General features: G+C 72.4%; 52 protein-coding genes, 1 tRNA gene and 1 riboswitch (2 of these 54 running past the window's edge). Of the genes, 18 read left to right on the plus strand and 35 right to left on the minus strand.

All coding sequences use genetic code 11. From position 1 onward, the window contains the following. From OG361_RS15775 to OG361_RS15800, 6 genes are all read right to left on the minus strand, one after another. Positions 1–201 carry the start of a glycosyl hydrolase gene (locus OG361_RS15775; RefSeq protein WP_405854035.1) on the minus strand. Its footprint begins 870 nt before the window's first position, so only the first 201 of its 1,071 coding nucleotides appear in the window; its start codon is at positions 199–201; its stop codon lies off the left edge, out of view. After that, positions 198–647: a hypothetical protein gene (locus OG361_RS15780; protein WP_384564810.1), complete on the minus strand. Its 450-nt coding sequence runs from the start codon at positions 645–647 to the stop codon at positions 198–200. Before OG361_RS15780 ends, OG361_RS15775 begins: the two co-directional genes overlap by 4 nt. 134 nt (positions 648–781) lie before the next feature. Continuing rightward, positions 782–2,746 carry a hypothetical protein gene (locus OG361_RS15785; RefSeq protein ID WP_405854037.1) on the minus strand — a complete coding sequence of 655 codons (1,965 nt, stop codon included), beginning with the start codon at positions 2,744–2,746 and terminating at the stop codon, positions 782–784. Between the two features lie 171 nt (positions 2,747–2,917). Next, on the minus strand, positions 2,918–3,727 hold the full coding sequence (locus OG361_RS15790) for a polysaccharide deacetylase family protein (protein WP_405854039.1): 810 nt from the start codon (positions 3,725–3,727) through the stop codon (positions 2,918–2,920). After that, the gene (locus OG361_RS15795) at positions 3,724–5,055 is read right to left on the minus strand and encodes a glycosyltransferase (RefSeq protein WP_405854041.1); all 1,332 of its coding nucleotides are present in this window, start codon (positions 5,053–5,055) and stop codon (positions 3,724–3,726) included. The genes OG361_RS15790 and OG361_RS15795 overlap by 4 nt, the downstream gene beginning before the upstream one ends. 157 nt (positions 5,056–5,212) lie before the next feature. Next, complete coding sequence (locus OG361_RS15800; protein WP_405854043.1) at positions 5,213–6,304, minus strand: GNAT family N-acetyltransferase; 1,092 nt, start codon at positions 6,302–6,304, stop codon at positions 5,213–5,215. A gap of 157 nt (positions 6,305–6,461) precedes the next feature. On the opposite strand from OG361_RS15800, the gene OG361_RS15805 reads away from it, so the two are divergent. Then, a complete protein-coding gene (locus tag OG361_RS15805; RefSeq protein ID WP_405854045.1) occupies positions 6,462–7,109 on the plus strand; it encodes a phosphotransferase in 648 nt (215 codons plus the stop codon). Positions 7,110–7,112: 3 nt separating this feature from the next. Here OG361_RS15805 and OG361_RS15810 read toward each other — a convergent pair whose 3' ends face one another. The 5 genes from OG361_RS15810 to hutU all read right to left on the minus strand — a co-directional run bounded on the left by OG361_RS15810 (position 7,113) and on the right by hutU (position 13,491). Next, positions 7,113–7,883 carry a hypothetical protein gene (locus tag OG361_RS15810; protein WP_405854047.1) on the minus strand — a complete coding sequence of 257 codons (771 nt, stop codon included), beginning with the start codon at positions 7,881–7,883 and terminating at the stop codon, positions 7,113–7,115. 109 nt (positions 7,884–7,992) lie between these two features. Continuing rightward, entirely contained in the window at positions 7,993–9,240 is a 1,248-nt protein-coding gene (gene hutI, locus OG361_RS15815) for an imidazolonepropionase (RefSeq protein WP_405854049.1), read from the minus strand. A 17-nt stretch (positions 9,241–9,257) separates the two neighbouring features. Further along, entirely contained in the window at positions 9,258–10,595 is a 1,338-nt protein-coding gene (locus OG361_RS15820; protein WP_405854051.1) for a formimidoylglutamate deiminase, read from the minus strand. After that, the gene (locus OG361_RS15825) at positions 10,586–11,815 is read right to left on the minus strand and encodes an allantoate amidohydrolase (protein WP_405854053.1); all 1,230 of its coding nucleotides are present in this window, start codon (positions 11,813–11,815) and stop codon (positions 10,586–10,588) included. Before OG361_RS15825 ends, OG361_RS15820 begins: the two co-directional genes overlap by 10 nt. Then, on the minus strand, positions 11,812–13,491 hold the full coding sequence (gene hutU, locus OG361_RS15830; RefSeq protein WP_405854055.1) for a urocanate hydratase: 1,680 nt from the start codon (positions 13,489–13,491) through the stop codon (positions 11,812–11,814). The genes OG361_RS15825 and hutU overlap by 4 nt, the downstream gene beginning before the upstream one ends. Positions 13,492–13,585: 94 nt before the next feature. Between hutU and OG361_RS15835 the strand changes: the two genes are divergently transcribed. From OG361_RS15835 to OG361_RS15860, 6 genes are all read left to right on the plus strand, one after another. Beyond that, positions 13,586–14,911 carry a diaminopimelate decarboxylase gene (locus OG361_RS15835; protein WP_405854057.1) on the plus strand — a complete coding sequence of 442 codons (1,326 nt, stop codon included), beginning with the start codon at positions 13,586–13,588 and terminating at the stop codon, positions 14,909–14,911. A 32-nt stretch (positions 14,912–14,943) separates the two neighbouring features. Continuing rightward, the gene (locus OG361_RS15840; protein WP_405854059.1) at positions 14,944–15,420 is read left to right on the plus strand and encodes an SRPBCC family protein; all 477 of its coding nucleotides are present in this window, start codon (positions 14,944–14,946) and stop codon (positions 15,418–15,420) included. Positions 15,421–15,559: 139 nt separating this feature from the next. Continuing rightward, the gene (locus OG361_RS15845) at positions 15,560–15,955 is read left to right on the plus strand and encodes a hypothetical protein (RefSeq protein ID WP_405854061.1); all 396 of its coding nucleotides are present in this window, start codon (positions 15,560–15,562) and stop codon (positions 15,953–15,955) included. Next, positions 15,952–16,749: a transcriptional regulator gene (locus OG361_RS15850; protein WP_405854063.1), complete on the plus strand. Its 798-nt coding sequence runs from the start codon at positions 15,952–15,954 to the stop codon at positions 16,747–16,749. Before OG361_RS15845 ends, OG361_RS15850 begins: the two co-directional genes overlap by 4 nt. 41 nt (positions 16,750–16,790) lie before the next feature. Then, positions 16,791–17,183, plus strand: a complete 393-nt coding sequence (locus tag OG361_RS15855; RefSeq protein WP_384564853.1) for a roadblock/LC7 domain-containing protein — start codon at positions 16,791–16,793, stop codon at positions 17,181–17,183. A gap of 102 nt (positions 17,184–17,285) precedes the next feature. Continuing rightward, entirely contained in the window at positions 17,286–17,657 is a 372-nt protein-coding gene (locus tag OG361_RS15860) for a hypothetical protein (protein ID WP_384564855.1), read from the plus strand. 56 nt (positions 17,658–17,713) lie between these two features. Here OG361_RS15860 and OG361_RS15865 read toward each other — a convergent pair whose 3' ends face one another. Both OG361_RS15865 and OG361_RS15870 read right to left on the minus strand, forming a co-directional pair. After that, the gene (locus OG361_RS15865) at positions 17,714–18,559 is read right to left on the minus strand and encodes a MurR/RpiR family transcriptional regulator (RefSeq protein WP_405854065.1); all 846 of its coding nucleotides are present in this window, start codon (positions 18,557–18,559) and stop codon (positions 17,714–17,716) included. A 333-nt stretch (positions 18,560–18,892) separates the two neighbouring features. Beyond that, positions 18,893–20,281, minus strand: a complete 1,389-nt coding sequence (locus tag OG361_RS15870; protein ID WP_405854067.1) for a cystathionine beta-synthase — start codon at positions 20,279–20,281, stop codon at positions 18,893–18,895. Positions 20,282–20,384: 103 nt separating this feature from the next. Here OG361_RS15870 and OG361_RS15875 point away from each other — a divergent pair, with 103 nt between their 5' ends. The 3 genes from OG361_RS15875 to OG361_RS15885 all read left to right on the plus strand — a co-directional run bounded on the left by OG361_RS15875 (position 20,385) and on the right by OG361_RS15885 (position 23,908). Beyond that, positions 20,385–21,383, plus strand: coding sequence for an SGNH/GDSL hydrolase family protein (locus OG361_RS15875; protein WP_405854069.1), 999 nt, complete (start codon positions 20,385–20,387; stop codon positions 21,381–21,383). 180 nt (positions 21,384–21,563) lie between these two features. Next, entirely contained in the window at positions 21,564–22,784 is a 1,221-nt protein-coding gene (locus tag OG361_RS15880) for an acetyl-CoA C-acetyltransferase (RefSeq protein WP_405854071.1), read from the plus strand. A gap of 278 nt (positions 22,785–23,062) precedes the next feature. Further along, complete coding sequence (locus OG361_RS15885; protein WP_405854073.1) at positions 23,063–23,908, plus strand: hypothetical protein; 846 nt, start codon at positions 23,063–23,065, stop codon at positions 23,906–23,908. 147 nt (positions 23,909–24,055) lie between these two features. On the opposite strand, the gene OG361_RS15890 is transcribed toward OG361_RS15885, so the two are convergent. Then, complete coding sequence (locus OG361_RS15890; protein ID WP_405854075.1) at positions 24,056–24,385, minus strand: hypothetical protein; 330 nt, start codon at positions 24,383–24,385, stop codon at positions 24,056–24,058. 73 nt (positions 24,386–24,458) lie between these two features. Next, positions 24,459–25,331 (minus strand): alpha/beta fold hydrolase, encoded by an 873-nt coding sequence (locus tag OG361_RS15895; RefSeq protein ID WP_405854077.1) that lies wholly within the window; start codon positions 25,329–25,331, stop codon positions 24,459–24,461. 108 nt (positions 25,332–25,439) lie between these two features. On the opposite strand from OG361_RS15895, the gene OG361_RS15900 reads away from it, so the two are divergent. After that, positions 25,440–26,021 (plus strand): TetR/AcrR family transcriptional regulator, encoded by a 582-nt coding sequence (locus OG361_RS15900; RefSeq protein WP_405854079.1) that lies wholly within the window; start codon positions 25,440–25,442, stop codon positions 26,019–26,021. 100 nt (positions 26,022–26,121) lie between these two features. On the opposite strand, the gene OG361_RS15905 is transcribed toward OG361_RS15900, so the two are convergent. Both OG361_RS15905 and OG361_RS15910 read right to left on the minus strand, forming a co-directional pair. After that, positions 26,122–27,024, minus strand: coding sequence for a Bax inhibitor-1/YccA family protein (locus tag OG361_RS15905; RefSeq protein WP_384564879.1), 903 nt, complete (start codon positions 27,022–27,024; stop codon positions 26,122–26,124). Positions 27,025–27,378: 354 nt separating this feature from the next. Then, positions 27,379–27,465 (minus strand) — tRNA-Leu (locus tag OG361_RS15910). 379 nt (positions 27,466–27,844) lie between these two features. Here OG361_RS15910 and OG361_RS15915 point away from each other — a divergent pair. Beyond that, positions 27,845–28,615 (plus strand): ABC transporter ATP-binding protein, encoded by a 771-nt coding sequence (locus OG361_RS15915; protein ID WP_405854082.1) that lies wholly within the window; start codon positions 27,845–27,847, stop codon positions 28,613–28,615. A 71-nt stretch (positions 28,616–28,686) separates the two neighbouring features. Then, positions 28,687–31,218 (plus strand): ABC transporter permease, encoded by a 2,532-nt coding sequence (locus tag OG361_RS15920; RefSeq protein ID WP_405854084.1) that lies wholly within the window; start codon positions 28,687–28,689, stop codon positions 31,216–31,218. Between the two features lie 63 nt (positions 31,219–31,281). Here OG361_RS15920 and OG361_RS15925 read toward each other — a convergent pair whose 3' ends face one another. The 9 genes from OG361_RS15925 to OG361_RS15965 form a co-directional block, all read right to left on the minus strand. Beyond that, positions 31,282–32,595: a class I SAM-dependent methyltransferase gene (locus tag OG361_RS15925; protein ID WP_405854086.1), complete on the minus strand. Its 1,314-nt coding sequence runs from the start codon at positions 32,593–32,595 to the stop codon at positions 31,282–31,284. Positions 32,596–32,768: 173 nt separating this feature from the next. Continuing rightward, positions 32,769–34,148: an NAD(P)/FAD-dependent oxidoreductase gene (locus OG361_RS15930; protein ID WP_405854088.1), complete on the minus strand. Its 1,380-nt coding sequence runs from the start codon at positions 34,146–34,148 to the stop codon at positions 32,769–32,771. 380 nt (positions 34,149–34,528) lie between these two features. Beyond that, complete coding sequence (locus OG361_RS15935; protein WP_405854090.1) at positions 34,529–35,443, minus strand: exopolyphosphatase; 915 nt, start codon at positions 35,441–35,443, stop codon at positions 34,529–34,531. After that, entirely contained in the window at positions 35,440–35,994 is a 555-nt protein-coding gene (locus OG361_RS15940; RefSeq protein WP_405854092.1) for a DUF501 domain-containing protein, read from the minus strand. The genes OG361_RS15935 and OG361_RS15940 overlap by 4 nt, the downstream gene beginning before the upstream one ends. A gap of 40 nt (positions 35,995–36,034) precedes the next feature. After that, positions 36,035–36,505, minus strand: a complete 471-nt coding sequence (locus OG361_RS15945; protein ID WP_405854094.1) for a septum formation initiator family protein — start codon at positions 36,503–36,505, stop codon at positions 36,035–36,037. A gap of 148 nt (positions 36,506–36,653) precedes the next feature. Further along, positions 36,654–37,940, minus strand: coding sequence for a phosphopyruvate hydratase (eno, locus tag OG361_RS15950; protein ID WP_384564903.1), 1,287 nt, complete (start codon positions 37,938–37,940; stop codon positions 36,654–36,656). A gap of 393 nt (positions 37,941–38,333) precedes the next feature. After that, the gene (locus tag OG361_RS15955) at positions 38,334–39,062 is read right to left on the minus strand and encodes a transglycosylase family protein (protein ID WP_405854096.1); all 729 of its coding nucleotides are present in this window, start codon (positions 39,060–39,062) and stop codon (positions 38,334–38,336) included. 3 nt (positions 39,063–39,065) lie between these two features. After that, a riboswitch (cyclic di-AMP (ydaO/yuaA leader) is annotated at positions 39,066–39,282 on the minus strand. Positions 39,283–39,496: 214 nt separating this feature from the next. Next, complete coding sequence (locus tag OG361_RS15960) at positions 39,497–40,558, minus strand: transglycosylase family protein (protein WP_405854098.1); 1,062 nt, start codon at positions 40,556–40,558, stop codon at positions 39,497–39,499. A gap of 184 nt (positions 40,559–40,742) precedes the next feature. After that, complete coding sequence (locus tag OG361_RS15965; protein ID WP_384564911.1) at positions 40,743–41,990, minus strand: cytochrome P450; 1,248 nt, start codon at positions 41,988–41,990, stop codon at positions 40,743–40,745. An 86-nt stretch (positions 41,991–42,076) separates the two neighbouring features. Here OG361_RS15965 and OG361_RS15970 point away from each other — a divergent pair, with 86 nt between their 5' ends. Continuing rightward, positions 42,077–43,297 (plus strand): globin domain-containing protein, encoded by a 1,221-nt coding sequence (locus tag OG361_RS15970; RefSeq protein ID WP_405854101.1) that lies wholly within the window; start codon positions 42,077–42,079, stop codon positions 43,295–43,297. Between the two features lie 85 nt (positions 43,298–43,382). Here OG361_RS15970 and OG361_RS15975 read toward each other — a convergent pair whose 3' ends face one another. The 3 genes from OG361_RS15975 to OG361_RS15985 form a co-directional block, all read right to left on the minus strand. Continuing rightward, positions 43,383–44,348 (minus strand): nucleoside triphosphate pyrophosphohydrolase, encoded by a 966-nt coding sequence (locus tag OG361_RS15975; RefSeq protein WP_405854103.1) that lies wholly within the window; start codon positions 44,346–44,348, stop codon positions 43,383–43,385. Positions 44,349–44,478: 130 nt separating this feature from the next. After that, a complete protein-coding gene (locus OG361_RS15980; RefSeq protein ID WP_405854105.1) occupies positions 44,479–45,141 on the minus strand; it encodes a SurA N-terminal domain-containing protein in 663 nt (220 codons plus the stop codon). An 80-nt stretch (positions 45,142–45,221) separates the two neighbouring features. After that, positions 45,222–46,217, minus strand: coding sequence for a glycosyltransferase family 2 protein (locus OG361_RS15985; RefSeq protein ID WP_405854107.1), 996 nt, complete (start codon positions 46,215–46,217; stop codon positions 45,222–45,224). Positions 46,218–46,343: 126 nt separating this feature from the next. Between OG361_RS15985 and OG361_RS15990 the strand changes: the two genes are divergently transcribed. Then, complete coding sequence (locus OG361_RS15990; RefSeq protein WP_405854109.1) at positions 46,344–48,716, plus strand: YfhO family protein; 2,373 nt, start codon at positions 46,344–46,346, stop codon at positions 48,714–48,716. Between the two features lie 10 nt (positions 48,717–48,726). Beyond that, complete coding sequence (locus OG361_RS15995; protein ID WP_405854111.1) at positions 48,727–49,539, plus strand: tetratricopeptide repeat protein; 813 nt, start codon at positions 48,727–48,729, stop codon at positions 49,537–49,539. A gap of 230 nt (positions 49,540–49,769) precedes the next feature. Here the strand turns inward: OG361_RS15995 and OG361_RS16000 are convergent, their stop codons facing one another. From OG361_RS16000 to OG361_RS16015, 4 genes are all read right to left on the minus strand, one after another. Next, entirely contained in the window at positions 49,770–50,183 is a 414-nt protein-coding gene (locus tag OG361_RS16000) for a DUF3052 domain-containing protein (protein WP_405854113.1), read from the minus strand. Positions 50,184–50,535: 352 nt separating this feature from the next. Beyond that, positions 50,536–51,540, minus strand: a complete 1,005-nt coding sequence (locus tag OG361_RS16005; protein ID WP_405854115.1) for a helix-turn-helix domain-containing protein — start codon at positions 51,538–51,540, stop codon at positions 50,536–50,538. A gap of 184 nt (positions 51,541–51,724) precedes the next feature. Next, positions 51,725–52,687, minus strand: a complete 963-nt coding sequence (locus OG361_RS16010) for a helix-turn-helix domain-containing protein (RefSeq protein ID WP_405854117.1) — start codon at positions 52,685–52,687, stop codon at positions 51,725–51,727. 405 nt (positions 52,688–53,092) lie between these two features. Further along, complete coding sequence (locus tag OG361_RS16015; protein WP_384564946.1) at positions 53,093–53,488, minus strand: VOC family protein; 396 nt, start codon at positions 53,486–53,488, stop codon at positions 53,093–53,095. Between the two features lie 139 nt (positions 53,489–53,627). On the opposite strand from OG361_RS16015, the gene OG361_RS16020 reads away from it, so the two are divergent. Both OG361_RS16020 and OG361_RS16025 read left to right on the plus strand, forming a co-directional pair. Further along, positions 53,628–54,425, plus strand: a complete 798-nt coding sequence (locus tag OG361_RS16020) for an ArsR/SmtB family transcription factor (protein ID WP_405862272.1) — start codon at positions 53,628–53,630, stop codon at positions 54,423–54,425. Next, a complete protein-coding gene (locus OG361_RS16025) occupies positions 54,418–54,951 on the plus strand; it encodes a hypothetical protein (RefSeq protein ID WP_405854119.1) in 534 nt (177 codons plus the stop codon). Before OG361_RS16020 ends, OG361_RS16025 begins: the two co-directional genes overlap by 8 nt. Before the next feature lie 101 nt (positions 54,952–55,052). Here OG361_RS16025 and OG361_RS16030 read toward each other — a convergent pair whose 3' ends face one another. Both OG361_RS16030 and OG361_RS16035 read right to left on the minus strand, forming a co-directional pair. Beyond that, on the minus strand, positions 55,053–55,460 hold the full coding sequence (locus OG361_RS16030; protein ID WP_405854121.1) for a hypothetical protein: 408 nt from the start codon (positions 55,458–55,460) through the stop codon (positions 55,053–55,055). A 122-nt stretch (positions 55,461–55,582) separates the two neighbouring features. Next, positions 55,583–56,649, minus strand: partial view of a protein kinase domain-containing protein gene (locus OG361_RS16035; RefSeq protein ID WP_405854123.1) — the 3' portion only. The gene runs 577 nt beyond the window's last position; 1,067 of the gene's 1,644 nt are visible here — the last part of the coding sequence; its start codon lies off the right edge, out of view; it ends in the stop codon at positions 55,583–55,585.

The raw sequence follows: 56,649 nt of genomic DNA on the forward strand, positions 1-56,649 counted from the left end.
GAGCGAACTGTCGCTGTCGTACGGGATGTACGCCCCCCACCAGGCACCGCACGGTGCGACGAGCGAGGCGTCCGGGGCGCAGCGGTCGTCTCCCTCGGCGAGGGTCGCCCAGACCCCTATGCCGGCGGTGAGCGCGCCGACGGCGGCCAGCGCGACCGCGAGCCGGGTCCAGGCGTCCCCCTTGGCGTGCCGCCCGGTCATCGCCCCCCACCGGGCCTTCGTTTGCGGAACCTGGAGGAGAACGGGGAGGTTCGGGGGGAACCGTCGCGTTCGACGGCGCCGCGCGTGGCGGCCGGCAGCGGCACACCGGGCAGGGTGGCGGCGACGCTCACGAAGAGGGCGAGGACGACGAGGAAGACGGTGAGCGAGAAGGCCTTCGTCAGGAACAGGGTGGTCGCGGTGATCGTGGCCACGGAGAGGCTGACGGGCGCGGCGAGCGCCAGGGCCTCCAGGCGGGCGCCGGGCCGCAGTCCGAGGGGCTGCGGGAGCAGCAGGGCGAGGCCCGGGGCGAGGACGACGAAGGCGAGGACGGGGATCCAGCGCAGCGGGGAGCCGCCGGGGAACGCGGTCGCGGCGAGGGCGACCCATCCGGAGGCCGCGAGGGCGGCTCTGCGCTGGACTCGCGGGGTCAGGCGTGGGTGGGCCATGGCGTACCTACTCCTCGTGCGTGTGGTCTGGGGTGGGCGGCGTGCGGTGGGCGGTTCGCGCTGTCGGTTCGCGCTGTCGGTGCGCGCCGGGCGGTCCGCGCCGTACGGGCGGGGGCGTACGGGCGGGGGCGGGTTCAGCCGCCGGTCGTGGGCCGGTAGCGGAGGACGAGCCCGTACCGGCTCTCCTCCACGACCCCGAAGAGCGGGGATCTCTTGAGCGAATCGCGGAGGGTGTCGAAGCCGCCCTCCGGGAGGTAGCCCTCGCCGATGACGGCCTCGCCCTGGGTGGGGGTGAGGATCACGTAGGCCGGGCGGCCCGCCGGGATGCCGCCGGCGAGGTAACCGGCCGGGTCCTTCAGCATGCGGAGGTTCTCGTCGACCTCCTGCTCGGTGAAGAACCAGCGCTCGTAGTGGTCGTAGCGGTAGTACGAGTCGGCGAAGGCGCCGGTCGCGGCGAGGATCAGCGCCCCGTCGGGCGCCCGGTCGAAGGCGCGGCGGGTGAGCGCGGTCTCTCCAGGGGGCGCGTAGTGCATGCCCTCCTTGCCGTAGTACGAGGGCAGGAAGCCGGCGAGCATGGCGACGAGGGTGACGGGCAGGGCGACGGCGGCCGTACGGCGGGCGACGGCGGCGGCGCGGCTCGCGGCCCCGGCGGCGGGGACGAGCGCGGCGGCGGCGAAGAAGGCCGAGCCGGGCAGGCCGAAGAGGTAGACCCGGAAGATCATCTCGCCGCCGTAGTCGTTGACGGCGAACATCGGCAGGGGTGCGGCGGCGGCGAGGACCAGCGGCAGGGCGCTGCGGGCCAGCTTGCGGCGGAGCAGGACGGCGGCGGCGGCGAGCCCGCCGAGGGCGAGGACCATCAGGACGTTGGCGTTGCCGACGAGCTCCGGGCCGGGGCCCGTGGGGTCGCCGGCGAAGCCGGGACGGGAGTTCCCGAGGAGGTCGCCGGCCTTCTCGCGCAGGGTGCCGAGGGTGTCGAGGAAGAGCTCCCGGCCCATCGTGAGGTTCCAGACCAGCATGATCAGGCCGGTGGTGGCGAGGAGGCCGAGGTTGCGGTAGCGGCGGGTGAGGCAGAGGGCGAAGAGGCTCGCGCACAGCATCACGGGGGTGAGCTGGTGCGAGGCGTTGATGGTGACGACGATCGGGGCGAGGAAGAGGACGGCGACCGCCCGCTGCCGGGTGGTCGTGGGCGGCGGTACGGCCGCGGCGGCCGGGTCGAGCGCCGAGCGGTCGCGGAGCGCGCCGGCCGAGCCGGGCAGGACGAAGTGCCGGACGACGACGGCGAAGACGGTCAGGTAGAGCAGGTACGAGAAGCCCTGCGGGGAGAGGTAGTCCTGGCCGACCCAGTTCGCCAGCTGGAAGATCCACACGCCGGTCCAGACGAGCCGCCAGTCGTCGCTGAACGTGCGGTAGACGAGGATGAGGACGGGCACGGTGAGCAGACCGAGCGCGACCGGGGCCCAGTTGATGAAGGAGGCGGCGGCGTCGACGCCGAAGGCGCGGACGAGGGCCGCGTCGAGGGAGAAGAAGCCGGGCCACTGGTCGTAGGCGGACATGCCGCCGGAGAGCTCGCGGCCGGGGTGGACGGTGCCCTCGGTGAGCAGCCGGCTGATGATCGCGTCGTGCTTGGACGCCCAGGCGTAGCGGACGGTGTCGTAGAGGATCGCGGGCGGCGCCTTGAGGGCGACGAGCATCGCCGCGCAGTAGGTGGCGGGCCAGAGCCGCGCGGTGCCCGCGCGCCGCAGGGTGATGACGAAGCCGCAGGTCAGGACGGCGAGCGCGGCGTAGAAGCCGAGGGGGAAGCGGTCGAGGAGGCCGAACTCCTCGATGCTCCGGAAGTCGATGCGGGGCAGTGCCCAGAGCCAGAGCGCGGTGGCGACGAGCAGGGGGGCCAGGTTGAGGGCGGCCGGGGAGCGGAGGAGGGCGGCGGGGCCGGTCCGGCGTCCGCGCGTCGCGGCCCCGGACTCCCGCCCCGCGGAGGCCCGTTCCGCACCGTCCCCTGCCACGGCGTCCTGGCCGGCGGAGTCCTGGCCGGCGGGGTCCCGCCCCGCGGCGTCCCGCCCCGCGGCCTCCTGGTCCTTCGGGGAGGGCTGCGGCGGCACGCCGTCGCTCCCGTTCACCGGTGTTGTTGGCACATGGTGCTGCACGACGGCTCTCCCCCCACTGTCCCCTTGGTGAAACAAAGGAACGTACTTCGGTTATGTACGCACATTCAATCCCCGGCCCCCGCAAGGGAGTTGATGATCTTTCCGGTAGCGGTCGGGCGGTGTGGCTCAGCCGGCGAACTCGGGCCCGTTGAGCAGGGCGCGGGCCCTGCGGTACATCCGCCAGCCGACCGTGGGCAGTGAGTCCGGGTACGGCGCGGCCTTCGCGCCGCGCCCCTCCATCCACCGCTCGATGTCGGCGACGGTGTGGCCACGGCGCAGGATGAGCCGGGCGATGCGGTAGATCTCGTCCGACTCGGAGCTGAGCGCGTGGCGGACGGCGACCGCCGAGGTGTATCCGGCGGCCGCGACGGCCCGCCGCACGGCCGGGCTGTTGTAGCCGTGGGGGTAGGCGAGGTGCCGCACCTCGTGTCCGAGGACGTCCTCCAGGACCGCCTTCGCCTCGCGCAGTTCGCGCCGCAGGAACTTGGGCGCGAGGGTGTCGAGCTGCGGGTGGGTGACGGTGTGGGCGCCGACCTCCATCCCGTACTGCTCCAGGCGCGGGGCCTGGGCGAGGGTCATCATCGGCGCGGGCGGCAGGAGGCAGGGCCGGCCGGGGGTGATCGCTCCGGTGGTGAGGTACGCGGTGGACGGCAGGTCGCGGGAGGCGAGCGCCTCGGCCGTCGGCCCGACGAGGTCGGCGAAGCCGTCGTCGAAGGTGAGGACGACGGGGCGGGGCGGCAGCGGGGTGCCGGTGGCGAAGTGTCCGGCGAGGGTACCGACGGTGATCGCGGTGCGGCCGCTGGCGACGATCGCGTCGAGCTGGGAGGCGAACTCCTTCGGGGAGACGGTGAATTCGGCGATCCAGTCCGGCGGGTCCTCCATCACGGCGTGGTAGAGGAGGACGGGTATGCGGGTGGAGACGGGTCTGTTCGTCATCGGGCCGCCCCCTTCCGCAGACCGGCTCGCGCGCGGGCCTTCGCGCGGGCCTTCGCGTATCCGATCGGGCCGTAGAGCATGCCGCGCCGCTCCAGTCGGGACAGGCTGCGGGGCCACGGGTGGTGCTGGGTGCCGTGCTCGCCGGGGACTCCGCCGTCGCCCTCCCCGCGCTGGGCGGTCATGGTCCGGGCGTACGCGAGGCCGCGCGGCAGCCGGGTGAGCAGCGCGGGCAGCATGCGGGGGCGGCGGGCGAGGGTCGCGGTGAGGTACGCGGTGAGCCCGGCGCCGTAGCCGTACGCCTGGTTCCGCAGGTCCTGCCAGGTCTCGCGGTGGTGGTGCCAGACGAGCGCCTCGGGTGTGTAGCGGAGCCGGAAGCCGGCGGAGAGGACGGCGACGAAGGCGTACAGGTCGTCGCCGCCCCTGGCCGGGGTCCCGGTGCCGGTCGCCGGGTCGAAGCCGCCGGCGCGGCGGAGGGCGGCGGTCCGGAAGGCCATGCTGGCGCCGGAGCCGAAGCTGCCCGCGGTGAAGGGGAAGAGCGGCTCGTCGGCGGGCGGGTGCGCGGGGTCGTACAGGCGGGGCGCGAAGCCCTTGGCGAAGCCGCCGTGCGATTCGAGGAGGATCTGGGCGGGGGTGCTCAGCCGGGCGGGCAGGATCAGGCCGGTGACGCAGCCGAGGCCGGGGTCGGCGGCGAAGGGCTCGCTGAGGGCGGTCAGCCAGTGCGGGTCGGCGATCACGTCGTCGTCGGTGAAGGCGACGACGGTGCCGTCGGCGGCGGCGAGGCCGGCGTTGTGGGCGACGGCGAGCCCCGGGGTGTCCTCGCGGACGTAGCGGACGCGGTCGGCGTACTTCCCGGTGACCAGGTCGTGGGTGTCGGTGGTGCGGGGCGCGTTGTCGACGACGATCAGCTCGTGGTCGGGGTGGTCCTGGGCGAGGAGCGAGTCGAGGGCGCGGGCGAGGGACTCGGGGCGCTCACGGGTGGCGACGATCACGGAGGCGCGGGGCGGGGTGAGTCCCTTGCGGTTCCAGTCCAGGATGTCGGGCCTGGCCAGCGGCCGGACGGCGGCGAAGCGTTCGGCGTCGGTGCGGGGCCCGGCCTCCGCGAGCCTCCCGCGGGCGAGGGCGGCGAGCACCTCGGCGGGGTCCTCGCCTTCCGCGACCGCGCCCAGGACGGTGGCGGCGGGACGCCCCTCGACCCGTACGAGCGCGTAGACGTCACCGGGCGCGAGCTCCGGCCCGCCGGGCACGGGACGGAAGGAGAGGACGGGCCCGTCCGGCGCGGCGAGATCGAGCTCGGCGACGGAGATGGAGTGGGGCGGTCGGCTGCTCAACGGGGATCCCCCAGGGAGGTACGGCGGCGGGCACGGACTCGACGACTACGGAGGCGGTGGACACGGCCTCGCCGATGCCACCGGCACCACCGGCATTGCGGCGGTCACCGGCATCACGGCGGTCACCGGCACCACCGGCACCACCAGCAGGCCGCGGCTAACGATTCCCCCGCAGCCGGGCGACCCCGTTGAGCGCGGTCCGCGCCCGGGCCGCGAGGGCGGGCCGGTTGCGGACGAAGCTGTGCGCGCGCCGGGCGGGCTCGCGCCCCAGCCAGTGCAGGGCGGCCCGCGCTCCCGGGACGAAGACGGCCCCCTCGCACACCGTCAGCTCGCCGGTCTTCAGCGCGTCCTTGTACTCGGCGTCGCCGCGCCCCAGGTCCAGCATCCCGATCCCGGCGGCGGCCGCGGCCTCGGCCATCCGCAGATGGAGGACGAGCCCGGGCGAGTACTTCGCGAACTCGGGGTCGTACGAGGGGAACCAGCAGGAGAGCACGGTCTCGGACCGCAGCCCGAAGTGGGCGGCGATCGGCCGCTCCCCCACGTACAGCACGGACAGGACGCCGGAGCAGCCGGACGTGCGCTGCTCGTGGAGGCGCCGGACGAGGGTGTTGATCCACTCCTTGGCGAAGCGGTCACCGCGCCCGGTCCTGCGGTACTGGGCGGACTTCCACTCCATGAGGGTGCGCAGGGCGGCCGGGTCGCGCTCGTCGAAGACGAACCGCACCTCACCGTCCGCCTGGCGGCCGAGCTTGCGCTCCTTGGCCAGGGTGGTCCTGAGGAACTTCGGCGACTGGACGCGGAGCAGCGCCTCGTAGGCCGCGTACCCCTCGCCGACGTCGATCACGGGCGAGGCGAAGGACTCGGTGACGGCGCCCTCGAAGACGGGCTGACCGTCCTCCAGGTTGTCGAACTCCCACATCGCGATCCCGCAGGCGCGCAGCACGGCGCGGGCGCGGGGTCGCAGCCCGGCGCGCAGAACGGCGCCCTGACTGTCGGAGACACCGAAGCCGATGGCCCGGCCCTGCCCCAACGGCCCCTTCTCGTACGGGAAGAAGCCGACCGGCTCGTCGTCCTCCCACCAGACGGCGACCCGCGAGCGGGGCCTCACCTCGGCGACCGCCTGCGTGAACTCCGGTTCCATGAAGGGGTTGGCCGGCGCGCCGGACTTGGCGCGCAGCACCCGCCACCCCTCGATCTCGCGCTCGCTCAGCTCCCCCGGCCTCACGATCCGCACACGAAAAGCACTCACCTTGCCGACCCCCCGGTCCCCTGAGTACTGCCAGGACAGGACGGTACCGGTCCGAACCCCTCCCCGGCAGGCATACTCGACCATTCCGTGACCGCCTGCGTCGAGGCGGCGGCCACGTGGGACCACAGGTGGGCAAGGGGCGGACGGGGAGGGCCAGTTGAAGATCATCGGGCAGGGCAGGACCGCGGATGTCTACGCGCTGGAGGAGGCCGGGGACCGGGTCCTGCGGAGGTACCGGGACGGTGACGACACCGCCTGGGAGGCCGGGGTGATGGCACGGCTGACGGACCGCGGCTACCCGGTGCCGGCGGTGCTGCACGCCGAGGGCCCCGACCTGGTGATGGAGCGCCTCACGGGGCCGTCGCTCCTGGACGCGCTGCTGGCCGGTACGTACGAGCCGGAGCCGACGGGGGAGCTGATCGCGGAGCTCCTCACCCGCCTGCACGCGCTGCCGGGCGAGGGCCCGGACACGCGCCTCCTGCACCTGGACCTGCACCCGGGGAACGTGGTGCTCACACCCGGGGGCCCCGTCGTCATCGACTGGCAGACGGCGTGGGAGGGCCCGCCGGGCCTGGACTGCGCGATGTCCGCGCTGATCCTCGCGGAGGTCGCGGTCTCCCCGGCCCCGTACGCCCCCGGCGCCCGCGCGGGCCTCGCCGCCCTCCTCGCGGCCGTCCGCACCCCGCTCCTCCCCCACCTCACGGCGGCCCGCGCCCGCCGCGCGGCGGACCCGAGCCTGACGTCCGAAGAGGTGGCGGCCCTGGGGTCGGCGGAGTCCCTCGTGAGGTCCCTGGCGACCGGCTGACGGTCAGGACGCGGTGGCGTCCGCGCCGGGCTTCCGCTTCACCTTGGCCACGTCCACGTCCATCGTCTCCGGTGCCCCGAACGGCTCGACGAGCACCCCGCTCCCGGTGCCGGTGACCTCCAGGATCAGGTTGTTGCCCATGAAGCGCAGGTCGATCCGGGCGCGGGGCGAGCCGCCGTGGTCCGGCATGCGGTGGATGCGCGCCGGCGGGTAGTCCAGGGCGGTCAGCTTCTCCCGCAGGGCCGGCTGGTCGGCCGGGCCCGCGCCGTCGAACGCCTCGCGGATGCGCTGGACGTGCGCGTCACCGACGCACTTGTCGGTGGGGGTCAGCGGCACCTCCTCGACGGGGCCGGACCTCGTGGGGGCCGGCTCCGGGGAGGACGGCGGCTCGGGGGCGCCCGGGGGGACCGAGAGGTCCCCGGGCTCCTCCGGCTTCGGCCCGCCCGGCAGGTTCCGCGGCGGGGTCGCGTCGTCCGCGGCCGGGTCGGCGGGCGGCTCGGGCAGACCGCCCGGCACGCAGCCGTCCAGGACGCGGGAGAACAGGGCCAGGAAGCGCATCTCCGGGTCGGGGTGCGTCGCCAGGTCGTCCGACGGGAGCGGCCGCGTCGACGTCGGCGAGGGCGTCGGCTTCGACGTCTGCGCGGCATCGACGCCCACGGCGGACGCCTTGACCGGGTTCCTGCCGGTGGCGTCCTCCGTGCCGCAGGCAGTCAGGGCCATGCTGCCGAGCGCGGCGGCCAGGACGATCTTCGCGAGGCGGTTCGGAGTTCTCATGCGGGAATCATGCGAGCGACCGGGGGTCGCCCACATGAGTACCCCTACTCAACCGCGCCCTGTGGCCAATCGGACTGTCGTCCGCCACTTTTGACGCCTTGCCAGTCACTCAGACCGTACGGACGCCCTTCCGCCAGACCTCCGCCACCAGCGGGACGCCCGGGCGGTACGCCAGGTGGACGTGGGACGGGGCGTCCAGGACGGTCAGGTCCGCGCGGGCGCCGGGGGTGAGGCGGCCGACGTCCGTGCGGCGGAGGGCCGCCGCGCCGCCGGCCGTGGCGGACCAGACGGCCTCGTCGGGGGTCATGCCCATGTCCCGTACCGCGAGGGCGATGCAGAAGGGGACGGAGGACGTGAAGGAGGAGCCCGGGTTGCAGTCCGTGGAGAGGGCCACGGTCACGCCCGCGTCCAGGAGGCGGCGGGCGTTCGGCCACTCGGCGCGGGTGGAGAACTCGGCGCCGGGGAGGAGGGTGGCGACCGTGTTCCCGGACGCCAGGGCGTCCACGTCCTCGTCCGTCAGGTGCGTGCAGTGGTCCGCGCTGGCCGCGTCCAGCTCGACCGCCAGCTGGACGCCGGGGCCGTACGTGAGCTGGTTGGCGTGCACCCGGGGGTGGAGGCCCTTCGCCTTGCCGGCGGTGAGGATCGCGCGGGCCTGGTCGCCGTCGAAGGCGCCCTTCTCGCAGAAGACGTCGACCCAGCGGGCGTACGGGGCGCAGGCGTCGAGCATCTCGCCGGTGACGAGCTCGACGTAGGCGGCCGGGTCGTCCGCGTAGTCCGGGGAGACGATGTGCGCGCCGAGGTACGTCACCTCGTCGGTGTGCTCGGCGGCGATCCGCAGGGCGCGGGCCTCGTCCTCGACGGTCAGGCCGTAGCCGGACTTCGTCTCGAAGGTGGTCGTGCCCTGGCGGAGGGCTTCCCGCATGAAGCGGGCCACGTTCGCGGAGAGCGCCTCGTCGGACGCCGCCCTCGTCGCGGCGACGGTCGTGCGGATGCCGCCCGCCGCGTACGCCTGGCCCGACATGCGGGCGTTGAACTCGGCAGTGCGGTCGCCGGCGAAGACGAGGTGCGAGTGGGAGTCGACGAAGCCGGGGACGACCGCCCGGCCGCCGGCGTCGACCCGGTTGTCAGTGGCGGGTGTTTTGCTGGATTCACCGACCCAGACGACACGGTCGCCTTCGATGACGACGGCCGCGTCCTGGATCAGGCCCAGGGGACTTCCATCACCGAGAGAGGGGTCATTGGTGACGAGACTGGCGATGTTGACGATGGCGGTGGCGGCCGTCGCCACGGCGCTGTTCGCGCTCGTGGGGGCGGAGGTCGCCGCCGGGTTGTTCATCGCCGCGGGGCCGGTGTTCATGGTGGGAGGTGTCTCCTTCAGCCGCGCAGGGCGGCGATCGAGTCCGCGAGGGCCGCGGCCACGTCCGGTACGGAGTGGTGGACCCCGTCCCGTACGACATGGCGGCCGGCCACGACCGTGTGACGGACGTCCGCGGCCGACGCGGCGAATACCGCCGTCTCGGCTGCCAGACGCGGTACCGGTCCCGCTGTCCTGACCGTGTCCAGGGCGATCGTCGTGAAGTCGGCGAGGGCGCCCGCCGCCAGGGTGCCCGCGTCGGCCCAGCCGAGGGCCGCGTGGCCGTCGGCGGTGGCGGCCCGGAGCAGCGCGGCGGCCGTCCAGTGGCCGCGGGTGCGGGTGCGCAGGCGCTCGTTCAGCTCCATGGCCCGCGCCTCCTCCAGGAGGTCGATGACCGCGTGGCTGTCGCTGCCCAGGGAGAGCGGCGAGCCGGCGCGCTGGAGGGCCACGGCCGGGCCGATGCCGTCGGCGAGGTCGCGTTCGGTCGTCGGGCACATGCAGGTGCCGGTGGTCGACGTGCCGAGGAGGGTGATGTCCCCGTCCGTCAGATGGGTGTTGTGGACGCCCGTAGTGCGGGGGCCGAGGACGCCGTGCTCGGCGAGGAGCTGCGTCGGGGTGAGGCCGTGTGCCGCGAGGCAGGCGTCGTTCTCCGCGGTCTGCTCCGACAGGTGGACGTGGAGGGGGGCCTCCCTGTCCTGCGCCCACCGGGCGACCGTGGCGAGCTGGTCCGCCGGGACCGCCCGTACGGAGTGGATCGCCGCTCCGATGCGTACGCCGTCCCGCTCCTTGAGGGCCGACACGCGCTCGGCCCACTGCTCGGCGGTGCCGTCGGTGAAGCGGAGCTGGTGCCGCTCGGGGGCGGCGCCGAAGCCGGAGGAGAGGTAGGCGGTGTCGAGGAGGGTGATGCGGATGCCCGCCTCGGCCGCCGCGGCGATGAGCGCCTCACCCATCGCGTTGGGGTCGGCGTACGGGCTACCGCCGGGGGCGTGGTGCAAGTAGTGGAACTCGCCGACGGAGGTGATGCCCGCGAGCGCCATCTCCGCGTACACGGCGCGGGCGAGCGCGAAGTAGCTGTCGGGGGTGAGGCGCTGGGCGACGGCGTACATCACCTCGCGCCAGGTCCAGAAGGTGCCTGAGCCGACCTGGACGGTGCCGCGCAGGGCGCGGTGGAAGGCGTGCGAGTGGGCGTTGGAGAGGCCGGGGATCGTCAGGCCGCGGAGGACGACCGCGCCCGGGGGCGGGGTGTCGATCCCGGTGCGTACGGCGGTGATGCGGCCGTCCGACACCTCCAGGGCGACGCCCGGCTCGACGTTCGTGTCGAGCCAGGCGTGCTCCAGCCAGTACGTCGTCAGCGACACGCCAGGCCCTCCAGTACGTCGGCGAGTGCGAGGACCCCGGCCGCGCAGTCGTCCTCGGCCGCGAATTCGGCCGGGGAGTGCGAGACGCCGGTGGGGTTCCGTACGAACAGCATGGCGGTCGGGATCGATTCGGAGAGGATTCCCGCGTCGTGTCCCGCGCCCGTGCCGAGGACGGGGACCTTCCCGGTGGACCCGGTCTTCTCGCCCAGGAGCCGGGACAGCTCGTCGCGCAGGGCGTGCGAGAAGTCCACGATCGGGGTGAAGGACTCGCGGACGACCGTGAGGTCGATGCCGTGGCGCTCGGCGTAGGCGCGGGCCTCCGCCTCGATGCCGGTGACGACCTTGTCCAGGGCGCCCTGGTCGGCGGCGCGGGCGTCGAGCCAGCCGCGGACGAGGGACGGGATCGCGTTGACGCCGTTCGGCTCGACCGCGATCTTGCCGAAGGTGGCGACGGCTCCGGCGAGTTCGGCCTCGCGGCGGGCGGCGAGGACCGTCTCCGCATAGGTGAGCATCGGGTCGCGGCGGTCGACGAGCCGGGTGGTGCCGGCGTGGTTGGCCTCGCCGGCGAAGTCGTACCGCCAGCGGCCGTGCGGCCAGATCGCGGAGGCGAGGCCGACGGCGTCCCCGGAGAGGTCCAGGGCCCGGCCCTGCTCGACGTGCAGCTCGACGAAGGCGCCGATCCGGGAGAGCCGCTCCGGGTCGGGGCCGATGGCGGCCGGGTCGTAGCCGGCCGCCTCCATCGCCTGCGGGAGGCTGATCCCGTCGGCGTCGCGGAGCTCGTACGCCTGCTCCTTCGTCAGCCGGCCCGCGGTGAGACGGGAGCCGACGCAGGCGAGGCCGAAGCGGGCGCCTTCCTCGTCGCCGAAGTTGACGATGGCGAGGGGCTTCTTGAACACCACGCCTCGGGAGCGGAGTTCGTCGAGCGCGGCGAAGGCGGAGACGACGCCGAGGGGGCCGTCGAAGGCGCCGCCGTCGGGGACGGAGTCCAGGTGGGAGCCGGTGACGACGGCGTCACCGGCGGTCGGGTCGCCGAGCCAGGCCCACTGGTTACCGTTGCGGTCGGTCTCGACGTCCAGGCGGCGGGCCTCGGCCTGCATCCGGAACCAGAGCCGGCAGTCGGCGTCGGCGCCGGTCCAGGCGTAGCGGCGGTAGCCGCCCGAGGCGTCGCTGCGGCCGATGGGCCGCAGCGACCGCCACATGGCGTGGAAGCTCGCGCTCACGCCGAGGCCTCGGACTCGGTGTCGCCCTCGCGCATCGGGACGCGGACGCCCTTCTCGTCCGCGACCCGCTCGGCGATGTCGTAGCCCGCGTCGACGTGGCGGATGACGCCCATGCCCGGGTCGTTCGTCAGGACGCGGCGGATCTTCTCGCCGGCCAGCGCGGTGCCGTCGGCGACCGAGACCTGGCCCGCGTGGATGGAGCGGCCCATGCCGACGCCGCCGCCGTGGTGGATCGAGACCCAGGAGGCGCCGGAGGCGACGTTGACCATGGCGTTGAGGAGCGGCCAGTCGGCGATGGCGTCGGAGCCGTCGAGCATGGCCTCGGTCTCGCGGTACGGGGAGGCCACCGAGCCGCAGTCGAGGTGGTCGCGGCCGATCGCGAGGGGCGCGGCGAGGGTGCCGTTGCCGACCATGTCGTTGAACATGTCGCCGGCCTTGTCGCGCTCGCCCTGGCCGAGCCAGCAGATGCGCGCCGGGAGGCCCTGGAAGTGGACGCGCTCGCCGGCCATCTTGATCCAGCGGTGGAGGGACTCGTTCTCCGGGAAGAGCTCCAGGATCGCCTTGTCCGTCTTGTGGATGTCCGAGGCCTCGCCGGAGAGGGCGGCCCAGCGGAAGGGGCCCTTGCCCTCGCAGAACAGCGGGCGGATGTAGGCGGGGACGAAGCCGGGGAAGGCGAACGCCCGGTCGTAGCCGGCGAGCTGGGCCTCGCCGCGGATCGAGTTGCCGTAGTCGAAGACCTCGGAGCCGGCGTCCATGAAGCCGACCATGGCCTCGACGTGCTTCGCCATCGACTCGCGGGCGCGGGTGGTGAAGCCGGCCGGGTCCTTCGCGGCCGCGTCGGCCATGTCCTCGAAGGCGACGCCGATCGGGAGGTAGGCGAGCGGGTCGTGGGCCGAGGTCTGGTCGGTCACGATGTCGATCGGGGCGCCCTCGGCGAGCATCCGCGGGAGCAGCTCGGCGGCGTTGCCGAGGAGGCCGATGGAGAGCGGGCGGCGGGCGTCGCGCGCCTCGGTGGCCAGCTGGAGCGCGTGGGCCAGGTTGTCGGCCTTGACGTCCAGGTAGCGGTGCTCGATGCGGCGCTCGATGGCGCGCGGGTCGACGTCGATACAGATCGCGACGCCGTCGTTCATCGTCACGGCGAGCGGCTGGGCGCCGCCCATGCCGCCGAGGCCGGCGGTGAGGGTGATGGTCCCGGCCAGGGTGCCGTCGAACTTCTTCGCGGCGACGGCGGCGAAGGTCTCGTAGGTGCCCTGGAGGATGCCCTGGGTGCCGATGTAGATCCAGGACCCGGCGGTCATCTGGCCGTACATCGTGAGGCCGAGGTGCTCCAGGCGGCGGAACTCCTCCCAGTTCGCCCAGTCGCCGACCAGGTTGGAGTTGGCGAGGAGGACGCGCGGGGCCCACTCGTGGGTCTGCATGACGCCGACGGGGCGGCCGGACTGGACGAGCATCGTCTCGTCCTGCTTCAGCGTCCGCAGGGTGCGGACCATGGCGTCGTAGGAGCGCCAGTCGCGGGCGGCCTTGCCGGTGCCGCCGTAGACGACGAGCTTGTCGGGGTGCTCGGCGACCTCGGGGTCCAGGTTGTTCTGGAGCATCCGGAGGGCGGCTTCCTGCTGCCATCCCAGGGCGCTCAGTTCCGTACCGCGGGCTGCTCGTACGGGGCGGGGTCCTGACATGGCGGTGCCTCCTCGAATGTCGATTAGATATTCACATCCTGGCGTGCTGAATAGTTGTAGTCAACAGGGCGTACCGGTGAGTCGAGGTGATGGGATGGACGACATGGCCTCCTACCGTCGTGATCTCGCCGTCCGAGCCTCCGTCGACCAAGGACTCCTCTCCCCCGCCGAACCGGTCGTCGCCCTCCTCGACACCGCCGGCATCCGCGCCTCCGCAGCCGCCCTGACCAGCGCTTTCGCCGCCGTCACCGATGCCCACGTCCTCCACGCCTTCGCCGTCAAGGCCGCCCCCCTCGTGCCCGTCCTGCGCCTGCTCCACGACGCGGGGCTCGGCGTCGAGGTCGCCAGCCCCGGCGAGCTCGCCCTCGCCCGCGCCGCCGGCGTCCCGCCCACCCACACCGTGCTCGACTCCCCCGCGAAGACCCCCGCCGAGCTGCGCCAGGCCCTCGCGCTGGGGATCGCCGTCAACGCCGACAACCTCCAGGAGCTGGCCCGCCTCGACGCGCTCGTCGCCTCCGCGCCCACCGCCTCGCCGCTCGGGCTCCGGGTGAACCCGCAGGTCGGAGCCGGTTCCATCGGCGCCCTCTCGACCGCGACCGCCACCTCGAAGTTCGGCGTGGCGCTCCGCGACGAGGGCGCCCGCGAGACCGTCGTCCAGGCCTACCTGGACCGGCCCTGGCTGACCCGGCTGCACACCCACACCGGCTCCCAGGGCGTCCCGCTCGCCCTGATGGCGGAGGGCGTCGGCGAGGCCTACGCCCTCGCGGAGGAGATCAACCACAAGGCCGGCCGGCAGCAGATCGACACCCTCGACATCGGCGGCGGCCTGCCGGTGAACTTCACCTCCGACGAGGAGACGCCGACGTACGCCGAGTACGCCCGGCTGCTCGCCGACACCGCCCCCGGGCTCCTCGACGGCCGCTACCGCCTGGTCACCGAGTTCGGCCGCTCCCTGCTCGCCAAGCACGGCACGATCCTCGCCCGGGTGGAGTACACGAAGACCTCCGGCGGCCGGCCGATCGCCGTCACCCACGCCGGGGTCCAGCTCGCCACCCGTACGGTCTACGCCCCCGACTCCTGGCCGCTGCGGATCCTCGCGTACGACGCCGAGGGCCGGCCCCGCACCGGGGACGTCACCGTCCAGGACGTGGCCGGGCCCGCCTGCTTCGCCGGGGACCTCCTCGCCACCGGCCGGGCGCTGCCGCTGCTGCACCCGGGCGACGTCGTGGCCGTCCCGGACACCGGCGCCTACTACTTCGCCCACCACTACGCGTACAACAGCCTGCCCCGGCCCGGGATCCACGGCTTCACGGTGGCCGACGACGGGGCCGTGACGTTCTCGACGGCGAGGAAGCCCCAGACGCTCGACGAGATCGTCGCGGAGGCGGGCGGCGGGCAGGCGAACGCGCTCGTCGGGTAGCGCCGACGCGGCGACCCGGCTTCGATGAGGGCATGACTGGAACGGGTACGGACACGTCCGTCGTCGTCGAGCGCCGGGTCGCCGCCTCCCCCGGGCGGGTCTGGGAGGCCATCACCGACCTGCGGGACATGCCGCGCGTCCTCTCGGGCGTCGAGAAGGTGGAGGTGCTCACCGAGGGCGGCTTCGCGGTGGGCACGCGCTGGCGCGAGACGCGGCGGATGCTGGGCAAGGAGGCCACGGAGGAGATGACCGTGACCGAGTGCGAGCCGCCCGACCGGTATGTCACGGTCGCCGACTCGCACGGCATGCATTATGTCTCCGAGCTCACCCTGAAGCCCGAGGGCGACGGCCTCACCACCCTGCGGATGACGTTCTCGGCCCGGCCGGCGAGCGGCCGCACCCCGGGATTCCTCGGCCGGCTGGTCACCCGCTTCGGCGCGAAGGCCGTCGCCAAGGCGCTCGCGAAGGACCTGTCCGACATCGCGAACGCGGTGGAGTCCCGCGCCTGAGCGGCACAGTCGGTCAATTCCCGCCACCCTCGGGCATGTTCCGATGGAAAATGCCAGAACCCCTCCCGACCGCCGGAACGTTCAGTAACGTCACCGTCACTGCCGTTCGTTCGCGCGCCGTATCGGGAGGGGAATCTGCGTGCCCGGAATCGACGAGTGCCTACTGGAGGCCATGGCCCTGCCGGGCGCTCGCGGAGCCTCCCTGGTCGACTGGACCAGTGGGCTCGCCCTCGGGACCGCGGGCGAGTCCCCGACCGGAGACCATGAGACCACCGCCGCCGAGACCGCCGAACTCGCGCGCGCCGCCGCCGAGTTCGACTCCTTCGCGACGACCGGCGACGAGGACCTCCCACCGGGCCCGCCCGTCGAGGACCTGATCGTCACCACCCGCGCCGGCTACCACGTCCTCCGCTTCGTCGAGACCTCCTTCGACAGCAGCGTCTTCCTCCACCTCTGGCTCGACCGCGACACCGGCAACCTCGCCCTCGCCCGCATACGCCTCCGTGACCTCGCCGAAAGGCTGATCCTCGGATGAGCCCCGTCGCCGCACCACCCGCGCCCCCGGTCCCCCCGGTCTCCCCGATGCTGGTCCGGCTCGCCGCCGAGCGGGCCACCGGCGCCCTGCTGCGCGACCACGGCACGCTCTACCTCGTCGACGGCCGGGTCGTGCACGCCGAGAGCCCCGCCGCCCCCGGCCTCGACGTCCTCCTCACCACCGGCGGGCGGCTGCCCCGCGAGGGCTGGGACGAGGCCGTCGACCGGGCCGGCGCCCACCGCGCCGTCGGCCGCTTCCTCGTCGACAGCGGCCGGCTGCACGACGGCGAGCTGGAGATCTGCCACCTCGGCGCCGTCTTCGACGCGGCCTTCTTCGCCCTCTCCCCCACCAGCGGCCCGACCCGCTTCCGGTACGGGGTGGGGCACTGGTTCGGCACGGTGCGGCCGGTCTCCGCCGAGGCCGTCGAGCGCGAGACCGTACGCCGCCGCGAACTCCTCGACGCCGTCTGGCCGTACGCCTCCGTCGACACCGCCCCGGTCGTGCCGCGCCCCGCCGCCCCCGGCCAGACCGTCGGCGCCCGGCAGCGCGGCCTGCTCGCCGCCGCCGACGGGGAGCGGACCCCGGCGGTGCTCGCCCGGCTGCTCGGCCGCCCCGCCTTCCACACGCTCCTCGACATACGGCGGCTCGCCGCCGCCGGACTCGTCGAGACCCCGCCGGAGCCCCGCCCCGACCCCGTACCGCCACTCCGGCCGCTCCTCGCGGCCCCCCAGGTGGCCGACCCCGACATCGCCCTGCTGCGCCGGCTCCGTGACGCTCTGGAGGCACATCTGTGATGAGGCGTGCCCTGCGCCTGCGCGCCGAGAGGAGACAGCTCATGACGGCAGAAACCGAGGTCCTCGGCGAGCTCAGACGGCTGCGGGCGCGGCTGCCCCAGCTGACCGGAGCCCTGGCGGCCAGCGCCGACGGCCTGGTGCTCGCCCACGACACGGTCGACGGCGAGGCGGAGAGCGTGGCCGCGCTGACGGCGGCTGCGCTCGGCGTCGGCCAGCGGCTGACCGACTCCACCGGTCAGGGCCGCTTCCGCGAGCTGCTCGTCCGCGGCGAGAGCGGATACGTGGCGACGTACGCGGCGGGCGGCGCGGCCGTCCTGACGCTGCTCGCCGAGCCCCGGATCAACGTGGGCCGGCTCCACCTGGAGGCCCGGAGGTCCAGCGCCCGGATAGGGGAGCTCGTCGACGGGGCGCTGGAGCGCAAGGACCTGAACTGACCTGAACCGAACTGACCTGAACCGACCTGTACAGACCTGCACCGAAGTCCGTAAAGAAGATCACGAAGAACACGCAGAAGACGAAAAGGAAGTGCGACACCCATGGCGAACACCGAGACGTCCCTCAAGGAAGCCGCCTCGATCGAGGGTGCCATCGGCGCGGCACTCGTCGACTACACGAGCGGCATGGCCCTCGGCACCATCGGCGGCGGCAAGGAGCTCGATCTGAACGTGGCCGCGGCGGGCAACACCGACGTGGTCCGGGCCAAGGTCCGGGCGATGGAGATGCTCGGCCTCGGCGACGAGATCGAGGACATCCTGATCACCCTCGGCCGGCAGTACCACCTGATCCGGCTGCTCAGGGCTCAGGGCACGAACGGCCTGTTCATGTACCTGGCCCTGGACAAGGAGCGCGCGAACCTGGCGATGGCCCGCCACCAGCTCAAGAAGATCGCGACCGAGCTGCAGGTCTGACCCGCGCCCGCTCCGGGGGCCCAGGGCCTGTCCGGCCCTGATCCGCCGGACAGGCGTCAGTCGACGAACAGGCCCCGCGCCGCCGCCTTCGCGTCGAACTCCTCCAGACGCGCCTGCGCGTCCGGGAGTTCGTCCGCGATGGCCTCCAGGAGGACCCGGCCGAGCATCATCGGCGCGCAGGCGGTGTCGAAGGCGAGCCCGGTGCCGACGGCGGCCGGGATCAGCAGGTCGCTGTGGGCGGCGACGGGCGCGAACGCCGAGTCGGCGACCGCCACGACGGTGAGCCCGGCCGCCCTCGCGTACTCCAGGGCGTCGACGACCTCCCGGGGGTGCCGGGGCAGCGCGAAGCAGAGCAGCGCCGTGGCCCCGGCCCGTACGGCCGCGTCGACGCGGTCCGTGAGCATCGAGCCGCCCTCGTCGAGGAGCCGGACGTCGGGGTGCACCTTGGCGGCGAAGTAGGCGAAGCCGCGCGCCTGCGAGGAGGCGGCCCGCAGCCCGAGCACGAGCAGCGGGCGGGAGGCGGCGAGGAGCCGGCCCGCCCGCTCGACGGGCTCGGGGTCGGCGAGCAGCCCGGCGAGGTGCTGGAGGTTCTCGATCTCGGCGAGCACGGCCTGCTGGTACTCGTTGTGCCCCTCGTTCTCGCCCTCGGCCGCGCCCGGCTCCGGGGGCGCGACCTCCCGCAGGTGGCGGCGGAGCGCCGGGTATCCGTCGAAGCCGAGGGCGACGGCGAACCGGGTCACGGAGGGCTGGCTGACCCCGGCGAGCTCGGCGAGCTCGACGCTGGACAGGAACGGCGCGTCGGCGGCGCGGCGCACCATGCAGTGCGCGATCCGCCGCTGCGTCGGCGTCAGCCGGTGCCCCTCGAAGAGCGCCTGCAGCCGGCCGGCCGGGCTGTCGCTCATGCCGCCCCCTTCACCTATTCACCCACAAAGATCTCTGCATAAGGATATGCAGCCGGGTGCCGGGAGGGGAACGGGTGAAGGAAGGGGAGAGTAGCGCGGGGACCGCCGCACCCCCGGTGAAGGGGGGCGGGACGACGGCGGTCCCCGCGAGGGACACGGGCCCGGGTCAGGGCCGGTCTCCGCGTCCGCGGCGTCGATGGAGGCCCGGGAGCCGCTCCGGAAGTCCTTGACGCCGACAACCACCAATGTGCCGGACGCGTGTTAAGCGGGTGCTGCGGGTACGTGTCGCCCTCGTACCAGTTGCACGAACGGCTCCACGTACCCGGCCATTTGCTACTTCGCGCCGCCGTTGGCCAGGAAGGCCAGCAGGTCCTGACGGCTGACCACACCGGTCGGCTTGCCCTCGACCAGGACGATCGCCGCGTCGGCGGCCTCGCCGAGGACGGACATCAGGTCGGCGACGGGCTCGCCGGAGCCGACCTGCGGCAGCGGCGCGCTCATGTGGCTCTCCAGCGAGTCCTCCAGGGAGGCGCGCTTCGTGAAGAGCGCGTCGAGGAGCTCGCGCTCGACGACCGAGCCGACGACCTCGGCGGCCATGACGTCGGGGTGGCCGGCGCCGGGCTTGACGATGGGCATCTGGGAGACGCCGTACTCGCGCAGCACCTCGATGGCCTGGCCGACGGTCTCGTCCGGGTGCATGTGGACGAGCGAGGGCATGACGCCCTCCTTGTGGCGCAGGACGTCGGCGACGGTGGCGGTGGAGGTGTCCTCCAGGAAGCCGTAGTCGGCCATCCACTCGTCGCTGAAGATCTTGGACATGTAGCCGCGGCCGGAGTCCGGCAGCAGCACGACGACGACGTCGTCGGGCCCGAGCTCCTTGGCGACCTCCAGGGCGGCGACGACGGCCATGCCGCAGGAGCCGCCGACGAGGAGGCCCTCCTCCTTGGCGAGGCGGCGGGTCATCTGGAAGGAGTCCTTGTCGGACACGGCGACGATCCGGTCGGTGACGTTCCGGTCGTACGCGGTGGGCCAGAAGTCCTCGCCGACGCCCTCGACCAGGTACGGACGGCCGGAGCCCCCCGAGTAGACGGAGCCCTCGGGGTCGGCGCCGATCACCTTCACGGAGCCGCCACTGGCCTCCTTGAGGTAGTTGCCGGTGCCGGAGATGGTGCCACCGGTGCCGACGCCCGCCACGAAGTGGGTGATCTTCCCGTCCGTCTGCTCCCAGAGCTCGGGACCGGTGGTCTCGTAGTGGGAGCGCGGGTTGTTCGGGTTGGAGTACTGGTCGGGCTTCCAGGCCCCGGGGGTCTCACGGACGAGCCGGTCCGAGACGTTGTAGTACGAGTCCGGGTGCTCGGGATCCACGGCGGTGGGGCAGACGACGACCTCGGCGCCGTACGCCCGCAGGACGTTGATCTTGTCGAGGGACACCTTGTCGGGGCAGACGAAGATGCACTTGTAGCCCTTCGTCTGGGCCACGATCGCGAGACCGACGCCGGTGTTGCCGGACGTGGGCTCGACGATGGTGCCGCCGGGCTTGAGCTCACCGCTCTGCTCGGCCGCCTCGATCATGCGGAGGGCGATGCGGTCCTTGACCGAACCGCCCGGGTTGAAGTACTCGACCTTTGCCAGGACGGTCGCCGAGATACCCGCTGTGACGTTGTTGAGCCTCACCAGCGGGGTATTGCCGACGAGGCTGATCATCGAGTCGTGGAATTGCACCGTAATCTCCGGGGTCTCCGTAATGGTGTGGCCAGCGTATGCGTAGTCGGAGCGGCTTACGGGGCAGTTAGACCCTGAACGGCTTGAAGGAGGTGACGGCCTCATGTCGAGGGCGAGGGTGGCGCGGCGGATCGCGGCGGGCGCGGCGTACGGCGGTGGGAGCATCGGGCTGCTCGGTGTGGCGGCGGTCGGGCTCCTGCTGACCGAGATGCAGCTGGCGAAGAGGTCGGTGGGGAACGGGACGGCGCCGCTGCCACCGGTGACGGACGGCCTGTACGGCCGGGCCTTCGGCACGGAGGACCCTCTGCGGCTGGCCCTTCTGGGTGATTCCACGGCGGCGGGTCAGGGGGTGCGCCGCGCGGGCCAGACCCCGGGCGCGCTGCTCGCCTCGGGGCTCGCCGCGGTGGCGGAGCGGCCGGTGGTCCTGCGGAACGTGGCGCTGTCCGGAGCGCGCTCGGACGACCTGGAGCGCCAGGTGTCGCTGCTGCTGGCCCAGCCGGTGGGGCGGCCGGACGTGTGCGTGATCATGATCGGGGCGAACGACGTGACGCACCGGATGTCGCCGACGGAATCGGTACGGTTCCTGGCCGCGGCGGTGCGGCGGCTGCGGACGGCGGGCGCCGAGGTGGTGGTCGGGACCTGCCCGGACCTGGGGACGATCGAGCCGGTGTACCAGCCGCTGCGCTGGCTGGCCCGGCGGGCCTCGCGGCAGCTGGCGGCGGCGCAGACGATCGTGGCGGTGGAGCAGGGCGGGCGGACGGTGTCGCTGGGCGATCTGCTCGGCCCCGAGTTCGCGGCGAATCCGCGCGAGATGTTCGGGGTGGACAACTTCCACCCGTCGGCGGAGGGGTACGCGACGGCGGCGATGGCGGTGCTGCCGACGCTGTGCGCCTCGCTGGGCGCGTGGCCGGAAGCGGACCTGCTGGAGCCCGCGCGGCGGGAGAGCATCCTGCCCGTGGCGAAGGCGGCGGCCGAGGCGGCGAAGGAGGCGGGCACGGAGGTGACGGGCGCGCGGGCCCCGTGGGCGCTGCTCAAGTACCGGCGGAGGCGGCGGCTGCCGGTGACCGGGGAGGCCCCCGCCCCGGAGGACGCCCAGGCGTAACCCAACCCGTTGTGGGCAATCGTCCCGCCCCAGCGGGACGATTGCCCACACGGGGCCCGACCAAGTGAGCGCTCGCTTAGAAAAGAGGTCCGCATCACATGCCCCGCCCGGTGACCCCGTGCGGTACGTACGGGTAACTTCCCTTTCAGTCCGCTCACTCCGCACCCTCATGGAGCCGTGATGCCCGAAGCCGTGATCGTCTCGACCGCCCGCTCGCCCATCGGCCGGGCCTTCAAGGGCTCCCTCAAGGACCTGCGGCCGGACGACCTCACCGCGACCATCGTCCAGGCCGCCCTGGCCAAGGTGCCGGAGCTCGACCCGCGCGACATCGACGACCTGATGCTGGGCTGCGGTCTGCCCGGCGGCGAGCAGGGCAACAACCTGGGCCGGATCGTCTCCGTGCGGATGGGCATGGACCACCTGCCGGGCTGCACGGTCACCCGCTACTGCTCCTCCTCGCTGCAGACCTCCCGCATGGCGCTGCACGCGATCAAGGCGGGCGAGGGCGACGTCTTCATCTCGGCCGGTGTCGAGATGGTGTCCCGCTTCGTGAAGGGCAACTCCGACTCGCTGCCCGACACGCACAACCCGTACTTCGCCGAGGCGGAGGCCCGTACGGCCGCGGTCGCCGAGTCCGAGGGTTCGACCTGGCACGACCCGCGCGAGGACGGCATCGTCCCCGACGCGTACATCGCCATGGGCCAGACCGCCGAGAACCTGGCCCGCGTGAAGGGCATCAGCCGCCAGGAGATGGACGAGTTCGGCGTACGGTCGCAGAACCTCGCCGAGCAGGCCATCAAGAACGGCTTCTGGGAGCGCGAGATCACCCCGGTCACGCTGCCGGACGGCACGGTCGTCTCCACGGACGACGGCCCGCGCGCCGGCGTCACCCTGGAGGGCGTGCAGGGCCTGAAGCCGGTCTTCCGCCCCGACGGCCTGGTCACCGCCGCCAACTGCTGCCCGCTCAACGACGGCGCCGCCGCGCTCGTGATCATGTCGGACACGAAGGCCCGCGAGCTCGGCCTGACCCCGCTGGCCCGCATCGTCTCCACCGGCGTCTCCGGCCTCTCCCCCGAGATCATGGGCCTCGGCCCGGTCGAGGCGTCGAAGCAGGCCCTCAAGCGCGCCGGCCTGACCATCGGCGACATCGACCTGGCCGAGATCAACGAGGCCTTCGCCGCGCAGGTCATCCCCTCCTACCAGGAGCTGGGCCTGGACCTGGACAAGGTGAACGTCAACGGTGGCGCCATCGCCGTCGGCCACCCCTTCGGCATGACGGGCGCCCGGATCACCGGCACGCTCATCAACAGCCTCCAGTTCCACGACAAGCAGTTCGGTCTCGAGACCATGTGCGTCGGCGGCGGTCAGGGCATGGCCATGGTCATCGAGCGCCTGAGCTGACGCCCCACCCCGACGCCCCCACCGCGACGCTCCCCTTGGCGCGCCTGTCCTGACGCGCCCCTCCCAACCCCTCCGCGTCCGAGCCGTGACCGAATCTCCCCCAGGATGTGACCTACGTCCCGGGGGAGTTCGTTTTCGCAGGTCAGAGGGGTTTCGGGACTAAACACCTGGTAGAAATACCTGTCCAATTCGTGACGTAATGCACTGACAGCAGGCACCACCCCAGGACAAGCTGATGTAGGAAGTCGGGGGATCGACTCGGAATCGGGAGTACGTCAGTGAGCGCCATGTCTCTTGCCCTGCTGCTGACCACGGCCGCTGCCACGGCCGTGGGCGCTGCTGCCCTTCACACCGTCCGCGGTCTCCGCAAGGAGGTCGCCACCCTTCGGACCGAGCTCGCGGTCGGGCGCGGCGTCACGGTCCCCGCGGCCCGTGCCACACCCGCCACCGAGATACGGGCCGCGGTCGCCGAGGCGCTGGCCGAGGAGCGCGAGCGCGAGCTCGCGGAGGCGCGTGCCTTCTGGGCCGCGCAGGAGGCCCGTGACGCGGCCGACGCCCCGTCCCTGCTCGGCGGGCTCGGCGGCCCGGTCGAGGACGGCACCTTCTTCGTCCCGCGCCAGGCCGACTTCGTGGGCCTGGAGGCGATGGCCCTGGAGGCCATGGAGGCCGAGGCGGCCGGGCTCGACGGTGGCGCCGGACTCGACGGTGTCGCCGACGCGCTGGACGAGTTCCCCGAGGACTCGGCGGAGCTGGCCGCGGCCCGCCGCCGCCACCCCTCGCACCCGGACTTCGTGCCGGTGCAGACCCCGGTCGTCACCGACCACGAGCGGACGGTGTCCCGTCTCGAGGAGCTCGCGGACACCCGCACGGCACTGACCGACGTGCGCCCCGGCCCGCTCGGCACCCTGGACGTGTACGTCTTCGCGGACGGTACGACGCTCTGTATGACCCCCGGTCACCGCGAGACCGCGGAGCGCCTCGCGGAGGCCCTGCGCTCCGGCCGCACCCCGGTGCTGCTCGGCGGCTCGGGCGTCTCGGGCGCCTTCGCGCTCACCTTCTCGTACGGCGACACGGACGAGGAGAACGTCTACATCCTGGCGGACCGCGTCATCGCCTCGCTGTAGCTCCCCGAAGCCCCTGGAAAAGCCCTCCGGGCCCCTCCCGAGGCCCTCCAGGTCCCCCCAAGGCCCCTCCAGGCCCTCTCCCCGGTCCCTCCAGGCCCCCACGCAGCAAGGCGGCGCGCGGCCCCGGCCATGATCCGCCGGACAGCCTTAGAGCCCCGAGCGCTCCGCCGCCTCCCGTACCAGCCTCACGGCCTCGCCCAGTTCCCCCTCGCGGGAATCGGCCGGGGCCGTTCGCAGGATCTCGGCCAGGTCGTTCCCGGCGACGACCAGCTGGTCGGCGACGGCGAAGACCCCCGCGTCCGGCATGGTCAGCGGCTCCCGCCCCGGGTTCTCGGCGCGCTGGGCGCATGCCGCCAGCTCCCTGGCGAGCGCGAGGCCCTCGGCCGCCGCTCCACGCTGGAGGCGGCTCTGCGGGGCGGCTCGCAGCCGGTCGGCGAACCGCTCGACGGCGGCGGTCAGTTCACTCGTATCGCGCACCCCGTGACCCTACGCGCCGCCCCGGGACCCTGACCAACGGGCCGCCGGGGGCGCGTCACGGGCCTCCGCCCCCTCACTTCACGTGCCGGCCGAGGAAGTCGCGGACGAGCGCGGCGATCTCCTCGCCGTGGGTCTCCAGGGCGAAGTGACCGGCGTCCAGGAGGTGGATCTCGGCGTCCGGCAGGTCCCGCGCGAAGGCCTCGGCGCCGGCGGGTCCGAAGATCTCGTCACCGCGCCCCCAGGCCGCGAGGAGCGGCGGCCGGTGGGTCCGGAAGTACTCCTGGAAGACCGGGTAGCCGGCCAGGTTGAACTGGTAGTCCCAGAAGAGCTGGAGCTGGATCTCCTTGTTACCGGGCCGGTCCAGGCCGGCCTGGTCCAGGGTCCAGGTCTCCGGGCCGACCCGGTCGAGCCGGTCCGCCGGCACCCCGTGGGTGTACTGCCAGCGGGTGGCCTCGGCGGTCAGCAGCTCCCGTACCCCGGCCTCGTTGGCCGCGCGGTCCTCGGCGTGGGCGAAGAGGACGTCCCAGAAGGGCGTGAAGCCCTCCAGGTAGGCGTTGCCGCTCTGGCTGACGATCGCGGTCACCCGCTCGGGGTGACGGGAGGCGATCCGCAGGCCGATCGGGGCGCCGTAGTCCTGGATGTAGAGCGCGAACCGCTCGACGCCGAGCCGGTCGAGCAGCCCCAGGGTGACCTCGGTGAGCTTCTCGAAGCCGTACGGGAACTCCTCGACGGACGGGGCGGCCGAGGCGCCGAAGCCGATGTGGTCCGGGGCGATCAGGTGATGGCTGTCGGCCAGCTCGGCCATGAGTCCGCGGTACATGTGCGAGCTGGACGGGAAGCCGTGCAGCAGCACGAGCGTGGGGTTGGCCGGGTCGCCGGCCTCCCGGTAGAAGACGTCGAGGCCGTCGACGGTGACGGTGTGGGAGCGCAGGGCGAAGGCGGACATGGGAACTCCCCGTTTCCGGTGTCGGGTTTCCGGCGGGAGAACGATCGTTCTCCCGATGCCCTGTAGGCTACGAGAACGATGGTTCTCTACGCAAGGGGTGATCGGCCGATGGACGCGGAAACCGCCGAGCTGAAGGTGCTCGACACCGCCGGGCGGCTCTTCGACGAGCGCGGGGTGCAGGCGGTCGGCATGGACGCGATCCGCACGGCGTCCGGGGTCTCGCTCAAGCGGCTCTACCAGGTCTTCCCCTCCAAGGACCTCCTCGTCGAGGCGGTCCTGCGGCGCCGCGACAGCGCCGTGCGCGAGGCCCTCGCGGCACACGGCGCGCGGGTCGCCGACGGGCCCTACGAGCGGGCACTGGCGGTCTTCGACTGGCTCGCCGGCTGGTTCGCCGAGCCCGACTTCCGGGGGTGCGCGTTCATCAACACCTTCGGAGAGCTCGGCGGGGTCGCCCCGGCCGTCGCCACGCTCGCCCGCGACCACAAGGAGGCCCTGCGGGCGTACCTCGCCGAGCAGACGGACGCCCTCAGCGCCCCGCCCGCCCTCGCCGACCAGCTCGCCCTGCTCGCCAACGGGGCCATGGTCGTCGCGGGCATCACCGGCTCCCCCGAGCCCGCCGCGCAGGCGAAGGCGGCGGCCCGCGTCCTCATCGACGCGGCACGGCAGACCGCGGCACGGCCGACGCCGTAGACGCCGCACACACGCCGTACACGCCCGTACACGCCCGTACACACAGAAAGGGCCCGCCCGGCACGAAGCCGGACGGGCCCTTCCCCCGAGCTCAGAGGCGTCAGTCGTCGCCCTGCAGGATCGACAGCAGACGCAGCATCTCCAGGTAGATCCACACCAGGGTCATGGTGAGACCGAACGCGGCCAGCCAGGCCTCCTGACGCGGCGCGCCGTAGGTCACGCCGTCCTCGACCTGCTTGAAGTCGAGGGCGAGGAAGCAGGCGCCCAGGATGACGCCGATGACACCGAAGAGGATGCCGAGGCCACCGCTGCGGAAGCCGAGGCCGTCACCGCCGGCGAAGACGGCGAAGAGCAGATTCACCACCATGAGCAGCATGAAGCCCATGGCGGCGGCCATCACGAAGCCGTAGAAGCGTCGGTTGACGCGGATCCAGCCCATCTTGTAGGCGATCAGGACACCGGCGAAGACCGCCATCGTGCCCAGGACCGCCTGGATGACCACGCCGTCGGCGATGTACGTCGAGACGGCAGCCGAGATCACACCGAGGAAGACGCCCTCGAAGGCCGCGTAGCCCAGGATCAGCGCGGGCGAGGCCTTGCGCTTGAAGGACTGCACGAGCGCCAGGACGAGCGCGACCAGGGCGGCGCCGATGGCGATGCCGTAGGACTTGCCCAGGTTGGCCGGGTCGACCGGCAGCAGGAACCACGAGAGGGTCGCGGTGAGCACGACCGTGCCGAGCGTCATGGCCGTACGGCTCACGACGTCGTCGATCGTCATCACGTCGCCGCGGGCCTGCTGCGGGGCGCCGAGCTGCGTGTCCTGCGGGGCGTACGGGTTGGTGGCGTACGGGTTCGTCGCACCCTCGGCATACGGGTTGCCGGTGGCGTACGGGTTGGTTCCGACGGCGGGGCCCCCGGCCTGCGGCTGCTGCGCGTTGACGCCCGCGTAGCCGGTGTCGCGGCTGAACCCCCGTCGCGAGAAGACCGGGTTGCTGCTCCTCATCTCACTCCTCCATGGCAGACCGCACGGCGCGGCCTTGCGTTAAGAGTAATGCGTAGGCAAAAGAAACTCCCTAGTGCTCGGGGAGGATCTTTTCCCGGAAGATTTCGATCTTCCCTCACGCCGGAGCGGACCGCTCCGCGACGCTCGACCTGCCGGAACCACTCCCCTCCCCAGGGGAGCCGATGACCACCGCACCGAGCACCACCCGGCAGCCGCCGTCGGCGGCACCGGGCGCGACGGGAGAGGGGAGCGGCCGGCCGAACCGGACGGGCGGCCGGCCGATGCGCCGCGTGAAGCCCGGCCGACCGGCGGAGGGACTACACCGGGCCCCAGGCACTCGCCTGCGGCCCGGGATGGTGCCCGGAACCGGACTTGAACCGGTACGGCCCGAAGGCCAGCGAGGTTTAAGCTCGCCGTGTCTGCGTATTCCACCATCCGGGCGTTGCGCGAAGCTCCGCGTTGGCACAGGAGCCTATCCGGGCCCCTTCCCTCGTTCAGCGGAAGATCGACCCGATGTTGTCTTATTTTATTGACGCCTGAGGGTGCGTCAGTGCAGGTGGGGGCGTTTTCCCCGAACTGTGACGGGGGTCGCAGGCGCAAAGCCGCGCCCACCGGAATGACGAAAAGTCGTCGCACGTCTGTCACGTCGGCTCGAAGCCGTCCCTCAGGGTCGCCGTCATACCTCAGGAGGACGATCGGGGGCTCCGGTCCGACTCGAGGCTGCCCCGAGAACGGGCACGTGGACGGACGATCCGAGCCCGGACGCTCGACACGATGGAGGGGTTCCCGCAGCAGCCCCGCAGTGACAGGAGTCCCCCTCGTGACCACCACCCCCACCGTGTCCCGCGCCACCGCGGTGGCCGCCCGCGCCACGGATCTCTCGAAGGTCTACGGACAGGGCGAGACCCAGGTGGTCGCGCTCGACCACGTCACCGTCGACTTCCGGCAGGGCGAGTTCACCGCGATCATGGGCCCCTCCGGCTCCGGCAAGTCGACGCTGATGCACTGCGTCGCCGGCCTGGACTCCTTCTCCTCCGGCTCGGTACGGATCGGTGAGACGGAGCTCTCCACCCTGAAGGACAAGCAGCTCACGCAGCTGCGCCGGGACAAGATCGGCTTCATCTTCCAGGCCTTCAACCTGCTGCCGACGCTGACGGCCCTGGAGAACATCACGCTGCCGATGGACATCGCCGGCCGCAAGGCCGACAAGCAGTGGGTCCAGCAGGTCATCGACATGCTCGGCCTCTCCGCCCGGCTCACCCACCGCCCCACCGAGCTCTCCGGCGGCCAGCAGCAGCGCGTGGCCGTGGCCCGCGCCCTGGCCTCCCGCCCCGAGATCATCTTCGGTGACGAGCCGACCGGAAACCTGGACTCGCGCTCGGGCGCCGAGGTCCTCGGCTTCCTGCGCAACTCGGTGCGCGAGCTGGGCCAGACCGTCGTCATGGTCACCCACGACCCGGTGGCCGCCTCCTACGCGGACCGCGTGATCTTCCTCGCGGACGGCCGGATCGTCGACGAGATGCTGAGCCCGACGGCCGACGGTGTGCTCGACCGCATGAAGGCCTTCGACGCCAAGGGCCGTACGAGCTGACGCCGTACGAGCCGACGCCGTAGCGCGGCCTCCGCCCCTCCGTCCGCCCCACCCTCCTTCAGGACACACCCATGTTCCGTACCGCCCTGCGCAACGTCCTCGCGCACAAGGCGAGACTGCTGATGACCGTCCTCGCCGTGATGCTCGGCGTGGCCTTCGTCTCCGGCACCCTCGTCTTCACCGACACCCTCGGCCAGGCCTTCCGCAACCAGTCGGCCAAGAGCTACGACGACGTCGCCGTCGCCGTCGAGATGTACCCGAGCCCCGCGGAGGCCCGGAAGACCCCCGGCCTCTCCCAGAAGGACGTCGACGCGGTCGCGGGGCTCGACGGGGTCGCCTCCGTCACCCCGCGCGTCGACGGCTTCGCCGGTGTGCCCGACAGGAACGGCAAGCTGATCGGCGTCGGCTGGTCCAACAAGGGCACCAACTTCGCGCCCGGCAAGGACGGCGAGGACCGCGCGTACACCTTCACCTCGGGTACGGGACCGGTCGAGGACCGGCAGGTCGCGCTCGACAAGGACACCGCGGACAAGGGCGGCTACAAGGTCGGCGACACCGTCCGCGTCGCGACCACGGGGCCGGTGAAGGAGTACGAGCTCTCCGGCGTCTTCACCACCGAGGACGGCGCGGTCAACGCCGGCGGCAGCCTGGTCGTCTTCGACTCCTCCGTCGCGCAGAAGCTCTACCTGAAGCCCGGCTACTTCCAGAACCTGACGGTGAGCGCCGCCCCCGGCGCCGACGCCGAGAAGCTCCTCGGCGAGGTCCTGAAGGTCGTCCCGAAGGCGGCCACCGCACAGACCGGCGAGGCCCTCGCCGAGCAGCAGGCCAAGGACATCGAGGCCGGTCTCGGCGCCCTCAACCAGGTGCTCCTCGGCTTCGCGGGCATCGCGCTCTTCGTCGGGATCTTCCTGATCTCCAACACCTTCACCATGCTGGTCGCGCAGCGCACCAAGGAACTGGCGCTGATGCGCGCCGTCGGCGCCTCGCGCAAGCAGATCACCCGCTCCGTCCTCGCCGAGGCCGGTCTGGTCGGCCTGCTCGCCTCCGCCGTCGGCTACGTCCTCGGCATCGGCCTGGCCGTCTCGCTCCGCTCGGCCATGAGCGCCTTCGAGATGAAGGTGCCCGACGGCGACCTCGTCCTCGGCGCCACCCCGGCCGTCTCCGCGTTCGCCGTCGGCGTCCTGATCACCATGTTCGCCGCCTGGCTGCCCGGCCGCCGCGCCGCGAAGATCCCGCCGGTCGCCGCGATGAGCAGCGTCCACGCCACCGCGAGCACCAAGTCGCTCGTCGTGCGGAACTCCATCGGCGCCGCGCTCACCGCGCTCGGCGCGGTCCTGATCGTGCTCGGCGCGGGCCAGGGCGGCGACGAGGGCCGCATGCTGATCGCGGGCGGCGCGTTCCTCACCCTCATCGGTGTGATCGTGCTGATCCCGTTCCTGTCCCGGCCCGTGATCGCCGTGATCCGCCCGCTGTTCGTGAACCTCTTCGGGGTCTCCGGCAAGCTCGCCGGCCTGAACGCGGTCCGCAACCCGCGCCGCACCGGCGCCACCGCCTCCGCGCTCGCCATCGGCCTGACCCTCGTCACCGGCCTCTCGGTGCTCGGCGCCACGGTCGGCACGGCCCTCGACAAGGCGACGACGGACCAGGTCAAGGCCGACTACATGGTCTCGATGGCCAGCGGCAACAGCCTGAGCAAGGAGGCGCTGACCGCCCTGGAGAAGGCTCCGGGCGTCACGGCGATCTCCCCGCAGCAGGCGGGCGCGCTGGAGATCAAGGGCTCGTACGTCTCGGCCTCCGGTGTCACCCCCGGCGACGTCGAGAAGGTCCTCAAGCTCACCGTCGTGAACGGCTCGCTGTCCTCCCTCGGCAAGGGCGGGATCGCCGTCGACGAGAAGACCGCCGCCAAGCGCGGCCTGAAGGTCGGCGACACCGTCCCGGTCGAGTACCTCGACAAGCAGAAGGGCAAGCTGACCGTCGGCGCGGTCTTCGAGCCCAACGAGTTCGTCTCGCCGGTCCTGATCGACCACAAGCTGGTCACCGCGCACGAGGAGCGGGCGGAGATCCGTCAGATCTTCGTCTCGACCGAGGGCGGCGCGAGCGCGGCCAACGAGCGGGCGCTGGCGAAGGCCATGGGCGACAACCCCGACATCACGGTGCTGGACCACAAGGGCATCCGTGACTCCTTCGGCGGCCCGATCAACCTGATGCTCAACATCATGTACGGCCTGCTCGGCATGGCCCTGGTCATCGCGGTCCTCGGTGTCGTCAACACCCTGGCGATGTCCGTCTTCGAGCGCCAGCAGGAGATCGGCATGCTGCGGGCGATCGGTCTCGACCGGCGCCGGGTGAAGCGGATGGTCCGTCTGGAGGCCGTGGTCATCTCGGTGTTCGGCGCGGTCGTCGGCATCGGCCTCGGCTCGTTCCTCGGCTGGGCGATCGGCGAGACCATCAAGGAGCAGATCCCGGGCTACGCCCTGGTCCTGCCCTGGGACCGGATCGGGATCTTCCTGGTCCTGGCCGCCCTGGTCGGCGTCCTCGCCTCCCTGTGGCCGGCCCGGAGCGCGGCGAAGCTGAACATGCTCTCCGCCATCAAGGCCGAGTAGGTCCCCGTACGCCACGAAGGGCCGGTCTCCCCGCCACGGGGAGACCGGCCCTTCGGCGTACCGTCAGCCCGTCTTCTCGTTCCAGACGCGCGGCCGCAGCGCCGTCCCGCTCACCCCCGCGACCGGGGTCTTCACCGCGAGGAACTGGTTCACACCGATCCGGTTCCGCTCGAAGGAGACGGCGGAGGCGGCCATGTAGAGCCGCCAGATCCTGGCCCGGCCTGGCGAGGTGAGCCGGACCGCCCGGTCCCACTCCCGCTCCAGGTTGGCCACCCACCGGCGCAGGGTGAGCGCGTAGTGCTCGCGGATCGCCTCCACGTCCCTGACCTCGAAGCCGGCGTCCTCCAGGGTGGACAGCGTCCGCCCCATGGGGGCGAGTTCGCCGTCGGGGAAGACGTACGCGTCGATGAAGGGGTCGACCTCGTAGGCCTCCTCGTCGGGCTCGGGGCGGCGCGAGATCTGGTGGTTGAGGAGCCGCCCGCCGGGCTTGAGGAGCCCGTACAGGGTGTCGGCGTACTCCCGGTACTTCACGGCCCCGACGTGCTCGGCCATGCCGATCGAGGAGATCGCGTCGTACGGGCCGTCGGGGACGTCCCGGTAGTCCTGGACGCGGATCTCCACGAGGTCGGTCAGGCCCTCGTCGGCGACGCGTTTGCGGGCGTAGGCGGCCTGCTCGCGGGAGAGGGTGACGCCGACGACCCGGGCGCCGTACTCGCGGGCGGCGTGCAGGGCCATGGAGCCCCAGCCGCATCCCACGTCGAGGAGCCGGTCGCCCTCCTTCAGGTTCAGTTTGCGGGCGATGAGGTCCAGCTTGTCGCGCTGGGCGTCCTCCAGGGTCCCGTCCTCGGTCCAGTAGGCGCAGGAGTAGACCATGGAGGGGCCGAGGACGATCTCGTAGAAGTCGTTGCCCACGTCGTAGTGGTGACTGATCGCCTGCTTGTCACGGCGTCTGCTGTGGCTGTTGCCGCTGCGGCCGCGCATCTCCTCGGCGGGCGGCGGCGGGGGCGGCAGGGGCCCGGCGAGCCCCAGCAGGGCGCGGGCGGCGGCGCGGAGCCTCGGGTCGCGTACGGAGTCCCGTACGGCCGCGAGGCGGCTCCTGGTGTCCTCGGGGCGCTCCCAGAGGAGGCCCGAGAGCCGGTCCAGGACCTCGTACAGGTCTCCCTCGACGTCGAGTTCGCCCGCCACCCAGGCGCGGGCCAGGCCCAGTTCGCCGGGCTTCCAGATCATCCTCCGCACCGCCCGGCGGTCGCGGACGATCAGGACGGGGGCGCCCGCGGGGCCGGCTTCGCTGCCGTCCCAGGCTCGCAGGCGCACGGGGAGCGGTCCTCCGAGGAGTTCCTCGGCGAGAGTCGTCAGCCGCGACGCGGCGTCGGCCATGGTGCACACCTCCGTGATCTCGTGCCCCAGAAATGCTCGTCACCAAGGGAACACCCTGTGTAGGCGATTCCCATCCCGGCACAGCGCAACGAGTCGGCAAAACACGCGAAGGGCCGTCCGCACCACGGATGGCGGACGGCCCTTTCGGGGGTGTTGCGCGTACTGCCGGTGCCTTAGGAGGCCTTGGCCTTCTCCTGCGCCGGCGCGGCCGGGGCGGGGGCGGGCTTGGCGGCCTCGTAGAACTCCTCGCGCGGCGTCTCGATGGCGCCGAGCGAGACGACCTCGCGCTTGAGGAACATCGCGAGGGTCCAGTCGGCGAAGACGCGGATCTTGCGGTTCCAGGTCGGCATCGCCATGCCGTGGTAGCCACGGTGCATGTACCAGGCGAGACGGCCCTTGAGCTTGATCTTCACCTTGCCCATGACGATCATCGCGACGCCCTTGTGGAGGCCGAGGCCGGCCACGGCGCCCTTGTTGGCGTGGCTGTACTCGGCCTGCGGGAAGCCGCGCATGCCGGCCACCACGTTGTCACCGAGGATCTTCGCCTGACGCAGCGCGTGCTGGGCGTTCGGCGGGCACCAGGCGTTCGGGTTGCCGGCCTTGCGGCCGACCATGTCCGGCACCTGGGCGTTGTCGCCCGCGGCCCACGCGTAGTCGAGACCGTTGATCTGGAGCTTCTCGTTGCAGTCCACGTGGCCGCGGGGGCCGAGCGGCAGACCGAAGCGGGCGAGCGCCGGGTTCGGCTTCACGCCGGCGGTCCAGACGATCGTGTTGGAGTCGACCTCGAGGCCGTTCTTCAGCACGACGTGGCCGTCGACGCAGGAGTCCATCGAGGTCTCGAGGTAGATCTCGATACCGCGGCCCTCGAGGTGCTCCTTGCCGTACTGGCCGAGCTTGGGGCCCACCTCGGGGAGGATCTTGTCGGCCGCGTCGACCAGGACGAAGCGCATGTCCTCGCGCTTGACGTTCTGGTAGTACTTCGACGCGTCACGGGCCAGGTCCTCGACCTCGCCGATGGTCTCCGCGCCGGCGAAGCCGCCGCCCACGAAGACGAAGGTCAGCGCCTTGCGGCGGACCTCCTCGTCGGTGGTCGAGTCGGCCTTGTCGAGCTGCTCGAGGACGTGGTTGCGCAGGCCGATGGCCTCCTCGATGCCCTTCATGCCGATGCCCTGCTCGGCGAGGCCGGGGATCGGGAAGGTGCGGGAGACCGCGCCCATCGCGATGACGAGGTAGTCGAAAGGCAGCTCGTACGCCTCGCCGACGAGCGGCGCGATCGTGGCGACCTTGCGGTCCTGGTCGATGGTGGTGACCCGACCGGTGAGCACCTCGGCCTTGGGGAGGACGCGTCGCAGCGGGACGACGACGTGCCTCGGCGAGATGCTGCCGGCGGCGGCTTCGGGCAGGAAGGGCTGGTAGGTCATGTACGACCGCGGGTCGACGACCGTGACGGTCGCCTCCGCGTAGCGCATCTTCTTGAGGATGCGCCGAGCTGCGTACAGGCCTACGTACCCGCCGCCTACTACGAGGATCCTGGGACGCTCCGTGGTGCTCATGAGATCGAGTATCCACCCCGTCCGAGGGGGGTGCTCGTGCGCCCCTTCACAAGGTCCTGGCGCACCTCTGCTACACTCCGCCGCCCACGTGATCCATGTCATGGCTGTGCAAAGGAACCGGGGTGCAGGGGTGAACGTTGTTCACCCCTCGTGAACTGGCCTGGAGAGGCCTCGTTAACGGTGAACCACCGGGTGCGTTCACGCGATGGAAACAACGAGCGAAGAGGCCCTCGCGCCTACGAAAGGGCCCTGAGGCGCCCCTCGGAGGGCCCAAAGACCCCCCTCGGACCCACTTCCGACGCCATCAGGGCCTTTTTCCTTGTGAAGAACTTCACGAACTTTCCCGACGAGATGTCGTCGGGAGGCTCGATAGATGCCCGCTATGCCACGGATAGGGCGATCCCATCGAGGATGTCGTGCTCGCTGACGACGACCTCGCTCGCTCCGACGCGCTCCACGATCTCCCTCAGGACGAGCGCCCCGGCGATGATCACGTCGACCCGTCCCGGGTGGATGACGGGGATCGCGGCCCGCTCGTCGTGCGTGGAGGCGAGGAGCCGGTCGGTCACCTCGGCGACCTGCGCGGCGGAGATCCGGGAGTGGTGGATCTTCTCGGAGTCGTACTCCGTGAGCCCGAGGGCGATCGCGGCGACGGTGGTGACCGAGCCGGCCAGCCCGACGAGGGTCTCCGCCGTGCCGATCGGCACGGTCTCCGCGGCCAGGTCGAGCGCGGCCCGGACGTCGGCGCGGATCGCGGCGGTCTCCTCGGCGGTCGGCGGGTCGTGGCGGACGTGCCGCTCGGTCAGCCGGACGCAGCCGATGTCGACGGAGCGGGCGGCCTCGACGTGCTTGTTGCCGGTGACGAACTCGGTCGAGCCGCCGCCGATGTCCACGACGAGGTACGTCTCGGTGCCGTGCAGCTCGCCGGTGGCACCGGTGAAGGAGAACGCGGCCTCCTGGTCGCCGGTGATGACCTCGGGCTCGACGCCCAGGATCTCCACGACCCCGTTCACGAACTCGTCGCGGTTCTCGGCGTCGCGGGAGGCGGAGGTGGCGACGAAGCGGAGCTTCTCGGCGCCCAGCTCCCTGATGACCTCCGCGTACTCGCGGCAGGCCGCGAAGGTCCGCTCCAGCGCCTCGGGGGCGAGGCGGCCCGTCTTGTCGACGCCCTGGCCGAGCCGGACGATCGTCATCCGCCGGTCCAGCTCGACGAGGTCACCCGTCTCGGGGTGGACGTCGGCGACGAGGAGGCGGATGGAGTTCGTACCGCAGTCGATTCCGGCGACCCGGGTCACTCGCCCTTCTCCTCTTCCTTGTCGGCTTCCTTGTCCGCGCACGGGGTGACGCAGGGGCCCTTCGCCCACCACTCCGGCAGCATCGCGAGGGCCTCGTCGCCGAACGGGTTCACGCCCGGGCCGGCGGCCAGCGAGTGGCCGACGAGGACGTGCAGGCACTTGACGCGGTCCGGCATGCCGCCGGCGCTCGGGAAGCCCTCCAGGACCTCGATCGCGTCACGGCGGGCGATGTAGTCCTCGTGCGCGGCCCGGTAGGCGGCGGCCAGCTCCGGGTCGGTTCCGAGCCGGGCCTGCATCTCCTTCATGACCCCGTTGGCCTCCAGGGTGCCGATGGCCGAGGCCGCCCGGGGGCAGGTCAGGTAGTACGTCGTGGGGAACGGCGTGCCGTCGGGGAGCCGCGGCGCGGTCTCGACGACGTCCGGGTTGCCGCACGGGCAGCGGTGCGCGATGGCGCGCAGGCCGCGGGGCGGCCGGCCGAGCTGCTCCTCGAAGGCGGCGATGTCCGCCTCGGTGGGCTCGGTGCGTTCGGTCTGCGGAGGGGGCGTTTCCATGTCTGCCTTGATCGTGTGTCGGGGCTACCAAGAGGCCTGGTCAGGGGCGGTCGGCGTGGTCGACGCCGTCCCAGAGGTTGTCGTACCAGGGGCGGTCCGCCGCGCCCTGGTCGGTGCGGGGCCGCTGCTCCGCGTCGGGGTCGTTCACGGTGAAGCCGGTCTCGCCGGGCAGCACGTAGTGCAGGTGCTCGCGGGCGAGGCGGCGGACGTAGGCCGGGTCCTGGAGGCGGGCCTTCTCGTCCCTCAGCTCCTCGACCCGTCGGGCGGCCTCGGCGGCCCTGCGCTCCTGGTCGGCGATCTCGCCCTGCTGGGAGACGTAGCTCCGCATCGGGTAGGCGAGCGCCACGACGAGGGAGCAGACGACGAGGGCGAGGAAGGCCGCGCGGCCGGTGAGCCGGGAGCGGCGGGCCTGGCGGCGGGTCTGGGAGCGGTAGACACGGGCGGCGGTCTGCTCGCCGAGCAGCCTGATCCGGGTCGCGGTCGAGAACCGGTCCCGGTCCTTCGCGGCCATGTCGTGTCGCCTCCCCTGTTCATGCGTACGTCCCCGCACACGGTACGGGACCGAGTGCGGGGACGTACGGAGGCTGCTTCAGGGCGTGCGGTGGGGCACGGCCCTCAGCGGGCTGGTCTCAGCCCCGGGCGGGTGGCCCGAGCGGGTCTCAGCCCTTGAAGCGCGGGAAGGCGCTGCGGCCGGCGTAGACCGCGGCGTCGTCGAGGATCTCCTCGATGCGCAGCAGCTGGTTGTACTTGGCGACGCGGTCCGAGCGGGCCGGGGCGCCGGTCTTGATCTGACCGCAGTTCACCGCGACCGCGAGGTCGGCGATGGTGACGTCCTCGGTCTCGCCGGAGCGGTGGGACATCATGCACTTGAAGCCGTTGCGCTGGGCCAGCTCGACGGCGTCCAGGGTCTCGGTCAGCGAGCCGATCTGGTTGACCTTGACCAGGAGGGCGTTCGCGGTGCCCTCCTCGATGCCGCGGGCGAGGCGCTCCGGGTTGGTGACGAAGAGGTCGTCGCCGACGATCTGGACCTTGGCGCCCAGCTTGTCGGTGAGGACCTTCCAGCCCGCCCAGTCGTCCTCGTACAGCGGGTCCTCGATGGAGACCATCGGGTACGCGGAGACGAGCTCCTCGTAGTACTCGGTCATCTCGGCGGCCGAGCGGGACTTGCCCTCGAACTCGTACGCGCCGTCCTTGTAGAACTCGGACGCGGCGACGTCGAGCGCGAGCGCGACGTCGGTGCCCGGGGTGTAGCCGGCCTCCTTGATGGCCTCGATGATGAGGTCCAGGGCGGCGCGGTTCGACTCCAGGTTCGGGGCGAAGCCGCCCTCGTCGCCGAGGCCGGTGGAGAGGCCCTTGCGCTTCAGCACGCCCTTGAGCGTGTGGTAGATCTCCGCACCCCAGCGAAGGGCCTCGGAGAAGGACTCCGCGCCGATCGGGGCGATCATGAACTCCTGGATGTCCACGTTGGAGTCGGCGTGCGACCCACCGTTGAGGATGTTCATCATCGGAACGGGCAGCAGGTGCGCGTTCGGGCCGCCGAGGTAGCGGAAGAGCGGCAGGTCCGAGGCCTCGGAGGCGGCGTGGGCCACGGCGAGCGAGACGCCGAGGATGGCGTTGGCGCCGAGCGAGCCCTTGTTCTCGGTGGCGTCCAGGTCGAACATGGCCTGGTCGATCAGGCGCTGCTCGGTGGCGTCGTAGCCGACGAGCTCCGGGCCGATCTGCTCGATGACGGCGAGGACGGCCTTCTCGACACCCTTGCCGAGGTAGCGGTTGGGGTCACCGTCGCGAAGCTCGATGGCCTCGAACGCACCGGTGGAGGCACCGGACGGAACAGCAGCACGACCGGTGCTGCCGTCGTCGAGGCCGACCTCGACCTCGACCGTGGGGTTGCCTCGGGAGTCCAGGATTTCCCGGGCTACGACGACGTCGATGGACGGCACGAGCATCTCCTTCTGGGATGTGACGCTGGATGTGACGCAAGGTCGGTGCAGGGTCGCTTGGCCTTGCGACAAGAGCCTAACCGGCTCCGGGGCTCCGGTCGGCCGTGCGCCCGCCCCCTGGGACGAAAAAGGACCCAAGGGCATGCATGTCGGGACGAAGGGCCCCAGATCTACTGGACGGTAACCGTCAGGTCCCGGCCTCTTCCCCTCTTCTACGACTTCTCCGGCTCCGGGAAACGGCTCCGGGAACGACTCCGAGAAGCGGCCCCGGAAACGGCTCCGGGAAACGCGGAACCCCGGTCCGGCGCGCACGGGGGAAGGGCGCGCCGGACCGGGGTGGTCACCGCGGGAGGGTCGTGGGGGCCGCGTGAGCCGCCGGACTCAGGCGGACCGCCGGGCTCACTTGAGGTGGAGCTGCTGGCCCGGGTAGATGAGGTCGGCGTTGTCGACGACGTCCTTGTTCAGCTCGAAGAGCTTGGCCCAGCCGCCGCTGACGCCCTGCGCCTGAGCGATCTTGCTGAGGGTGTCGCCGGCCTTCACCTTGTACTCGCCGTCACCCTTCTCGACCGTCTTGCCGGTCGGGGTGGTGACGGTCTTCTTGGCGGCCTTCGGCGCGGCCTGCTGCTTCGGGGCCTGGCGCTGCTCGCTGCGGGTGGTCGGCTGCTCGGCCTTCCGCTCCGGGCGCGGCTGCTGGGTCTGGGCAGGCTGCTGCGTCTGCTGCTGCGGCGCGCTCTCGGCGGCGCCGCCGTCGTACGAGGCGCTGGAGAGGCCCACGCCACAGCTCGGCCAGGCACCCTTGCCCTGGCCCGCGAGGACCTTCTCGGCGATGGCGATCTGCTGGGACTTCGACGCCTGGTTGGCGGTCGAGGCGTAGGCGGTGCCGCCGTACGCGGCCCAGGTGGAGGCCGAGAACTGCAGGCCGCCGTAGTAGCCGTTGCCCGTGTTGATGGACCAGTTGCCGCCGGACTCGCACTGGGCGACACGGTCCCACTCGGAGGCCGTGGCGGCCGAGGCGGTGCCCGCGGTCATCAGCGGGGCGGCCACGGCGACACCGGTGACGCCGACGAGCGTGACGACCTGGGTGGCCTTGGAGGGACGGCGGTGTTTGCCCTTGCCGGAAAACAGCATGGAGATTCTCCTCACCGACGCCTACGAGGTGAGCTGTCGGGTTCGGGCCAATGAGTGCCCGGCCGCGTGTCCTAGCACGCGACTTAACCCCAAGCCGATCGTCGGCCGTCTGTCTCAACGGCCGGGGCCGGCACTTACCTTGGGTCCCCCGCTCCTGCCTACGGCGCTTACGCGACGACTGTTCCCATCGGCCGACGGCAGGATTCGGCGTTTCGGTCGACGGGGCCCGCGGTGGCGAGCGGTTACGACCGTAGACACAGACCCACCGGAAGTTCAAAGAGGCGTATTGCGGAAATATCGCCCCTACTTGCCTTCCGGCGGGGAGTGTTTACGCAGGTGGGAGGTGACAGAAGCAGAGTTCTCGGACGTGACACGCCAGTTGGGGCGAAGAGACCCATGTCTCACTTGCCCAGAACCGGACATTCACCCCCGAACTACTCGGCCTTCCCTTCCGAATCGACCGTCAGGTCGAGGCTCTGACCAGGGAGGATGAGATCCGGATCGGCGCCCACGGCACCGCGGTTGGCGTCATAGAGGGCGCTCCAGCCGCCGGGGAGTTCGTTCTGCTGGGCGATTTCGGTCAGGTTGTCGCCCGGCCGCACGGTGTAGACACCCGAAGTGTCCTGACTGTCCGTTGCGCCCGAATTCTTCGCTTCGTCAGTCGTCGATGTTGCGGCGGGGCTTTCCGCCAGCTTGTCCGTCGATGAAGCGTGTCTACCTGATTCAGCCGAAGTGTCCGTCTTGCCGGTTTCCTCCGGAGCTGCCTCACCCCGGTGCTTGCCACTTCCGGGCGTGGCCGACGAAGTGTCACCCGTCGACGTATCGGGCGATCCGGGCGTAAGGGACGCATCGGGCGCGGCCGGGGTGGTCGGCGTCGTCGGGGCGATCGACGTACCCGGGGTACCGGGGGTCCCCGGGGTGCCCGGAGTGCCCGGAGTGGTCGGCGTCACCGGAGCGGTCGGGCTGACCGGCGTGGCGGGTGCGGCGGGGGTGATCGAGGCGGCGGGCGCCTTGGACGCCTCGCCGGAGGCGCCCGAACCGGCCGACGTGGCGGTCCCGGCCTTCTTGGCGGCCGCGGAGGTCTCCGCGGGCGCGGCCGGGACGCCGGCGGTCCGGTTCGACTCCGCCACGGGCCCGGTGGGCGCCGTCGTGGCGGTGGCCGGGCCGGGGTCCACCCCGGTGGCCCTGCCGTCGTTCTTCAGGCCGGCGATCGGCGCGCAGGTGGCCCAGTCGGTGCCGCCCCTGGCGAGCGCCTTCTCGGCGACCACGATCTGCTGGGCGCGGCTGGCCAGGTCGGCGCTGGGCGCGTACGCCAGGCCGCCGTTCCGCTCCCAGCTGTCCTGGGTGAACTGGAGGCCGCCGTACATGCCGTTGCCGAAGTTGGCACTCCACTGGCCGCCGGACTCGCACTCGGCGACCCGGTCCCAGGTGGCCGCGTCGGCGGCGGAGGCGGATCCGGCGGCGAGCAACGGCAGCGCCAGGGCGGATCCGGTCACTCCCGCGGCGACGACGATGGCGGGGGCCTGACGGGGGCGACGGTGTCGTCCGTTCCCGGAGCGCATAGGGAGGCCTTTCGCGTGACGGCTGAGACTGCCGGGAAACGTAGCGGCATTCGAACGCTCGTCACAAGTCGATGGACCCCCGATCACGTGAAGATCACATTTCTGACGTACCGTCAGCTCACTGCACCCGTACGGAAGGGGAGAATTCCACCGGAAGCGTGCGCAATCCCCGCATGATGAGTCCTCCGCGCCACCGGAGTTCGGCCGGATCGGCCGCAAGTCGCAGGTCCGGCAGGCGAGTCAGCAGGGTCGTCAGCGCCGCCTGCCCCTCCAGACGGGCGAGCGGCGCCCCGAGGCAGTAGTGGATGCCGTGCCCGTACCCGAGGTGCTGGTTGTCGCGCCGGGAGAGGTCGAGCGTGTCCGGGTCCGCGAACCGCGCCGGGTCCCGGTTCGCCGCCGCGAGCACGACGAGCACCGGGTCGCCCGCCGGGATCTCCTGCCCGCCGATGGTCAGCGCCTGCGTCGCGTACCGCCAGGTGGCCATCTCCACCGGCCCGTCGTACCGCAGCAGCTCCTCGACACCCGTCTCCAGGAGCCCGGTCTCCCCGGCGGCGATCGAGGCCTGGAGCCGCTCCCGCTGCTCGGGATGGCGCAGCAGCTGGTACACCCCGTTCCCGATGAGGTTCACGGTCGTCTCGAAACCGGCGAAGAGAATGATGAAGGCCATGGCGGCGGCCTCGTTCTCGGTGAGGTGCTCCCCGTGGTCGGAGGCCCTGATGAGCCCCGAGATGAGGTCCTCGCCGGGCTCCTCGCGCTTGCGGTGGATCAGCTCCGCGAGATAGCCGCGCATCTTCTTCACCGACCGGGCGACCCCGCCGCGCGGCCCGCCGCCGTGCCGGATCATCATCCCGGCCCAGTCCCTGAAGTCGTCCTGGTCCTCCGGCGGCACGCCGAGCAGGTCGCAGATCGCGTAGATGGGGAGCGGGAAGGCGAACTCGTGGATGAGGTCGGCGCTCCCCTTCTCCACGAAGTCGTCCATGAGCCGGTCGGTCAGCTCCTGCACGCGCGGCGCGAACTCCGCGACCCGGCGCGGGGTGAACGCCTTCGACACCAGCCGCCGCAGCCGGGTGTGGTCGGGCGGGTCGATGTTGAGCAGATGCGTCATCAGCTCGGCCTTGCGCTCCCCCGGGATGCCCGTCTTCCCCTTCGCGTGCGGGGACTCGTCGTGGTGCGCCGGGTTCTTGGAAAGCCGCTGGTCGGCGAGGGCCTGGCGGGCGTCCGCGTACCGGGTCACGAGCCAGGCCTCGACCCCGCTGGGCAACTTCGTCCGGTGCACGGGCGCGTGCTCCCGCAGCCAGGCGTAGGCGGGATACGGATCGCTGGCGAACTCCCAGGTGAAGAGCTCGGGGGCGGGGGTAGTGCTCACCCCCCGACCGTACAGGGCGGCCTCGGAGGGGCATTCGTGGAGATCCTGTGATCAAGTGGTGCCCGACGTGCCCTAGATTCTTGTCAGTGGATCCCCAGCTGATCAGAAGTACGTTCGCGATCGTCGAGAGACGGGCGGAGCACGCCGTCACCTTCTTCTACTCGCACCTCTTCTGGAACAACCCCGGTGTACGCGAGCTCTTCCCCGAGGACATGGTCCCCCAGCGGGACCGGCTCTTCGCCGCGCTCACCCATGTGGTGACCCACCTGGAGGATCCCGGTCTCGCCGGCTACCTCGGGCACCTGGGCCGCGACCACCGCAAGTTCCTGGCCTCGCCCGCGCTGTACGCCGCCGTCGGGGAGAGCCTGATCGCCGCCTTCGCGCACGCGGCCGGCTCCGCCTGGAACATCGAGGCGGAGAAGGCCTGGACCGAGGCGTACGGGACGGTGGCCGAGCTGATGCTCGCCGGCGCCGACGAGGCCGCCGGCACCGGCGAACCGGCCTGGTGGGACGCGGACGTCGTCCGGCACGAGCGGTACGGCGACGGCCTGGCCGTACTGACCCTGCGGCCCCGGCGGCCCTTCCCGTACGTCCCCGGGCAGTACGCCGGCGTCAGTTCGCTGCGCGTCCCGCGCGTCTGGCGCACCTACTCCCTCGCGAACGCGCCCCGCGAGGACGGCACCATCGACCTCCATGTGAGCCGGATCCCCGGCGGCGCGATGAGCACGGCGCTCGTCGACGAGACGGGTCCCGGCGAGACCCTGCGCCTCAGCGCCCCCGGCGGCGGGCTCACCGCGCGGACGCCGTCGGGCGGACTCCGCACGTATGTATGCGCGGGTACGGGCTGGGCGCCGGTGAAGGCGCTCCTGGAGGAGGCCGCGGCGGCGGAGCCGGAGCTGGCGGGCCGGCTGTTCGTCGTGGCGCGCACCAAGGAGTTCCTGTACGGGCGCGAGGAGGCCGAGCTCCTGAGGACACATCTGCCCGGACTGCGCGTCACCTACATCACCGCGGCCCCCGGCCGCCGGCGCGACCAGGCGACCGAGCGGCTCGTCCACGCGCTCCGGGCCTGCGAGCAGTGGCCCGCGCACGACGTCTACCTCGCGGGGCCGCCCGGCTTCCTGACGGAGGTCGTCGAGGCCTTGGAGGAGCTGGGCACCGACCCGGCCCGGATCCACCACGACACGCTCCCGGCCGTCAGCCGCTTCACGAGCCGCCCGAGCACCGCCGCCGAACGCCTCCTCGGCCAGCCCCAGCTCCGGTGGCACAACCCCGAGGCCCGCGTGCCACGAGAGCCGCGGGGAGCGTAGGAACCGCGGGGAGCGTAGGAACCCGCGCGAGGCACAGGGACCACACGAGCCGCCCGTGAGCGCCGTGAGCGCCGTGCGCGCGTCGTTACGAGGACAGCCCCTCGGCCGCGCGGATCGCGTCCCGGTACGTCCGGGCCGCCGCCCGCAGCGCCGCCTCCGGGTCCACCCCGGCCGCCTCCGCCCGTGCGGCGAGGCCGAGCAGCTCGTACCCGATGCCCTCCCCGTCCGGCGGGGTCACGTCGAGCCCCGCCGTCCGCACCCGGCCCGCCAGCTTCGCGGCGAGCGCGAGCCCCGGCTGCCCGAGCGGCACGCCGTCGGTCACGGACTCCCGCTGCTTCTCGACGGCCTTGGTCCGGAGCCAGTGGGCCTTGACCTCCTCCGGCGTCTCGGCGGTCGCGTCCCCGAAGACGTGCGGGTGCCGGTGGATCAGCTTCTCGACGATCGTCCCGGCGACGTCGTCCACGGAGAACGGCTCCTCCGGGTCCTCCTCGGCGATCCGGGAGTGGAAGACGACCTGGAGGAGGACGTCCCCGAGCTCCTCGCGGAGCTCCTCGCGGTCGCCGTCCTCGATCGCCTCGACGAGCTCGTACGCCTCCTCGATGCCGTACTTGGCGAGCCCCTTGTGCGTCTGCTGCGAGGACCAGGGGCACTCGCGCCGGATGCGGTCCATGACCTGCACCAGGTCGAGGAGGCGGGAGCCGGGCAGGTCGTACGAGCCGGGCAGCAGCTCCAGGTCGGGCATGGAGACCCGGCCGGAGCCGGCGAGCCGGGCGAGCCCGTCGGTCAGGGCGCGGTCGCCCTCGCCGGAGGGCAGCAGCACGATCGTCCGGCCCCCGGCGCAGTCCTCGACGAGTTCCTCCGCGGTGGGCCGGGTGTGCTCGACGGCGACCCCGGCCTCCCGCAGGTACGGCAGCTGGGGGTGGCGCTCGTCGGGGCAGAGGACCCGGTCCGCGCCGTGCAGCGCCTGCCAGGCGGGCCAGGACAGCAGGCCGGGTGCGACGCGGTGGCTGGCGGTGAGCAGGACGATGCGGCCGGGGCTCTCAGATGTCACCCCTCGAACCTACCCGGGGTGGGGCACCCTCCGGGCACCGGCCTCGGGGACCGGTCGTCTCAGGCACCGGCACCAGACTGCCCCGGCCTCAGGCACCGGCCTCAGGCTGCCCCTGCCTCAGGTCCCGGCCTCAGGTCCCGGCGGGGGCGGTGCCCGGGGCGGCGCCCGGGTCCTGGCTGATCTGCCGGAGCCAGGGGCTGGTGGCGGTGGCCAGCTGGACCTGGGAGTCGTCCCAGGCGCCGAAGCGCGGGTTCACGTCGATGTTCAGGGACTTCGACGCGGTGGTGAAGACGTCCGTCAGCTTCTTCTGGCCCTCGGGGGTCTCGGTGATCCCCAGCTTGGCGGCGATCTTGTTCATGAGGACGTTGCGGCGGACGACGTCGTCGATCTGGTCGGGGGCGACGCCCTGCTCCTGGAGCAGCACGGCCGCGAGCCGGTCCTCGCCGCCGCTCTGGCGGACGAACGCGGCGCGGGTCTGCTGGAGCTCGGCGCGGGTGGCGGTGACGCCGTTCTCCTCGGCGACCCGGTCCACGACCTGGTCGAAGATCAGGCCGTTGAGCTTGCGGCGGCTGAGGTCACCACTGGTCTGGAGCAGCTGGGCGGCCTGCGGGGAGGCGGCCTGCGCGTCCCGCGCGTCCTTGACCTGCGCCTGGAGCGTGGCGACCTCGATCCGCTCGCCGCCGACGACGGCCGCCGCTCCTGGATGGGCGTCGCTCCCGCAGGCGGTGAGCAACGGCGCCGCGAGGAGCGCGGCGGAGACGGAGAGAGCAATGCGGCGATCGCGGCGGTGCACAGGAGCCTCCCGGGCGGGTCGTGCGTCAGTTGAACGACCTTGCGGTGATCGATGGTAGGGAGTCGCCGGGGCCGTAGCCACTACTTCGGAGCGACTGTTTCCCACAACGAGTCACCGGTCCGCCGGGTGTCGGCCCGCATCTCCCTCTCCTCGGGCCCCGTCTCCGTCTCCTGCACCAGGTAGTGGGGGCGCCGCTTCACCTCGTAGTAGATGCGGCCGACGTACTCGCCGATGAGTCCGACCATCACCATCTGGACGCCGGCGAGCGCGGTGACGGCGACGAGGAGGGTGACGTAGCCGGGCGTGTCGACGCCGTTGACCAGGGCGTCTCCGACGATCCAGGCGGCGTGGAGGAAGGCGAGGGAGACGAGGAGCAGGCCGAGGTAGACGGCGGCCCGCAGGGGCTTGTTGTTGAAGGAGAGGAGTCCGTCGAGCCCGTAGTTGAGGAGCTTGCCGAAGGTCCACTTGGAGCGGCCCTGCTCGCGGACGGCGTTCTCGTAGGAGAAGGTCGTCGTCCGGAAACCGACCCAGGCGAAGAGACCCTTGGAGAAGCGGTTGTACTCGCCGAGGCCGAGGAGGGCGTCGACGGTGCGGCGGGAGAGCAGCCGGAAGTCCCCGACGCCGTCGACGAGCTCGACGTCCACGAGCCGGTTGATCGCCCGGTAGTAGAGGCGGGCGGTCAGGGTGCGGGTGACCCGGTCGCCCTCCCGGGTGCGGCGGGCGACGACCTGGTCGTACCCCTCGGCGTGCAGCGCGACCATGCGGTGCACGAGCTCGGGCGGGTGCTGGAGGTCGGCGTCCATGATCACGACGGCGTCCCCGGCCGCGTGCCGGAGCCCGGCGAGCATCGCGGCCTCCTTGCCGAAGTTGCGGCTGAAGGAGACGTAGCGGACCCGGCCCGGGTCGGCGGCGGCGAGCTCCTGGAGGAGCGGGAGGGTTCTGTCCCGGCTTCCGTCGTCCACGTAGACGAGCTCGAACTCGCCGTCGAGACGGGCGAGTTCGGCGGTCACATGGGCGTGGAAGCGGGTGAGGACGTCGTCCTCGTTGAAGCACGGGACCACGATCGAGAGCAGCACGCCGACCACGACAACGGAGCCCGGTGACCCGGCCGGTCCGCGTGGATGGCGGGCAGACGACCATTGCGTGAACTGGCCCGCCGGGCCCGTTCCTTCCCGGGTACCCGCTGGCATATTCGATCCGTCATGCCGAACACCAAGCGCTCCCCGTCCCTGTCGGCCCTCCTCGCGGCCCTCCTCGCCGCCGTCGCCGTCTGCGGCGGGGACGCCGTCGCCCGCGTCTTCCCCTTCGGGCCGCGCCACCGGGCCGTCAACGACCTCGCCAACCAGTTCGTGCCGTTCCACGCGCACCTCTGGGACCTGCTGCGGGGCCGCGCGGACGGCGGGCCGCTGCTCGACTGGCGGGCGGGCTGGGGCACGAGCTTCCTCCCCGACTACGGCACCTACCTGTCGAGCCCCTTCGCCCCGCTCGTGGCGCTCTTCCCGCGCGGGGACGTCGAGTACGCGGTGTACGCGCTGACCGTCCTGAAGACGGCGGTCGCGGCGGCCGCGATGACGTTCCTGCTGCGCCGACTCGGCCCGGGGGCGTGGTGGTGGGCGGCGGTCCTGGGCGCCTCGTACGCGCTGTGCGGCTGGTCGCTCGCGGAGGGCACGTACAACCCGATGTGGATGGACGGCCTGATCGCCTTCCCGCTGCTCTGCCTGGTCGGCGAGTGGGTACGGGAGGGCCGGCGGCCGCTCCTGGGGCCGCTGGTGGTCGCGGTCTGCTGGCTGGCGAACTTCTACACGGCGTACATGGCGACGCTCGGCGCCGCGCTCGTCCTCCTGGTCCGCCTGGCGACGACGGACCCGTCGCGCGGACGGGAGCCGGCGCGGGGGCCGGTGCGGGTCCTCCTCCGGGCGGTGGTGACGACGGGCGTCGGGATCGGTCTCGCGGCCCCCGTCCTCGTCCCCGTCTTCCTCGGCTCCCGGTACGCCCACCCGGGCATGGTCCGGGAGTTCGCCCCGGCGGCCGGTACGGACGTGCTGGCCCGGCTGCTCCCGGCGACGTACGGCTTCGCCACCCCCGCGGCCTTCGTCTGCACGGCGGTGCCGCTGCTCGCGGCGACGCTGCTCTTCCGCCGGGACGTCCCGGGCCGGGAGCGGTGGCTGTGGGTGGGGCTCTGTGCGGCCGTCGCCCTGTCGATGCAGTGGGGCCCGACGCATCTGCTGTGGCACGTCTTCGCCACGCCGAACGGCAGCCCGTACCGCCAGACCTTCGTCCTCTCCGGCGTCCTCGTGATCACCGCCTGGACGGCCGTCTCCCACGGGCTCCCGGACCGGCGGGCGCTGCTCGGCGGCGTGGGCGTCGTCCTGGCCCTCGCGGCGGGCGCGCTGCCCAGTCCGGTCGTCACCCGGTGGGCGCTCCTGCTCGCGGGCGCGGGGACCGTGGCCGTGGCGGGCGCGCTCCTCCTCCCCCGGCGGGGCCGGTACGGGATCCTCGCCGCGCTCCTCGTCACGGGCACGCTGCTCGGGCAGGCGGCGGCCACGACGGCGTACGCGGACCGGGAGCGGTTGACCCGGCTCGACGACTACCCGCCGTGGGGCGCGGAGCACGCGCGGCGGGCGGCGGAGCTCGCGGCGGCCGACGGCTGGCCCGCGTACCGCACGGACCCGGGCCTGCCCAGGGTCGCGGGCAACGATCCGCTGCTGCTGGGCGGTCAGGGCGCCGCGTACTACAGCAGCCACACCCCGGCGGTCCTCACGGAGACCCTGACGGCGCTCGGCGGCGGCTGGACCTCGCGGGGCCGCAATCTGCTGAGCCTCGACAACCCGGTGACGGACGCGCTGTTCGGGGTGGGGGCGCGGTGGCGGGACGGCTCCGTCGTCCGTACGGGGCCACCCCTCCCCCTGGTGACGGTACGGCCGCCGGGCCCGCCCCCGGCCTATGGCCCGTCGCCCTTCCGCAACCAGGAACTCCTGCTGGGCGCGCGGGTGTACGAGGCTCCGCGCGCGGGCGCGTGCCCGGTCGGTACGGAGGTCTTCCTCTGGGCCCCCGACGCCTCGGGCCGGGCCCGCCTGGGCGCCCGTACGGCCGATCTCCTGGGCGGACGGCCGAAGCGCAGTGCGGCGATGACCTCGCTGGGCGTCCAGCGCACGGCGGACGCGAGGGTGGACGTGCCGGGCGGTGCCACGGGCGAGATCGGCTGCCTGGACCACACGCGGCTGCGGGAGGCGGTGACGGCCCTCCGCGCGGAGGCGGCGACGGCGATCCGCCCGACACCGGACGGCATACGGGCCACGCTCCCGCCGGGCACGGAGAGGGGCACGGTGGTCATAGCGGCCCCCCACATCGCCGGCTGGCAGTGCGGGGACACCCCCACGGCCTCGTACGGCGGCCTCCTCGCCCTCCCGGCGACGAGGACCGGCACCGTGGACTGCGTCTTCCGCCCACCCGGCCTGTGGCCGGGCCTCGCGGTGGGAGCGGCGGCACTGGTGGCGCTGGCGGCGTCGGCGGTGTCGGTGGCCCCGCTGCTCCGGCGAGCGGCCGCGATCAGGCGCTCCCGGCCCCGGCCTTAGGGTTCGTCGCATGCATCTGGACGAGGGACGAAGGGCCGCCGAGGCCGGGGACTGGGTGGCGGCGGGGCACGCGTTCGTGCGGGCCGCCATGGAGGGCAGCGCGGAGGGCGCCGAGCTGGCGACCCTGGTGACCGTCGACCTCGTGCCGCTGGCGGACGGCGGGTCGGCGGAGGCCGCCGCGCTGCTCTCCGGGATCTACCTGGAGTACTTCGACGAGTCGGCCCTGTCCGACGCCGTGCGGTACGCCCGCGCGGCGGCCGGGGCCGGGCTCCCGGCCGGTCAGCGCACGTACGGATACATGCTGCTCGAAGGGATCGGCGTCGAGGAGGACCGTGACCGCGCCGCCGAGCTGTTCAGGGCGGCCGCCGACGCCGGGGACGCCTACGCCTGCCTCAACCTGGCCCAGTTGGTCGACGATCCCGACGAGTCGCAGCGGCTCCTGGAGGCGGCCACGCGCGCGGGCATCGACGCCGCCGGCGCCCTGCTCGCCGACCGGCTCTCGGCCCTGGACCGGGACGAGGAGGCGCTGCGCTGGTACCTCTGGGCGGCCGAGCGCGGCCACACGGGTGCGATGAACGCCGCCGCCTGCTGGTACCGCGACGGCTTCGGCACCGAGCCGGATCCCGTACAGGCGGTGCGCTGGTTCCTCGTCATGCTCGCGCACGGCGACGGGGACGGCGTCCACGAGGCGATCGACCTGGCGAAGTCCGGCGCCCTCGACGCCGGACAGGTCCGCGAGGCCGGCCGGCTGGCGGGCGACCCCGGGACGGCGGAAGCCCTGATCAGCACGGTGTGGGGCGGGGCCGACACCGACCGGGCGTGAAGCTCCCGGCCCGATCGGCGGTCGAAGGTTCGCGGTTGACGGGTGGCGGTCGGCGGTCGGCGGTCGGCGGTCGGCGGTCGGCGGTCGGCGGTCGGCGGTCGAGGGTTCGCGGTTGGCGGTTGGCGGTCGAGGGTTCGCGGTTGGCGGTTGGCGGTTGGCGGTCGAGGGTTCGCGGTTGGCGGTTGGCGGTTGGCGGTTGGCGGTTGGCGCCTGATCCACCCGTCCGTCAGTCAGTCCCGGGACTTCGGCGCCACGAGGCGGCCGGCGTTCCACGCTCCGACGCTCACGGTCGAGACCTGCGCGAGGCCGGCCACCGTCGCGGATTCGGCTACGTCGGCGGGGTCGACGTGCCCGGGACGGCCGGGCCCCGGGGTGAGGATCCAGAGCACGCCCCCGTCACGGAGGGGCTCGGCCGCTTCCGCGATCATGTCGTCGAGGTCCCCGTCGCCCGCACGGAACCAGAACAGCACCACGTCGACCGGTTCCTCGGGCTCCGTGTCGAGCACCGCCCGGCCCGCCGCCGCCTCGACGCTCTCGCGCACGGCGTCGTCGCAGTCGTCGTCCCACCCCACGTCGAGGATCACGTCGCCGGACTCGATTCCCAGACGCGTGGCGGCTGTGGCGGTCGTGGCGGCGTCGGACATGAGGTCACTCCTCCGGTCGGGGACACGTCGTCCCGGTGTCCGAGCGCATCAAAACAGCCGGGGAGCCCGGTCGCGGCCGAATCGTGAACTCCGGCTCGATCGGGCTCCCCTCAGGCCGGGACGGCCGGCGCCCACCCCCGTAGGCCGCCGGCCTCCGCGCACCGGCTCAGGCCACGGACCCGCCCCACCGGTCCGCCCGGCGCGGCGCCGCCGAGGCCCCCTCCGTGCCCCCGGCCACGTCCCAGACCCCCTGGCTTCTGCCGTTCCCGTTCCTCTTCTTCCCCTTGCTCATGAAGGCTCCCCCGTCTTCGTCGAACCCGATCGAACGACTCCGAGCCTAGGAAGATCATCATCAGCGTGCTGTACGCCCCGTGCGGGCTTCCTTGACGCTCAGCGCACGCGCGCGGAACTCCGTCGGGCTCGTCCCGTACGCCTCCCGGAAGGACCGGCTGAAGACCGCCGGGCCGCTGAACCCCCACCGCGCCGCGATCGCCTGCACGGGATACGTGTGGAACTCGGGGAGCTCCAGCTCCGCCCGGCACCGTTCGAGCCGCCGCCGCCGGATGCGGGCCTGCACGGTCTCCCCGTCCCCCTCCCCCTTGAACAGCTGGTGGAGCGAGCGCACCGAGAGGTTGTGGTGGGCGGCGACGACGACCGGGGTCAGCTCCGGGTCCCCGAGGTTGTACTCGATGAACGCGTGGATCCTGCGGAGCGTCGCCCGCGCGCGCACCTCCGCCGGGAGCTGCTTCCCGGCGTCCAGGTTCTGCGCCAGACAGGCCGCCGCCAGGTCCACGGCGGTCGACCCGATCCGCGACAGCTCGTCCGGCGAACACTCCCCGCCGTGCGCGACGAAGGAGCGGAGGAAGTCGACGAGGACCGCCCCGAGCCCGCTCCCGCCCGGCATGCGGCGGGCGAGCAGCCCGTCCAGCCGGCTGGCCCGCAAGGGCAGGACATCGCGCGGGAGTTGCAGGATCACCAGCTGACCGGGTTCGCCATCGGAGACGTACCGCGCGTCGGAGGGGCGCGAGGTGTCCCAGAAGACGAGGTCCCCGGCCTCCGCCTCGCAGCTGTTCCCGTGCTGGACGAGGGTCATGGACCCCTTGGACACCAGTCCCAGCTGGTACTGCTCGGGGTCACCGCGCCGTATCAGCGCGGGCGTCCGCCGTGAACGCAGCGGCGAGTAGGCGACCCTGGACACCTGGAGCTCCCCCAGATCGAGCACGGCCGCCTCCGCCGAGAACCCCTCCTGCCGCTCCTTGCTCAGCGCGGTGGGCATCACCTCCCGCGAGATCAGGTCCGCGAACCACTCGAACCGCTCGCCCTCCGGCAACTCCCCCGAAGACACCACCGACCACATCGCGCGTTTCCCCCGCTCGATCATCACCGCTCTGGCCAGAATGCAGTGGCCTGAACGGCAGTGCAGCATGGTTTCGCACCCGGCGTGGCGCCGGATGCTCTCCTGCGGCGGATCAGCGCCTGAACCGCCGGTCAGATGCCGTGACGAATCCCCACGCGGGTGGAGCCGTACGCCCGGGAACACCTCATGCCGCACGCTCCCTCGACAGTGTGAGGCAGTCGGGGCATTGGCCTGGTTCCGGGGCGCGGAAGGCCGTTTCGTCGCAGGTCACGCAGAACTGGATCGGGTGCGGGGCCGTCGCCCGGGGCCGTGCGGGCAGGGGTGGCGGCAGGAGGGTGGTCAGGCGGTGGGAGAGGAGGCCCGCCGGGCGTTGGAGGGTCACCGGGAGCGAGGCCGTCAGGGTGCGGACGACGGCCTCCGGGTCCGCGCCCCGGGCGAACCAGGCGTCGACGGCCGGGGCCAGGGTCTGGATGTCCCGTACCGACAGCAGCAGGCGCGGATCCGTGAGGCGCAGCCCGGCGAGCAGCTCGGCGGCCTGCCCCTGCGGCAGACGCCCGGTCTCGTTCCGTACGGTCGCGGGGGCCGGGGCGGGGGCGGTGGTCGGGGCGGTGGTCGGGGCCGGTGCCGGGGCCGAGGGGGCCGCCGGGGCCGGGGCCGGAGCGGGTCCCGGGGCGGGCTCCGGGGCGGGCTTCGGGAGGCCGTCGGGGTCCGGGTCGGGGTCCGGGTCCGGGTCGGGGTCGGGGTCGGGGTCGGGCTTCGGGAGGCCGTCGGGGTCCGGGTCGGGGTCCGGGTCGGGCTTCGGGGCTCGCAGCGCGCCCGGGTTGTTGTACGAGAACGTCTCCGTCGTGATCCGGCCGTCGGGGAGGCGTACGCGCACCCGCTTCAGGTAGCCGTGGGCCTCCAGTTCGCGGAGGGCGCCGGCGATGCGGAGCTCCCCCTCCGGGACTTTTCCAGCCAGCGACTTGATGCCGACCGGGGTACCGGCGGGCAGCGACTGGATGTACAGGCCAAGGCCCCTCGCGGTCAGCGAGAGGTGGTTGTCCTGCGCGAAGTGGTTGCCGACGACCACGCAGCCCGTCGTGAGGGGGACGTTGACGTGGATGACGCCCCTGCGGGAATCGGGCGCGCTAAAGTGCTGGCTATCCATCGGGAAGGGATCTCTTCCTCGTTGGTCAGGCCCTCGATCGGGATTGCGAGTCCCGGCCGGGGGCCGAACTGTTTTCTGTTGGGGTCGCCGCGAGCATATGCCAGGCAACCGGCCTCAGATCCAGCCCAGTTGGCAGAGTTCGCTCGTGTGGGTGACGACCCCCTCAGGGTGACCACCGGGGGATGGGAAGGGTGGGGTTGGTACTTGCCCTGGTACTTAAAGGACGTCGTGAGCGACCGCGTCGCGGGCCCCCGGGGACCGGCGTGAGGAGCTGCCCGGGAGCGCGAACGGACCGGCGCGAGGAGCCGCCCGGGAGCGTGAAGGGGCCGGCGTGAGGAGCCGCCCGGGAACGTGAAGGGGCCGGGTCTCGGGATTCCACGACCCGGCCCCTTCGCGCTTCCGCCGCTATCGCGCGTACGGCGTCGTCATGATCTCCATGTTGTGGCCGTCCGGGTCGTCGAAATACGCGCCCCGGCCGCCGAAGTGCCCGTTCACCTTGCCCGGCTCGGTGTGCGCGGGGTCGGCGAAGTACGTCACACCGGCCGCCTCCAGGCGCTCGATCATCGCGTCGAAGCTCTCCTCGGGGACGAGGAACGCGTAGTGCTGCTGCTGGATCGGCTCGTCCTTCGACTCGTAGTAGTCGAGGGTCACGCCGTTGGAGAGGTCGACGGGGAGGAACGGGCCGAGGGGGGCGCCGACCTCCAGGCCGAGGATGTCGGCGAGGAAGTGGGCCGAGAGGGACCGGTCGTAGGAGCGGACGATGGTGTGGTTCAGCTGGACAGCGCCGGAAGGAGACGTCATCCGACCGACCGTAGGCGGCCTCTCGGTGGAGGGCCAGGGGGGATACGCGGGGACGCGTCCGCTTTCGGCCACCCGCTGCGCTTGACGATATGCAGGTAACTACCTGCATAATCGAAGTGTGGCCCTCGAAGCGAGAGAGGTGGACGCGGTCTTCAAAGCGCTGGCCGACCCCACCCGACGACTCCTCCTCGACCGTCTGCGCGAGCACAACGGCCAGACGCTCCGCGATCTCTGCGAGCACCTGGACATGGCACGCCAGTCGGCGACCCAGCATCTCGACGTCCTCGGCCAGGCCGGACTCGTGACCGTCGTCCGGCGCGGACGCGAACGGCTCCACTACCTCAATCCCGCACCGATCCACGAGATCGAGGAACGCTGGATCTCGGGGTTCGACAGGCCCCGTCTGCTCGCCCTCAGCTCCATCAAGCACCAGGCAGAGGAGTACGCCATGACGACCGAAGCAGCCGCACCCGGCACCGTGCCGACCTACGTCTACGTCACCTACATCCGCGCCGGCGCCGAGCAGGTGTGGCAGGCGCTGACCGACGCCGACCTGACCGCCCGCTACTGGGCGCACGCCAACGTGTCGGACTGGAAGCCCGGCTCCGACTGGGAGCACCGGCGCGTCGACGGATCGGGCGCCGTCGACGTCGTCGGCCGGGTGATCGCCGCCGAGCCGCCGCACCGTCTCGTCATCACCTTCGACGACTCGCACGACACCGAGAAGCCGGGCGGACCGTCGGTGGTGACCTTCCTCGTCGAGCCGCACGAGGACATCGTCCGGCTCACCGTGACCCACGAGAACCTGCCCAACACGGAGATGCTCAACGGGATCTCGCTCGGCTGGCCGGCCGTGCTCTCCAACCTCAAGTCGCTCCTCGAGACCGGCGAGGTCCTGCCGCAGGCGCCGTGGGAGATGTTCCCCTCCCATGCCTGAGTCCCTGCGCGAGGCGTACCGCGCCCTGCTCGACGCCGCCGCCACCGTGGCCGATGCCGGAGCCCTCCCCGTACCGCCCGAAGGCGAATGGGACGCCGACCGGATCCTGGCGCACGTCTCGCTCGTCACCGCCACCACCCTCGCCGCCGTCTCCGCCGTCGCCTCGGGCGTGGCGGCGACGTACGACAACCGCGTCGCGCACGACATCTGGACGCTCGACCGCGTCGTCGAGCTCGCCGGTGGCGGCCCGGGGCTCCGCGAGCGCATCCGCGTCCAGGGCGAGGCCCTGTGCGCGCTCGGGGGCGGACCGGCGCTGAGCGCGGCCGAGCTCGACACCCCCGTGCCCACCCTGCTGCTGTCCCACGACACGCTCATGGTCGACGGGCCCGTGCCGCTGCGGGACCTGGTCGCCGGGCTCGCCGAGGCCGAGCTCCCCGGACACGCGAAGCAGCTCCTGGACCTCCTGGAACTTCCGGACCTCCCGGACCTCCCGGACCTCCCGGCGGACGGCGCCGGGGGCGCGTGACACGAGCCGGGAGGCGCGACACGGACCGGGGCGCGTGACACGAAGAAGGGCCGGAACCCCCCGTGGGTTCCGGCCCTTCTTCGAGCGTCGCGTCGGCGAGGTTACTTCGCGGGGACCGGCGTCAGGCAGAGCACGAACTTGTCCGACTTCAGCTGCTGCGCGAGCGCCGCGAACTCCTCGCCGCACTTGTTCACGTCGAAGGTGTTGTCGATGACCTTCTCGACCTTGAACAGGTCGGCCTTCCCGGAGGCGCAGTCGACGGTGTCGACCTTCGGGTCGTTGTCCGGACCGGTCACCGTGACGCACTCGCCCGCTTCCGCGTGCACCGGCGCCTCACCCGTGAGGTACGGAACGCCGAACTTCCACGCGAGGACGGCCACGATCGCGACGAGGACGCCGCCGACCTTCCTGAGGATCTTCTTCCCCTTCGAGGGGGCCGCGGGGGCCTCCGGAGCGGCGGGGGCGGCGGGCTGCTGCTCGGGGGTGAGCGGCGCGGACGGCGTCGTCATTGAGGATTCCTTGGGGGACGCGGACATGATCAGACGCGAACGTTACATGCGCCAAAACGCGCAAAAAGGATCAGGAAGATCCACTTCCCGATGAGATGCCGAGTCGTGACCCTGCCGCTCCGTCAGGAACGCTGCCCCAGCTGCCGCTGGTGCTCCAGCGCCCTCCGCAACTCCACCGGAAGCGGGTGATAGGGGCCGTACGCGCGCTCGGCGTCGAACAGCAGCCGCTGGAGCTGCTCCTGACCGGCCGCATGCTCCCCGGTCGCCAGGTGCAGCAGCCCGATCCGGTGCCTTATGTCGAAGGACCTGGCCGGGTCGGGCCCCTGCTCGTAGAAGGGCAGGACCGCCCGGAACTCCGCGAGCGCGGCGGCCGTCTCGCCCAACTGCTCCAGACACAGGCCCGCGTCGAACCGGAACTGGAGGGTCTGCGGGTCCGCGGGACCCGCCTCCGCGTCGCGGTCCGCCGCGAGACGGCGCAACTCCGGGAGCGCGCGGCGGTACTGGCCGTCGTCCATCAGCGTCGACGCGTACTGCTTGCGCAGGATGTGGACGACCGGCGACCGCTCGCCGTGCTCGGCCGCGGCGGCGGGCAGGATGCCGCCGAGGATGTCGACGGCCTGCGTGAGCGAACCCTCCCCGAGCAGCCGCTTGACCTCGTCGACGGCGGCGGCGACATCCGGCCGGGGCGCGGGCACGGGCACGGGAGGGGGCGTCCCGTACGTCCGGGGATCGGCGGTCCGGGGATCGACGGGCGGCGGTGTCCGCCCAGGCACGTGTGCGGGTACGGGTACGGGGACGGGCACGGGCACGGTGGGGGTGGGCACGGGGACGGTGGGGGCGGCGGGTGCCGTGCTCCGGTCCGGCCAGGGCGCGTGCGGGCGCAGGAACGGCCTGGTCGGATCCATCGGACCCGGCGCCGGGGCGCCGAGCGCGGGCAGCAGCGGAAGCAGGTGCTCGTACACCTCCTGCGCACCGGACGGCCGGTCGCGCGGGTCCTTGGCGAGCAGCCGCAGCACGAGCGCTTCGAGCGCCTCGGGAACCTCGGGCCGCACCTGCCGGATCGGCCGCGGCGGCTCGTACAGATGGCGGTGCAGCACGCCGAGCGCGGTCGAGCCGGAGAAGGGCACGTCCCCGCTGAGGAGTTCATGGAGCAGGGCGCCGAGCGCGTACAGATCGGTGTACGGGCCGA

The sequence above is a fragment of the Streptomyces sp. NBC_00090 genome (assembly GCF_045160815.1).
GTDB lineage: Bacteria > Actinomycetota > Actinomycetes > Streptomycetales > Streptomycetaceae > Streptomyces.

Excerpts from the sequence above, each read along its gene's own strand:
- OG361_RS15780 (WP_384564810.1), bottom strand. The coding sequence starts at position 647 with ATGGCCCACCCACGCCTGACCCCGCGAGTCCAGCGCAGAGCCGCCCTC.
- OG361_RS15790 (WP_405854039.1), bottom strand. The coding sequence starts at position 3,727 with ATGACGAACAGACCCGTCTCCACCCGCATACCCGTCCTCCTCTACCAC.
- OG361_RS15810 (WP_405854047.1), bottom strand. The coding sequence starts at position 7,883 with ATGAGAACTCCGAACCGCCTCGCGAAGATCGTCCTGGCCGCCGCGCTC.
- hutI (WP_405854049.1), bottom strand. The coding sequence starts at position 9,240 with ATGAACACCGGCCCCGCGGCGATGAACAACCCGGCGGCGACCTCCGCC.
- hutU (WP_405854055.1), bottom strand. The coding sequence starts at position 13,491 with ATGTCAGGACCCCGCCCCGTACGAGCAGCCCGCGGTACGGAACTGAGC.
- OG361_RS15835 (WP_405854057.1), top strand. The coding sequence starts at position 13,586 with ATGGACGACATGGCCTCCTACCGTCGTGATCTCGCCGTCCGAGCCTCC.
- OG361_RS15840 (WP_405854059.1), top strand. The coding sequence starts at position 14,944 with ATGACTGGAACGGGTACGGACACGTCCGTCGTCGTCGAGCGCCGGGTC.
- OG361_RS15850 (WP_405854063.1), top strand. The coding sequence starts at position 15,952 with ATGAGCCCCGTCGCCGCACCACCCGCGCCCCCGGTCCCCCCGGTCTCC.
- OG361_RS15855 (WP_384564853.1), top strand. The coding sequence starts at position 16,791 with ATGACGGCAGAAACCGAGGTCCTCGGCGAGCTCAGACGGCTGCGGGCG.
- OG361_RS15860 (WP_384564855.1), top strand. The coding sequence starts at position 17,286 with ATGGCGAACACCGAGACGTCCCTCAAGGAAGCCGCCTCGATCGAGGGT.
- OG361_RS15865 (WP_405854065.1), bottom strand. The coding sequence starts at position 18,559 with ATGAGCGACAGCCCGGCCGGCCGGCTGCAGGCGCTCTTCGAGGGGCAC.
- OG361_RS15875 (WP_405854069.1), top strand. The coding sequence starts at position 20,385 with ATGTCGAGGGCGAGGGTGGCGCGGCGGATCGCGGCGGGCGCGGCGTAC.
- OG361_RS15880 (WP_405854071.1), top strand. The coding sequence starts at position 21,564 with ATGCCCGAAGCCGTGATCGTCTCGACCGCCCGCTCGCCCATCGGCCGG.
- OG361_RS15895 (WP_405854077.1), bottom strand. The coding sequence starts at position 25,331 with ATGTCCGCCTTCGCCCTGCGCTCCCACACCGTCACCGTCGACGGCCTC.
- OG361_RS15900 (WP_405854079.1), top strand. The coding sequence starts at position 25,440 with ATGGACGCGGAAACCGCCGAGCTGAAGGTGCTCGACACCGCCGGGCGG.
- OG361_RS15905 (WP_384564879.1), bottom strand. The coding sequence starts at position 27,024 with ATGAGGAGCAGCAACCCGGTCTTCTCGCGACGGGGGTTCAGCCGCGAC.
- OG361_RS15920 (WP_405854084.1), top strand. The coding sequence starts at position 28,687 with ATGTTCCGTACCGCCCTGCGCAACGTCCTCGCGCACAAGGCGAGACTG.
- OG361_RS15925 (WP_405854086.1), bottom strand. The coding sequence starts at position 32,595 with ATGGCCGACGCCGCGTCGCGGCTGACGACTCTCGCCGAGGAACTCCTC.
- OG361_RS15930 (WP_405854088.1), bottom strand. The coding sequence starts at position 34,148 with ATGAGCACCACGGAGCGTCCCAGGATCCTCGTAGTAGGCGGCGGGTAC.
- OG361_RS15940 (WP_405854092.1), bottom strand. The coding sequence starts at position 35,994 with ATGGAAACGCCCCCTCCGCAGACCGAACGCACCGAGCCCACCGAGGCG.
- OG361_RS15945 (WP_405854094.1), bottom strand. The coding sequence starts at position 36,505 with ATGGCCGCGAAGGACCGGGACCGGTTCTCGACCGCGACCCGGATCAGG.
- eno (WP_384564903.1), bottom strand. The coding sequence starts at position 37,940 with ATGCTCGTGCCGTCCATCGACGTCGTCGTAGCCCGGGAAATCCTGGAC.
- OG361_RS15955 (WP_405854096.1), bottom strand. The coding sequence starts at position 39,062 with ATGCTGTTTTCCGGCAAGGGCAAACACCGCCGTCCCTCCAAGGCCACC.
- OG361_RS15990 (WP_405854109.1), top strand. The coding sequence starts at position 46,344 with ATGCCGAACACCAAGCGCTCCCCGTCCCTGTCGGCCCTCCTCGCGGCC.
- OG361_RS15995 (WP_405854111.1), top strand. The coding sequence starts at position 48,727 with ATGCATCTGGACGAGGGACGAAGGGCCGCCGAGGCCGGGGACTGGGTG.
- OG361_RS16000 (WP_405854113.1), bottom strand. The coding sequence starts at position 50,183 with ATGTCCGACGCCGCCACGACCGCCACAGCCGCCACGCGTCTGGGAATC.
- OG361_RS16005 (WP_405854115.1), bottom strand. The coding sequence starts at position 51,540 with ATGTGGTCGGTGGTGTCTTCGGGGGAGTTGCCGGAGGGCGAGCGGTTC.
- OG361_RS16010 (WP_405854117.1), bottom strand. The coding sequence starts at position 52,687 with ATGGATAGCCAGCACTTTAGCGCGCCCGATTCCCGCAGGGGCGTCATC.
- OG361_RS16015 (WP_384564946.1), bottom strand. The coding sequence starts at position 53,488 with ATGACGTCTCCTTCCGGCGCTGTCCAGCTGAACCACACCATCGTCCGC.
- OG361_RS16025 (WP_405854119.1), top strand. The coding sequence starts at position 54,418 with ATGCCTGAGTCCCTGCGCGAGGCGTACCGCGCCCTGCTCGACGCCGCC.
- OG361_RS16030 (WP_405854121.1), bottom strand. The coding sequence starts at position 55,460 with ATGACGACGCCGTCCGCGCCGCTCACCCCCGAGCAGCAGCCCGCCGCC.